Below are 57,358 nucleotides of genomic sequence, written 5' to 3'. Positions count from 1 at the left end.
GGCGACTGTTTAGCAAAAACACAGGTCTCTGCAAAACCGTAAGGTGAAGTATAGGGGCTGACGCCTGCCCGGTGCTGGAAGGTTAAGAGGAGTGCTTAGCGCAAGCGAAGGTGCGAATTGAAGCCCCAGTAAACGGCGGCCGTAACTATAACGGTCCTAAGGTAGCGAAATTCCTTGTCGGGTAAGTTCCGACCCGCACGAAAGGCGTAACGATCTGGGCACTGTCTCAACGAGAGACTCGGTGAAATTATAGTACCTGTGAAGATGCAGGTTACCCGCGACAGGACGGAAAGACCCCGTGGAGCTTTACTATAGCTTGATATTGAATTTTGGTGCAACTTGTACAGGATAGGCAGGAGCCTTAGAGCCCGGAGCGCCAGCTTCGGAGGAGGCGTCGGTGGGATACTGCCCTGGTTGTATTGAAATTCTAACCCATACCCGTAACCCGGGTAGGAGACAGTGTCAGGCGGGTAGTTTGACTGGGGCGGTCGCCTCCTAAAGTGTAACGGAGGCGCCCAAAGGTTCCCTCAGAATGGTTGGAAATCATTCGAAGAGTGTAAAGGCAGAAGGGAGCTTGACTGCGAGACCTACAAGTCGAGCAGGGTCGAAAGACGGGCTTAGTGATCCGGTGGTTCCGCATGGAAGGGCCATCGCTCAACGGATAAAAGCTACCCCGGGGATAACAGGCTTATCTCCCCCAAGAGTCCACATCGACGGGGAGGTTTGGCACCTCGATGTCGGCTCATCGCATCCTGGGGCTGTAGTCGGTCCCAAGGGTTGGGCTGTTCGCCCATTAAAGCGGTACGCGAGCTGGGTTCAGAACGTCGTGAGACAGTTCGGTCCCTATCCGTCGTGGGCGTAGGAAATTTGAGAGGAGCTGTCCTTAGTACGAGAGGACCGGGATGGACACACCGCTGGTGTACCAGTTGTTCTGCCAAGAGCATCGCTGGGTAGCTATGTGTGGACGGGATAAGTGCTGAAAGCATCTAAGCACGAAGCCCCCCTCAAGATGAGATTTCCCATTACGCAAGTAAGTAAGATCCCTCAAAGACGATGAGGTAGATAGGTTCGGGGTGGAAGCGTGGCGACACGTGCAGCTGACGAATACTAATCGATCGAGGACTTAACCAAAATAGAATTTACAGAATTCAATGTCTTTTATCCAGTTTTGAAAGAATAATTTTTTTAAAAAAACACTTGTAATTTTCTACACAGTTGTTATAATAAAACTTGTCTTTCATTAATTATTCAAGTCTAGTGATGATGGCGAAGAGGTCACACCCGTTCCCATACCGAACACGGAAGTTAAGCTCTTCAGCGCCAATGGTAGTTGGGGGTTTCCCCCTGCAAGAGTAGGACGTCGCTGGGCTTGCGATAAGTACATAATAGTAACTTGTTATGAATTATATTACCCAGGAGGATTAGCTCAGCTGGGAGAGCATCTGCCTTACAAGCAGAGGGTCGGCGGTTCGAGCCCGTCATCCTCCACCATATATTTACTCCTGCCGGAGTAGCTCAACTGGTAGAGCAACTGACTTGTAATCAGTAGGTTGAGGGTTCAAGTCCTTTCTCCGGCACCATTTTTTTCGAGCCATTAGCTCAGTTGGTAGAGCATCTGACTTTTAATCAGAGGGTCGTAGGTTCGAATCCTACATGGCTCATCACTTTTAAGTGAATTATGTATGCGGGTGTGGCGGAACTGGCAGACGCACTAGACTTAGGATCTAGCGCCGCAAGGCGTGGGGGTTCGACTCCCTTCACCCGCACCATTTAATTTAATAACCGAGCGGAAGTAGTTCAGTGGTAGAACACCACCTTGCCAAGGTGGGGGTCGCGAGTTCGAACCTCGTCTTCCGCTCCAAAGATTCATTTAAGTGCCGGGGTGGCGGAACTGGCAGACGCACAGGACTTAAAATCCTGCGGTAGGTGACTACCGTACCGGTTCGATTCCGGTCCTCGGCACCATTTTTTAAAAAAGAATTTAAGCGCCCGTAGCTCAATTGGATAGAGCGTCTGACTACGGATCAGAAGGTTGTGGGTTCGACTCCTGCCGGGCGCGCCATATATATCGGGAAGTAGCTCAGCTTGGTAGAGCACTTGGTTTGGGACCAAGGGGTCGCAGGTTCGAATCCTGTCTTCCCGACCAGTTATTATTACATTTGGGGCCTTAGCTCAGCTGGGAGAGCGCCTGCCTTGCACGCAGGAGGTCAGCGGTTCGATCCCGCTAGGCTCCACCAAATAATATTAAATTATAAAAAATATCATGGCGGCGTAGCTCAGCTGGCTAGAGCATTCGGTTCATACCCGAAAGGTCGTGGGTTCGACTCCCTCTGCCGCCATCTTAAGGACCTTTAGCTCAGTTGGTTAGAGCAGACGGCTCATAACCGTCCGGTCGCAGGTTCGAGTCCTGCAAGGTCCACCAACACAATAATTACGGAGGAATACCCAAGTCTGGCTGAAGGGATCGGTCTTGAAAACCGACAGGCGGGTCATACCGCGCGGGGGTTCGAATCCCTCTTCCTCCTCCATTTTAACTTGTTGTTAGTGGGATTAAGAAAAAGATTGTCTTAATAATAATATTGTCGCGGGGTGGAGCAGTTCGGTAGCTCGTCGGGCTCATAACCCGAAGGTCACAGGTTCAAATCCTGTCCCCGCAACCAAATGGTCCCGTGGTGTAGCGGTTAACATGCCTGCCTGTCACGCAGGAGATCGCCGGTTCGATCCCGGTCGGGACCGCCATTTTTTTAAAAAATACATATGTGGCTCAGTAGCTCAGTCGGTAGAGCAAAGGACTGAAAATCCTTGTGTCGGCGGTTCGATTCCGTCCTGAGCCACCATAGTAATGCGGGTGTAGTTTAGTGGTAAAACCTCAGCCTTCCAAGCTGATGATGAGAGTTCGATTCTCTTCACCCGCTCCAAATAATGGGCCTATAGCTCAGCTGGTTAGAGCGCACGCCTGATAAGCGTGAGGTCGATGGTTCGAGTCCATTTAGGCCCACCATTATTCCGAAGTAGCTCAGTGGTAGAGCAATCGACTGTTAATCGATTGGTCGTAGGTTCGAGTCCTACCTTCGGAGCCATATGGGGAAGTACTCAAGTGGCTGAAGAGGCGCCCCTGCTAAGGGTGTAGGTCGGGCAACCGGCGCGAGGGTTCAAATCCCTCCTTCTCCGCCATATGTTGGCCCCTTGGTCAAGCGGTTAAGACACCGCCCTTTCACGGCGGTAACACGGGTTCGAATCCCGTAGGGGTCATATTTTTAAGTGGAAAGTAATCACTTGCTTGATTACTTTTTTACTTCCAAATAGCTAGTATGGCTAATGGATTTTATTTATAGATTTAGGTCATACAGCTATTATAAACACAATAATACGGAGGAATACCCAAGTCTGGCTGAAGGGATCGGTCTTGAAAACCGACAGGCGGGTCATACCGCGCGGGGGTTCGAATCCCTCTTCCTCCTCCATTTACAACTTATTGTTTGTTGATGAAACACTTAAAAAATAGTTTAGTATATTCATTTTGAAATAACACTAAATATTATTGTCGCGGGTGGAGCAAATCGTCAAACGAAGATGACGATTAACACCGATGCAGGCAAAGCCGAAGCAGGTGTCCAACTTTCTTCGAGCGTAGTAAAACTTAAACTGCAAGTATAATATTGTCGCGGGGTGGAGCAGTTCGGTAGCTCGTCGGGCTCATAACCCGAAGGTCACAGGTTCAAATCCTGTCCCCGCAACCAAATGGTCCCGTGGTGTAGCGGTTAACATGCCTGCCTGTCACGCAGGAGATCGCCGGTTCGATCCCGGTCGGGACCGCCATTTTTTAAAAAAATACATATGTGGCTCAGTAGCTCAGTCGGTAGAGCAAAGGACTGAAAATCCTTGTGTCGGCGGTTCGATTCCGTCCTGAGCCACCATAATAATGCGGGTGTAGTTTAGTGGTAAAACCTCAGCCTTCCAAGCTGATGATGAGAGTTCGATTCTCTTCACCCGCTTAAATTAATTGGTCTATGCACAGTTAGTTAGAGTGCACGCTTCATAAGTGTGAGGCCAAGGATTCCATTTCGAATCATATGGGGAAGTACTCAAGTGGCTGAAGAGGCGCCCCTGCTAAGGGTGTAGGTCGGGTAACCGGCGCGAGGGTTCAAATCCCTCCTTCTCCGCCATATATTTGGCCCCTTGGTCAAGCGGTTAAGACACCGCCCTTTCACGGCGGTAACACGGGTTCGAATCCCGTAGGGGTCATCATTTTAAAGAAAAAGATAATCATTCATTTGATTATCTTTTTTTTTGTAGAAAAGTATGGATGTTTATTTACTATCTTTCTTCAGTAGTTGATTTCTTTTTAACTTACTCTACTTGGAAAAACTTTTTTTGTGGAGGAAAGAAAGATATGAAATAACAGCACGAACTCTATTAATTCACCATTTAAGAAGGAAATTTAATAATTATTCCACCAGTAAATGTCTTAATGAATGCACTGATTAACAAGGCGATTGCAGTACCAGCCTTGAAATGATGTATTCGTGATAATAAATGGAGCAAGTGAGGTCAGTAGAAAGCGTGCTAGCCCTATTAAATACGAAAACCTTCCCTAAGCTTAAAATGACTATAACCCGAAGTAGATTTGTCTTACATATAAATTGTCGCTGTTAAACTACATTGTTGTTATTTGGTTGAATTCGCATGCTTTACGGCCGTATCGACAAGCCTTCTCGACTGCGCGGATTCTACCGCAAAATAAAAATGCTAGGAAGGTATATACCTTCCTAGCATTTTTAGTGTTCTTCTTAGATGAAGTACCCTATAAGTAAGCCTATTCCAAGTAAGAAAACAAAAATAGTATTTGTGAGGGCAGTATCTTTCATTGCAAGCCCGACCTCTAGAGGGTTTTCTTTTTCTTTAAATAGTTTTATTGCATGCATTGGTTTTTTTATACTTAACAGTACGAGTAAAGCAAATGGAGTAACAACTTGCATCAAGACTAAACCTACAATCCAAAGGTAGGAAATGATAAAGAAGGAAGCCAAAACCTTAATGGCATTTTTTCTTCCGACAAGAATTGCCATAGTTTTTCTGCCACCTTCCTTATCTTCCACTAAATCTCGAATATTGTTAGAAAGCATGATAGCTGCTACAAGCAATGCACTTGGTATGGAGATTAAAATGGCTGAGTAAGGGATTGTACCAACTTGAATGAATGTTGATATAAGAACAATTAACATTCCCATGACTACACCACTAAATAGCTCCCCAAACGGAGTATATGCTATCGGGTATGGTCCACCTGTATATAAATATCCTATTAGCATACTAACCGCTCCTACAACTAGTAACATCCAGGAAGACTCGTAGCAAATATAGATACCTAGTAATGCTGCAACTCCGTATAGTAATAATGCTAATTGCATGACTGTTTTCGGTTTAACGCCGTTTCGAACGATTGCACCGCCAATACCGACCGACTCTTCACTGTCTAGACCGCGAGCAAAGTCGTAGTATTCATTAAACATATTTGTAGCAGCCTGGATAAGCAAACAAGCAAATAACATAGCTAAAAATAATAGCCAGTTAATATTGGTGTCGTAAAGAGCAATCATTGTTCCTAAAAATACGGGAGCAAATGAAGCCGTTAATGTATGAGGTCTTGTTAATTTCCACCAAATCCGCCAACCCTTATCGGCTTGAAGTTCATGTGACATAGGTTTTTTCTCTCCTTTAAAAGAATCAACCTCAATTTTAGCACATATTTGTTGCTAAATGTGTGCCGAAAAGTGTAGAAAGAGGTATGATTAAAGGTAGAGTATTTTAATAGATAAATTAATCAGCAAGTTATATTTACGGAGGTCATATTTATGCCGAAAACCACCGGTCAAATGAAAACAACATTACGTTTTTATACAGAAACAATAGAAGTATCTAGATTGTCCGCACATGCATTTTTTGAGGCGGGGGACGAATCTTATAAAGGAAAACGTTTTTTCTGGCAAAATAAAGAGAAGACTTTTACTTTAGTTGGATTAGGACATGCTCATATTTTCTCGAATGAATTAGAAGATACACGATATAGTGACATTGCAACTAAATGGAAAAAGATATGTCAAACCTCGTTAAAAGAGAAAGTGGATGTATCGCCAATCCTTTTTGGGGGCTTTTCCTTTGATCCAAAAAATAAGATTGCTTCTGAATGGGATACATTTCCTTCTAGTTTTTTTGTTGTATCAACATTTCAGCTGGTGATCAAAAATGAACAAGCTTATGTAAGTATTCATTATATTACAGATGAAGAAGAGAGTTCAGAAGCATTTGAACGATTACGTATGGAACGTGATGCCTTAATACACACTGCACAAGTAAAAGAACTTAAGGTCCATGCAAAACCTAGTTTAATCGGAAGAGAAGATCGATTGAAAGATGAATATTTGCAAGCGGTGGAAGAAGTTACGAGTCAAATTCGAAACAATGTAGTAAATAAAGTAGTAATTGGCCGATCGTTAAAGCTGACGTTCGATGATACATTTGCTTCCTCAACAGCTATTTATAATGCATCAATGGAGCAACCAGAAAGTTATTTATTTGGGTTAGAAAAAGATGATAAAATCTTTTTTGGTGCAACACCAGAGCGATTAGTAAAAGTAGAAAATGGACATGTTCAATCAGCAGGTCTTGCTGGTTCTGTTAGACGCGGAAAAAATTCCATGGAAGATAAAGAACTTGGGGATACTCTACTTTCCGATCGTAAAAACTTAGGGGAACATCAATTTGTAGTGGATATGATACGGAAAGTATTTAACCAATATTGCGAAGATGTAAAAATTCCATCTAGACCAAAACTAATGAAAGTAAGAGATATTCAGCATTTATTTACTCCTATTGAAGGGAAAATAAAAAAAGAAGCTTCCTTGTTTGAGTTTGTAGAATCTTTGCATCCTACACCTGCACTAGGTGGAGAACCTCGGAGAGAGGCAGTAGCTATTATTAGAGAATCGGAACAGATGAATCGTGGGTATTACGCAGCACCAATTGGTTGGATTAATGCAGAAGGCGACGGAGAATTTGCAGTTGGAATTCGCTCTGCATTACTAGAAAATCAACATGCTTATTTGTTTGCGGGCGGAGGAATAGTTGCGGAATCCTCCTCGTTAGAGGAATTTGAAGAAACAAGAGTGAAGTTTCGACCAATGCTCCGAACACTTGGAGGAAATATGAATGAATAATATGGAGTATTTGACGTCTTATGTCAATCAATTTGTAGAAACAATAAAAAGAACAGGTGTAGAAGATGTGGTCATATGTCCAGGCTCTAGATCTACACCATTAGCATATGCATTTGCAAAAAGCGAAGGTTTTCAATTTTATCGTCAAATTGATGAACGTTCAGCTGGTTTTTTCGCATTAGGAATAGCAAAAGCAAAAAAAACGCCAGTTGTTTTATTGTGTACATCGGGAACAGCTGCCGCCAATTTCTTTCCTGCTATAGTGGAAGCTTATTATGCGCGGGTTCCATTACTTGTTGTTACAGCTGATCGCCCACATGAGTTACGTGAAGTAGGAGCACCTCAAGCGATTGATCAAATCCATCTGTTTGGAAAACATGTAAAGTGGTCTGTCGATTTTCCAATTCCGGAGGATAATGAAGAAAGTTTACCTTTTATAGAACGTCATATCCATCGTGCTGTTTCTACATCAATTGCTTCCCCTATGGGTCCAGTTCATATTAATGTGCCATTTCGAGAGCCCCTACTTATCAATATGGATCAGCACCATTCTGCATTACAAGTTAGTAAGGTGGAAATGGGGCAGCTTATACCAGGGGAAGAGTTTATTCATTGGTATAAGGGTATATTGCAAAAAGAAGAGAAGGGTTTATTTATAGTTGGTGATTCACTTCATACAACGGAAGGTTTTTGGGAATTTGTTAAGACGGTTCAATGGCCGGTATTGGCAGATCCATTATCAAATTTACGTAGCTCCGTTCCGGAAGATTGTATGCATTTATGTATTGATCAATATGATGCGCTGTTAAAAGAGAGTTCATTTAAAGAAAGTGTTGTTCCGGATGTTGTCGTTCGATTTGGAGCACAGCCAGTTTCAAAACCGCTCACACAATTTTTAAAAGCATGTAAACCAACCGTGTTTATAGCAGTAGATGAAAGTCCGATTTTCCGTGATTCTCTTCATATTGTGACGCATCATGTTCAAGTAGGAGCAACATCTTTATGGATTCCAATCCAAGATAAGCAAACTTCTATTTACTTAGAAAATTGGTCGAAAGCGAATGAAATTGCTACGACACATATCCAAGCTTATTTAGAAATGGAAGAGGATGAAGGGGCACTTGCAGGTACATTATTCGAATCGTTACCAAACGGTGCGGATTTATTTGCAAGTAGTAGCATGCCAATTCGCGATGTAGATACATTTTTCAATAAAACATCCAAAGATATTCAAATATATGCAAATAGAGGAACAAACGGAATAGATGGGGTTGTTTCAACTGCATTGGGTGTACAAGCAGCTACCGGTCGTCAAAGTTTTTTACTTATTGGTGATTTAGCTTTTGTACATGATGTGAATGGTCTAATCGTAAGTAGATTCCAGCAAACTAATATAACCATTGTTGTGATGAATAATGATGGGGGAGGTATCTTCTCTTATTTACCTCAATCTACTGAGAAAAATTATTTTGAGCATTTATTCGGAACTCCAACAGGTCTTGAATTTTCGCATATTGCAGCTATGTACGATGCTCAATATGATGCGGTTCATACAAAAGAAGCATTTAAACATGCTTTGAATCAGACGAAAACAAAAGATGTGCGTATTATAGAAGTGTTTACGAATAGGCAAGTAAATACGGAAACGCATCGAAAACTATGGTCTGCCATTTCTAAGGAGTTAGACTCGATTTGGAGAGCATGAATGTAAATGTTCATAATATAAATATGCATATAAAAAGATATAATATTGGAGCAAAAGAAAAAGTTATATTTCTTCATGGGTTTACTGGATCTAGTGATACATGGAACGAAGTAATAACGTATCTTCCTGCAACAGTGGAAGTGCTAACAGTTGATCTAGTCGGACATGGGCAATCATCTAAGCCGGAGCTGATTAAACCATATACTACGGAAGAACAAATAGAAGCGCTACATGAATTATTACTACAACTGAAGTGGAGTAATTTTACACTTATAGGCTACTCTATGGGAGGTAGATTAGCGCTCGCCTATGCTACTAAATATCCCGTGGACAAGTTAATTTTGGAGAGTAGTTCTCCAGGTCTAGCAAGTGAAGATGAGCGAGTAAAAAGAAAGCGTGCAGATGAGTTGCTTGCAGAAAGAATTACAAACGATGGAATTGTCTCTTTTGTAGATTTTTGGGAAGGTATTCCTTTGTTTCATTCACAAAAAAGCTTATCACTCGAAAAACAGCAAAAAATACGAGCAGAAAGACTTGCGGGATCCGAAGTTGGGTTCTCCAATAGTTTGAGAGGCTTTAGTACAGGCGTGCAACCTTCTTATTGGGACAAGCTAGTGAATATCAAGAATCCAACGATTTTAATTACTGGAGAGTTAGACCAAAAATTTTATGACATAGCAAAAGAAATGCAAAAACTATTACCAAATTGTCATCATAAGCAAGTTAATGATGTGGGACATGCAATTCATGTGGAAAATGCCGAATTGTTTGCTACAATAGTAAAGGATATAATTTTGAAGGAGGATGAATGATGACTCGTGAATGGACAACATTACGTACATATGAAGACATTAAGTATGAGTTTTATAATGGTATTGCAAAAGTAACGATTAACCGTCCAGAAGTGCGAAATGCATTTCGACCAAAAACAGTGATGGAGCTAATTGATGCTTTCTCTCGTGCTCGCGATGATCAATCGATCGGAGCAATTATTTTAACTGGTGAAGGTGAGCATGCATTCTGTTCAGGTGGGGATCAAAAAGTACGTGGACATGGTGGTTATGTAGGGGAAGATGAAATTCCTCGTTTAAACGTATTAGATTTACAAAGATTGATCCGTGTTATTCCTAAGCCTGTTGTGGCGATGGTAGCTGGCTATGCAATTGGTGGCGGACATGTTCTTCACGTTGTTTGTGATTTAACCATTGCTGCGGACAATGCAAAATTTGGACAAACAGGTCCTAAAGTTGGTTCGTTTGATGCTGGATATGGTTCTGGTTATTTAGCACGTATTGTTGGACATAAAAAAGCGCGTGAAATTTGGTTCTTATGTCGCCAATACGATGCACAGCAAGCACTTGATATGGGCTTAGTAAATACAGTGGTTCCATACGCACAATTAGAAGACGAAACGGTTCAATGGTGTGAGGAAATGCTAGAGATGAGCCCAACTGCACTTCGTTTCTTAAAAGCAGCGATGAATGCGGATACAGACGGATTGGCTGGTCTTCAACAAATGGCTGGAGATGCTACACTTCTTTATTACACAACTGAAGAAGCAAAAGAAGGCCGCGACGCATTTAAAGAAAAACGTAAACCTGATTTCGGTCAATTCCCACGTTTTCCGTGATTTAGCACGATGCAAAATCTGAAAGCAAATATGCCAAGGCAATTTGATATTAATGAAGCTGTCCTTCTTTAGGGCAGCTTCTTTTTCTAAAGGAGATAATGGTATCCAATGTATCCTAATCTATTATTGAAACGTGCAAGTTTAACACCCAATCGAATTGCCTTACGCTTTTATGAGAAAGAATGGACATTTGCGCAAGTTTATACAGAAGCGAATGTATTTGCAGAAAAGCTTCGAACAAAAGGCATTTTACCAGGAATGAGAGTTGCTATTTTAGCATCATCCAATCCTCAGCTAGTGGTTGTATTACATGGTTGCATCCAGCTTGGTTGTGAGTTAGTGATGCTAAATGAAAGACTGACAGAGGGAGAGCTGAGCTATCAATTGCAAGATAGTAATGCTGATTATTTATTAGTAGATTCTTTTGAAATAAGAAATTTAGCATACCCAAAAAGGCTTTCTTTTGAAGATGTACATCTTGCTGAACAAACTGCTTTTGAAATGGAAAAAGAGTGGCCAAAAGATCGTACCATTACGATCATGTATACGTCAGGAACGACAGGTAATCCGAAAGGTGTTCGACAATCACTTGAAAATCATGTGATGAGTGCGTCTGGTTCTGCACTAAATTTAGGTGTACAGCCACATGATTGCTGGTTATGTACAATGCCGTTATTTCATATTAGTGGCTTTTCCATTTTAATGCGTTCTGTGCTATACGGAATGACTGTCCATCTTCATACAAAGTTTGATGCAGAAAAAGTTGTAGAGGACATTTTAAGTGGTACTGTCACGGGAATGTCCGTCGTTGCAGTAACACTTGAAAGAATTATTACAGTACTTGAAACGAAAAATCTATCCTTCCCAAATACATTTAAATCCATGCTCGTTGGTGGAGGACCGGTTCCATTAAATTATTTAGAGAGAGCAATTAAACGAAATATTCCAGTGTTACAAACATACGGAATGACGGAAACTTCCTCCCAAACCACGACACTATCCAGCGAAGATGCTATTCGGAAATTAGGTTCTGCAGGTAAACCGCTATTTTTTGCCGATGTGCGTATTGATGGGGAAGAAAATATCGGAGAAATTTGTATTAAAGGGCCTCATGTGACAACAGGGTATATTGGTGCTTCTGAACTAAGAAATCCATTAGTTGATGGTTGGCTCCATACAGGAGATATGGGGTATATAGATGGGGAAGGTTATTTATTTGTTTTGGATCGTCGTTCTGACTTAATTATTTCTGGTGGTGAGAATATATATCCAGCAGAAGTAGAGCAAGCATTAGTTAAACATCCAGCGGTGCAAGAAGCAGGTGTTGCTGGAAGGTCGGATGACAAGTGGGGGCAAGTACCTGTAGCATTTGTTGTTTTAAAGAAAGATACTGGGGAAGAGGAATTGAAAGCTTTTATGAAGACACAAATTGCTTCTTATAAACAACCTGTTGCTTATTATTTTGTGGAGCAGCTTCCTAGAAATGCATCGAACAAATTGATGAGAAGAGAATTTTTCAAACATATAAAAGACACTTAGAGTTCTAAGTGTCTTTGTGTCATTTTAATACAGTTTCTAATGTTTCAAGATTTTTATTCATTAGAGTAAAATACGTTTCCTCATTAGTAATATCTTCTTGTGAAAGCACGCCCAAGTTATGAAGAACTAAGCTTTTCGCGCCAACCTCTTGTTGAATCACTTCTGTTAGTTTAGAAGATACATTTTGTTCAAATAAAATGTACTCTATATTTTTTTCTTTTGCTAAATCAATAATTTTTGTTAATTCTTTTTGAGAGGGTTCATCTTGCGAATTAAGACCTGCCACCGCTACTTGCTCTAACCCATACGTATTAGCGATGTAACCAAAAGCGGCATGTGATACGAAGAATGTCTTATTAGTCGCATTATGGGCCATTTCTTCAAAGTTAGCATCTAGTTGTTGAAGTTCAGCGATTAAAGATTGGTAGTTTTTTTCAAACGTCTCTTTTTGATCTGGAGCAGCCTCTATAAGAGAGTTTTTAATAGACAAAGCAAGGCTTTGACTAATTTTCGGAGACATCCATACATGTGGATCTATTTTGCCATGGTCGTGTCCATCGTGACTGCTGTCCTGATGTTCTTCCGTTGCTTCATCATGCATCTCTTCTTCGCCTTCATGCTCATCATGGGAACTTGCTTCTAATTGATCATCCGAAACTTCATCAATCGTAGCAATCATTTTCACTTGTTCATCCGCTAATGTTTTTTTAGCATTTTCCACAAATCCTTCAAGTCCCAATCCTATGTAGAAAAATAAATCTGCATCTGCTAATGCAATCATATCTTTTTGAGTTGGCTCAAATGTATGTTCATTTGCTCCAGCAGGATAGATAGAAGATACAGTTACCTCTTCACCACCTATACGCTCTGCAAAATATTGTAAAGGGTATACGGTTGTATAAATTTGGAGATCATTTTCTTCTTCATTTATAGATTCTTCTTTATTTCCACAAGCCGCAAGGAATATTAAAAAGAATATTAAGCACACTAAAGTAACACGTTTCATATAAACTCACCTTTCTAAATAGTAATGATTACGTTTTAAAAACAGAGAACTATATTAGCTTACAGTAGTTTGTGTAAAAAGGCAAGAAAAAATAGCCTTTGATTTATTTTTTCTTCAAAGGCCATTCTTCTGGGACTGGATCTACTCCACCTTCATGAAATGGATGGCATTTAGATATTCTTCTAACGGTTAAATAACTTCCTTTAAGTGCACCATGTTTTTGAACAGCTTCCACCCCGTAATGGGAGCATGTAGGATAAAAGCGGCAGCTGGGAGGGGACAAAGGAGAAATAAACTTCTGATAAAAGCGAAAAATACTTATAATAATATGCTTCATTTATATATCCAGGTCCTTAGGTTTCGGGTCAATTTTCGCTGGTTTTTCATTCATTGCCAATTTATATAAAAATGTAAAGCCAAAAATACTCAGTAATATTGCAGCGCCTAAAATCCAAAATACCATATTGCTTCACTCCAGTATAAGTTTCATTATGTTTATTGTATGAAATTAAAAGGAATATGAAAAGTGAAAGCAACTATTATTCGAGGGAGAGTGACAACTTTATGTCGACAGCATTAAATAATGAATTAAACAAGCAAGTGGCAACATGGTCCGTTATGTATACAAAGTTGCACAATTTTCATTGGTATGTGAAAGGATCATCTTTCTTTACCTTACATGCAAAATTTGAAGAACTTTATAATGAAGCGACGTTAAATATGGATGAAATTGCGGAGCGCTTATTAACTTTAGGAGCAAATCCAGTAGCAACCTTACAAGAACACTTAGAGCTTTCCGAAGTTAAGGAAGCGAACAATAAAGAAACTGCAGATAAAATGGTTGAAATAGTCGTAAAAGACTTTGATCTAATTATGAAATCACTTAAAAAAGGGATGGATGAGGCTGCAAAAGATGAAGATGATATGACGGAAGATTTGTTAAATGCAATTTATCAAAAGATAGAAAAACATCAGTGGATGCTAAATGCATTTTTAGGTGATTCAAACAAATAAGTCAAAAGACCAACAATTAATGTAATTGTTGGTCTATTTGTGATATAAGTCACATCTGAGTACACTCTCTTTTGTTATGCTTGAATTAAGCAATGAAAGGAGAGATAAGCATGAATAACGGAATAGGAATTGCATTGGGGTTATTGTTTATAGGAACAATCATAGGAGCTGTGATGCTAACAGACAAAATGAGCGTAGAAATACCCGAACAGCAAGTAGCATCCTCAAACGGTGAATCTAGCAAAGAGGTTCTTGCTTATAACCCACCAAGTATGGAAGACGTACCAGAAGGCCCATTGGGGGAAGCTATTACTTATGGTTACGACTTGGTGAATGAAACATATTCTGTGGCAGATCCTTATGTAGGAAATAATTTATCATGTACAAGTTGTCATGCAGGAGCTGGATTAGATCAAAATTCATCTTCACTCGTTGGAGTCACAGCTGTTTATCCACAATATATAGAACGCTCAGGAAAAATTGTGACAATAGAAGATCGTATTAATGGGTGTATGGTAAGAAGTATGAATGGAGAAAAATTTGAGGCAAATAGCGAAGAGTTAAAAGCAATGGTAGCATATTTTACTTATATTTCAGAAGGAATTCCAGTTGGAGCCGATATCCCATGGAGAAATACAAATTCTATGGATGACGTGCCCACTCCAAGTGTTTCAAGTGGAGAAGAGCTATATCAGCAATCATGCATAGCTTGTCATGCTGGAGACGGAGCTGGGACTGGTCCAAATACTGGCCCTGCTTTATGGGGTGATAATTCTTTCAATGATGGAGCGGGACTTGCACGTATTTCAAAAATGGCAGGGTATATAAAAAATAATATGCCAGCTGGTGGAGAAGGTACATTAACAGATCAAGATTCTGCAGATTTAGCAGCTTATATATTATCTCAGGATCGACCAGAATGGAAAAATCATGATAAAGATTGGCCGAATGGTAGTAAACCGAAAGATATAATGAACAAAGAACTTCGTGAAAAAGTGAAAGATGGAACAGTTAACTGGGACGAAGTATTATCTAAGAATTAATAAATTGTTAGATTAGCCGATAATATGCATGTAAGAAGGAGGAATGACTATGGACATTAATTCCATTATGTCTTCTCAGTTAATGCAGCTACAACAAACTGTTCAAATGAGTGTGTTGCAAAACGCACTAAATATGGAAACGGTTGCTGCAGTACAACTTTTAGAAGATATGCCTCAAGCATCGCATCCTTATAAAGGATCGGTTGTAGACGTTCAAGCTTAATTGTAAAAAAAGTATGCCCCAATTTTCTGGGTGCATGCTTTTTTACTTTTTACACATACTACGTTAAAAGGATGTGAAAATAATGACAGTAAGCAAAGTGTACGTATCTGTTGTCCATCGAAAGGTGTATGCTTATCCCGATGAATCTCCTTGGGAATTTGAAATAAACGCAAACCAGGAAATTATTCCTGTGTTTGACAAACTTTTCGACCAACTAAATGTTGTAGAAATAAAAGATTTTTGGCGAGCACATATTCCAATCAAGCCTTATCATCTAGATAAAGAAAATGATCAATACGACATAAGAATGAAAAAAGTATACGCGTTGATTCATGAATTTTGCAATCCTGAATCCAGATTATTTATCGAGCAACTACCATATTTCCAAGAAAGGAGGATGGAATTCGTTGAGTAAAAACATTAACCGAAAAGGAAACGAGAACTCAAATTATCGTAATGTCGCTCCTTTATTAAAGCAATCCCCTCAAATCAAAACAAAAGTAAATATTGCACAAAATAGAGAAGAAGGAAATGGACACTACAAATTAGATCAAGAAAAGGATTAAGTAAAAGTAAAGACTTAGCATTATTGCTAAGTCTTTTTTCAAAAGAATAAGAAAGTATATAATTTTCCGCTCCATAATTCCAGTGTTTCAGATATTTTGGAGAAAAAGATCGATTCAATACTACTGTTGATTTCCGCTACAATCAAATCAATCATAATGTAGTGGATTGTATACAAGGTAAGGTAGAGGGGATGGACCTGTTTGCTAGCAAGAATCTTTAAGAAGAGCATTTCTGCTAATTTTCTTCTACTGGTAAAAGAGTATATGACTAAAAAATAGTTAGCACTATTGTATAGAGGAGCACTAGAGCACCCGAAATTGCATCTTCGGGTGCTTCCTTTATGAGTTGGAAAGCATCTTTTCACTCATTATCCAAAAAGATCTTAACCTTATTCGTACTGTTGAAGGAAGGCGACGGAAAGACAAACGCCATAAGATTACCGAGAAAAGAGAGGCTGGTCGTGACGTCAGTCACGACCAGCCTCTCTAAAAAATCAATCGGTAATGATATAGCAATATCCGTCTTAAAGACCTTCGAAAACGATGCAAAACAGGTTTTGCACTTAAAGTGCGCAATGCGCTTTCTAGTTTATAATAGGCTTAGCGGTTCGTCTGCAGAAAGCGAGTGGATTTTGAGCAGTTAACTACATAATTGTATAACAGAGCCATTTAATAAGATTTAACATACACCAAAAATCGAAAAGTAGGAGAAATTATGATAAGACAAATTATTTTATTAATAGCACCTACTGCCATGATATTCGTAGGTCTACCAATTTTAGATAATGTCACGATAACCTTTTTTCTTTTTTACGGATGGTTATTGTTTATTCCCCTTATAGTTTCTTATTGGAACAAAGAGTTTAGGTATCCTATCCAACTTCTTTTTTCCAAAAGGTCAATTGTTGTGGGGATTAGTAGCGGGTTAATTTGTTTATTGGCGATTTATGGCTTCGTCACTATTTATCAATCGTCTGTTTTAGATATAGCGCAATTACGCAGTCAGCTTATAGAATGGGACTTTATAGGTCGAAAGGTTATATTGCTTATATTAGTATTAATTCTTATCAATCCTATATTGGAGGAGTTTTATTGGAGAGAGTTTATATACAATCGAATTTTTCCTAAAATGGGAAGTGTAAAAACTATTGTAATTACTTCTTTTTTTTATAGCTTGTATCATCTTATGGTTGTCATAGAGATTTTTAGTTTTCCATTCAATGCATTGGCAGTTATTCCAGTATTTCTTGCAGGCATAATGTGGGGGATTTTTCGCTTCCTATTAAATTCTATTACCGCATCCATTATTAGTCATTGTCTCGCTGATATTGGAATTATGCTCGTGTATTGGAATATTATTCTTTAATCTACTTTTACGTATGTTACACTTTTTATAAACAACATAAAGGGAGGATGAGAGCATGGTTTCTTTCCAAGATTTAAATGACCTACATGTGGAATTATCATTTGAAAAAGGCACATTTCCTATCAAACCAATGCATGTGCTAGTGCTAGCGAAACACAACGACAAATGGTTATTAACGAAGCATCCGAAACGAGGAATTGAGTTTCCAGGCGGGAAAGTGGAGGCGCATGAAACACTTGAAGCAGCTGCTATAAGAGAAACGCTAGAAGAGACGAATGTGGCAATTCGTCATGTAGAGTGGTTCGCTGAATACCTTGTATATGATAAGAAACCTTTTTGTAAGGCGGTTTTTATTGCACATGTTGGCAATATTAATAATGAAGATACGAATTTTGAAACAGAGGGCGCAGTATGGTTATCGACAGATGAATTATTACGTTGTAATAACTTAAGTTTTCATATGAAGGATGATGGAATGAAAGTAATCTTAGAAAAGGTGAGTACGTATGAAGGAAAATGGAGAAATTGAGAAAGTTCGTGTCTATCCATCTCCTAATCCACATATCCGCTTAACTGAAATTACATATTGGTCATGTGGGTTAAGAGTGAAAGGATTACTCGCAACACCTAAAAAGGAAGGTAAGTATGAAGGGATATTATATTGTAGAGGAGGCATGCAAAGCATAGGGATGGTTCGACCTGCTCGTATTGCTCAAATTGCATACGAAGGTTTCATTGTCTTTGCGCCATACTACCGAGGAAATCGCGGAGGAGAAGGTAGGGACGAATTTGGTGGGGAAGATCGCTGGGATGCCGTTTATGCAGTGGATGTTCTAAAGCAGTTTTGTCTACCAAGTCGCATTCATTTATTTGCTTTTTCTCGGGGAGGGATCATGGCTCTTTGGACTGCGATATTGCGGAAAGATATTACGAGCATTGTAACCTGGGCGGGAGTATCGGATATTTTCTTAACGTATGAGGAAAGACAAGATATGAGAAGAATGATGAAGCGAGTTATTGGTGGTACACCGGCCAATCGGGTAGACGAATATGAAATCAGAAATGCTCTTGCGCTCATCGAGGAAATCCACGCATCCACACTTATAATTCATGGACTGCAGGATACAAATGTTTCATTTGAGCATGCTCAAGCCTTAGAAGAAGCATTATTAAGGAATAACAAAGTAGTAGAAACATGGTATTACCCTGAATTTACACATTTCTTCCCGAGCAAAGTGAACCGCCAAGTGGTGAAGGATGCATGTGTGTGGATGAAAATGCAGAAAGGGGTTTAGTTAATGGGCAATATTACCATTACAATTGAATCGAGTAGTGTAGAAGGAAAGTCTTCATGTCCAGTTGATACTAGTTTTTGGAAAAATTTATGGGAACAATACACTGCTGAATTTACTGAATTAATAATACATTGTTGGATGGAAGAGCAGGAAGTAGTGGATGAATTAGGAGCAAGGGCAGTAAACGTAATAAATGAAGGTTTAATGAAAGTATTTACGATCAATTTAAGCGAAGATAATCGCCTTTTCTTCTGTAATTATTCTATAGATCCGAGGGGTGGTTTAAAATGGTTTACAATGTTTTTTCACGTGAATGGTGATGAACGATTAGAAATAGGTCATTATGGCTCTGAAATTACTTTATACAATGTGGATAAAGAAAAAGCAACGGAGTTTTCTGCACTTTTTCCTGGATCATCTATCTCAAATTTCCATGATGATTATGAAGAATAAAGGGATGCCATAAATGCCGTTTAAAAACGGCTTTAGGGCATCCCTTTTTGTATTATTTGTACTTAAGGTGATAACAACTTGCACCCAATGGAGCACAATAACTGTGCTAGCTTGAGGATGATTATGCTATTGGACCGCCTTTAAGCGAAATGTCTTCTGATACTGTACCGAATTTGTTAAAGTTTTCACGGAATGCTTGTGCAAGGGCCGTAGCTTTTGTGTCGTAAGCTTCTTTATCTGCCCATGCATTACGTGGAATTAATACTTCAGATGGTACGCCTTCAATATGTGTAGGGATTTCAAGACCGAATATTTCATCTTTAGCCGTTTCTACATTAGTTAGTTTTCCGTCAATTGCAGCGCGAACCATTGTACGAGTATAAGCCAGTTTCATTCGGCTACCCACTCCATATTCCCCACCAGTCCAACCAGTGTTTACTAGGAATACTTGTGCACCATGCTCATCGATTTTCTTCCCAAGCATTTCTGCATACACAGTTGCATGTAATGGTAAGAAAGGAGAACCAAAGCAAGTTGAGAATGCTGGTTGTGGTGATGTGATTCCGCGTTCAGTTCCTGCCAGTTTAGATGTAAATCCGCTTAAAAAGTGGTACATCGCTTGTTCTTTCGTTAATTTACTGATTGGAGGCAGTACGCCAAATGCATCAGCAGTTAAGAAAACAATTGTGTTAGGGTGACCTGCTACAGAAGGATCTACAATGTTTTCGATATTTTGGATTGGGTATGCTGCACGTGTGTTTTCAGTTAAAGAGTTATCCGCATAAATTGCAATGCGAGTTTCTGCATCAACTACTACGTTCTCTAAAACAGTTCCGAATGTAATCGCGTCATAGATTTGTGGCTCATTTTCACGAGTTAGGTCGATACATTTTGCATAGCATCCACCTTCTATATTAAATACACCATTATCTGACCAACCATGCTCGTCATCTCCGATTAATTTACGTCCAGCATCAGCAGAAAGTGTTGTTTTACCTGTTCCAGACAGACCGAAGAATAAAGCTACATCGCCTTCTTCCCCAACATTTGCTGAACAGTGCATTGGTAAAATGTTTTGTTCTGGTAATAAATAGTTCATAATAGAGAAAATAGATTTTTTCATTTCTCCAGCATATTCTGTACCACCAATTAGAACAACACGTTTTTCCATAGATACGATGATGAAGGTTTCTGATTTAGTTCCATCAACTGCAGGGTCTGCTTTAAAGTTAGGAGCACTAATAACTGTAAAATCCGCTTCATGAGATGCAAGCTCTTCTGATGAAGGGCGGATGAATAATTGATGTGCAAATAAATTGTGCCATGCATATTCATTGATTACTTGAATGCTTAGACGGGATTCTTTGTCTGCACCAGCAAATCCTTTAAATACAAATAATTCATCTTGTTCCTTTAAATACTCTGTCACTTTAATATATAATGCTTCGAAAATTTCAGAGGAGATAGGTTGGTTTACTGAACCCCAATCGATTTTGTCTTTGGAGATAGCTTCTTCAACAATATACTTATCTTTTGGAGAACGACCTGTGTATTTACCTGTCTCTGCTTTTACCGCTCCAGTAGAAGTTAAAACTGCTTCTCCTCTAGATGTTGCCTTTTCTACAAGTTGTGGTACTGATAATTGAACGCTAATGTTGTTACCAGCTAACAATTCGTTCAGTTCACTCACAGTATCGATTGAATTCATGTTGTCTTACCATCCTTTTTTTAATTATTGCCTCTTATTTAGAGGATTTTTCATTGATATGTGAAATAGTATAACACATTTGACTAATTAGTCTACACTAATGACTTGAATATTTTTTTCATGTGTGAAAACTTTTCGAAATAACGCTTGACTTCTACTTCCTAAGTACGTATGATGGTAAATTGAACGGATACTCTTATCCCGAGCTGGTGGAGGGGTCAGGCCCTATGAAACCCGGCAACCTGTAATTAGCAATTTTATTACAAAGGTGCCCAACCTGAGACAAGGTGAAATCCCTTGATTGATAAGAGTGAAAGGTGCTTATGATATTAATCCTTTCCTCATGTATTTTTGCGTGAGCGGGAGGCTTTTTTATTTAACATCGCCCTTTATCCTTGTGTGCCAAGTCCGAAACGGCTTCAAGTTTAATCTAATTGAAATGGCTTGACATGGGAATGAGTACCGTATCAATTCTTGAGAGAAATCTCGCAGGATATAGGAGGAACAATCTATGACACAACGTCGATTATTTACATCGGAATCAGTAACAGAAGGACATCCAGATAAAATCTGTGATCAAATTTCTGATGCTATTTTAGATGCAATTTTAACGGAAGATCCAAATGCACGTGTTGCTTGTGAAACAAGCGTTACTACTGGTCTTGTATTAGTTGCAGGAGAAATCACAACTTCTACTTATGTAGACATCCCTAAAGTGGTTCGTTCTACTATTAAAGAAATTGGATATACTCGTGCTAAATATGGTTTTGACTCTGAAACTTCAGCAGTTTTAACTTCAATTGATGAGCAGTCTGCTGATATTGCAATGGGTGTTGACCAAGCTTTAGAAGCTCGTGAAGGATCTATGACGGATTCAGACATTGAAGCAATCGGTGCAGGTGACCAAGGTCTTATGTTTGGTTATGCTTGTAATGAAACACCAGAACTTATGCCACTTCCAATTAGCTTAGCGCATAAACTGGCACGCCGTTTAGCAGAAGTGCGTAAAGATGAAACATTAGACTACTTACGCCCAGATGGTAAAACGCAAGTAACAGTGGAATATGATGAGAATAATAATCCAGTTCGTATTGATACGATTGTTATTTCTACACAACATCATCCAGAAATAACGCTAGAGCAAATTCAAAAAGATTTAAAAGAAGTAGTGATCAAACCTATTGTTCCTGCTCATTTAATCGATGAAAATACAAAATACTTTATCAATCCAACTGGCCGATTTGTAATTGGTGGACCTCAAGGAGATGCTGGTTTAACAGGTCGTAAAATCATCGTAGATACTTATGGTGGATACGCTCGTCATGGCGGTGGTGCATTCTCAGGTAAAGATCCAACGAAAGTGGACCGTTCTGCTGCATATGCTGCTCGCTATGTTGCCAAAAATATTGTGGCGGCTGGAATTGCAGATCGTTGCGAAGTACAATTAGCATATGCAATTGGTGTAGCACAACCTGTATCTATTGCTGTAGATACATTTGGAACTGGGAAAGTAGAAGAGGCACAATTAGTAGCACATATTCGTGAACTATTTGACCTTCGTCCAGCAGGAATTATTAAAATGCTAGACCTACGTCGCCCAATTTACAAACAAACTGCAGCTTATGGTCACTTCGGTCGTACAGACATCGACGCACCATGGGAAAAAACAGATAAAGCAGAAGCTTTAAAAGAAAAAGCTGGTCTATAATTAAAAAAGCGATACTTTCCTTGAGAAATATAGGGAAGTATCGTTTTTTTGTTATAGTTTTCTCATGGAATATAACTTTCGGTAAATGGGCAATTACTCTTATTAAAAAAAGACGCTCAAACCTACTTCTACCATTACAACGCGCACGGAAGTGTCATTGCTTTAACCGATCAAAACGGTGAGTAGATAGCGACTTATGAATACGATGCATGGGGGAATGTATTAAAAGTAGAAGAAGCGGAAATTGCATCTTCGGGAGCTTGCAATAGGAGTAGGAAAGAGTCTCTTCTTTTTATCGAAAAAAGTATTAACCTGTTTTCGAAAGTTGTAGGAGTGCGACAGACGGACAAATGCCAGAAGATTACCGAGAAAAAAGAGGCTGTTCGTGACGTCAGTCACGAACAGCCTCTCACAAAAATAAAACGGTAATAATATAGCAAGAAGTCTGTTCAAAGCCCTCCGGAAATGAAAGAAAATAGGTTTTGTGCTTAAAGGGCGCTTGCTCTTTTTTTATTCCTGTATCGATTTATAATACTGCCCTTTTTCTACATACTCACGAATAATTCGTTGTACATCTTCTTTATCAACATCCGTTAATTCTCGTACAACTTTCGCTGGGCTCCCCATAGCAAGGGAGTTAGGTGGAATTTTCTTTCCAGGAGGTACAAGACTCCCGGCTCCGATGAATGCTCCTTCTCCTATTTCTGCGCCGTCTAATATGATCGAACCCATCCCGACTAAGGCACCTTTTCGAACAATACAACTATGTAAAGTAACTTGATGTCCAATGGTCACTTCATCTTCTATAATAAGTGGTTTATTTGGACTTTGATGAAGGCAACTTAAATCTTGTATGCTCACTTTTCGTCCAATAATAGTAGGAGCAACGTCTCCTCTAATTACCGTATTAAACCAAATTGTAGACTCTGGTCCGATTGTCACATCACCTGTTATTGTGACATAATCAGCTATAAACACTGATTCATCAATTGTTGGTTTTTTGTCTTTATATGGATAGATCAAGATATACACGCTCCTTATAAAATAGAATATAATTAATGGTATCAAACAAACAGTTGGAAAGAAACAAATTATACAGAGTATAGAGTGATAGAAAAGAGGTGTGATGTGCATGTGGAAATGGGAAACAGAAGAAAAACCAAAAGCCGTCATAGTCATTGTTCATAGTGCATATGAGCATCATAGAAGATATGCTTGGCTCATTGAAAAACTAAGAAGTTCCAATTACCACATTGTCATGGGGGATTTACCTGGTCACGGTGAGCTTAACAAAGCTAAAGTCCTTCATGATGAATCCTTTGAACAGTATAAAGAGTACATAAAACAAGCTCTTCAAGTAGCGGTAGCTTATGATCTTCCAATATTTCTACTAGGACATGGCCTCGGTGCTACATTGTTAGTAAAAGTTTTACGCAAATTAGAAGTAGAGTATGCAGGTATTATTCTGACTTCTCCATGGTTGCAATTGGAAAAAATGCCGTCTAAATGGACAAATGCTTTAGCAAAATTATCGGTTCAGCAAAAAATAAAGCATGATATACAGTTAAATGATTTAACAAGAAACTATGAAGTGTATCAACAATTTGTAAATGACTATAGTTATCGTACACTTATAACAAATGATTGGTATAAAGAACTCCAACATCTAATGAAAACGGTAGTTCAATCTACGAATTCCATACCCAATGTTCCTTTATTATTAATGACTGGCGAAAGAGACAAAGTTACGGACACAAAAGCTTCAGCAAGTTGGTTGAAACAGCAAGAGCTGTCAGAATATCAATTTAAAGAGTGGAAAAATTGTTTCCACGATTTATATCAAGAACCTGAAAGAGAAGAAATTTTTGCTTACTCACATTCGTTTATCAATAATGTCCTAAGATCTATTGGATATATTGTTTAATAACTCCTTTTAAGTGTAAAATCAAGGAGAGAGAAATTACTATTTTCATAACATAAAAGAATCTTCATTCTTTTCGAATGAAGATTCTTTTATGTTATAATTCAATGATGTAAATAGAGAAATATTAAGGAGATTTGACATGGAAAACCAACATATCATTCGTAATATAATAGTAGAAACACCTTCTAAGCCTGGTAACTTTGCTAAAGTTGCTACTGCAATTGGGATGGCTGATGGAGATATTGGGGACATTACTACTTTAAAAAGCGGAGCATTAACAACTATTCGAGATATTACAATCACTTGTAAATCTAAAAATCAATTGGATGAAGTTATTACTAATATTCAAGCTATTGAAAATGGAGTAAAGATTCATGCGGTCACTGATGATGTGTTGAAAGCACATGAAGGTGGTAAAATAGCTATGAAGAGTAGATTAGATGTTCGCTCACTAGGAGATTTACAACGAATTTACACACCTGGTGTTGCCAGTGTTTGTATGGATATTGTAGACAATCCTGAAAAAGCAAACTACTTTACGTCTATTGGGAGTTCAGTTGCAATTGTAACGGATGGAACAGCCATTTTAGGATTAGGTAATATTGGTCCAGTTGCTGGAATGCCTGTAATGGAAGGAAAAGCGGTATTATTAGACCAATTTGTTGGACTAAGCGGTATACCGATCTTATTAAACACTAGTGATCCGGATGAAGTAGTGGAGACAGTTAAACGTATTCATCAAGGGTTCGGAGCTATTTTACTAGAGGATATCGGATCTCCACATTGTTTTGAAATTGAAGAAAGATTAAAAGCAGAACTTCCTATACCGGTTATGCATGATGATCAGCATGGTACAGCTGTAGTTGCTTTGGCAGCAATTTTATCAGCTTGTAAGGCGACGAATGTAGACGTGAAAAAAGCCAAGATAGGTCAAATTGGTCTTGGAGCAGCTGGACTTGCGATTTGTCGTATGTTAATGGCATATGGAGTAGAAGAGGTATATGGTCTTGATCGTCAAGAAGAAGCTCAAAATCGCTTAATTGGATATGGTGGACAAACACTTCCATCACTAGAAGAAATGATGGAAACATGCGATGTAATTATCGCTACAACTGGGGTTTCTGGTCTTATTAAGCCAGAGATGGTTCGCCAAGGTCAAATTATTTTAGCACTTTCAAATCCGAACCCAGAGATTCTTCCATCTGCCGCAATTGCAGCCGGAGCAGCGTTTGCAGCCGATGGTCGTTCTGTAAATAATGTGATCGGCTTCCCTGGTATATTTAAAGGGGCATTAAATGCAGGTGCAAAGGAAATTACATATTCCATGTTAATTGCAGCAGCACAAGCAATAGTAGCACATACAAAACCTGGCGAGTTAATACCTAATCCACTAGATCCAACAGTACATCATCTAGTAGCCAGAGCGGTTGAAGAAGCACACAATAACGAAATCAATAATTAAGGTAGTAAATTAACCGATTATCAGAGGTAGTGTTACGTACCTAAAAAATTGCATCTTTGGATGCTTACTGTATAAGTAGGAAAGTGGAGATTCTTTCATTTCCAAAAGTTTTGGCACTTCTATTACAAGTAGCTATGGAGAGTGCCGGACGAACTACCACACGATTATCGAAAAAATGGGTCTGTCCAATAAGTCCATAAATTGAAGCAGGTGTAGAAAAAAGAGTCTTTTTCTACATCTGTTTTTTGTATACTTTTTATTAAAACTACTATTTTTTGTAGGCAATTGATTGTAGTGAAAGGCGGCGACTCCAGCGGGAATAGCAGATGTTTTCTGCACCGAAAGCGAAGCGGCAGGTGCATGAGCTGAAGGCCCCGCAGGAGCGAACAAAGGAACAAAGGCTAAGAACGCCACATCGTGTGGCAACGCCTTTGTGACCAACATCGTGTTGGCCTGAGGAGACTGAAGCCATGCCCGCGGAAAGCGTCCGTCTGGAACGGAAATCAATCCATTGGACAAGGGACCATCTCTCAGTCAATGTATGACTTTAGGGACAGCCCCATCAAGAAATCCAGGTGATGGTGTAGAACTCGTTCAGTTCCAAGCACTCCAAAAGCACCTATAAGTAGAGTGTCTAGTGAATTAACACCATTTTAATAAGCAATTTACTGGGTACTCTTGGTTAATCAACATGTGTGGTTACAAGTATATCTATATATTTGCGAAGAGCTTCGAGCAGGTGCAATTGAAATAATACAATAAAAAGAAGATTTCGGTTATGAAGCCGAAATCTTCTTTTTAAATTCTTTCGTATAATTAGTAGCTTCCATTAAGGCTTTTTCTTCAAGTGGAATTCGAACAGAAAGCATAGCAAGGTTTAATAAAGTAAAGGAGATAGCAGTTAAGTATGCTTGAAACATGATTGGCAAGAGTGCGATTTCAATACAAACGACTACGTAATTTGGATGTCGTATAAAAAGATATGGTCCTTTTGTAACCACATTGGCACCAGGTAAAATAATGATTTTAGTGTTCCAAAATTGACCTAAAGAAGTTAAACACCAAATGCGCAGGGCTTGAACAAGTAGAAAGATTAGAAAAAACAGCGGAAATAAAGGAGATATGCCTCGGTCAAAGATTAACACTTCAGCAATTAGGCAAACAAAAAAGCTAACATGAAGAGCAATCATATATGGATAATGAGAAGCACCCACCTCATAAGCCCCCTGAGCAAGCATACTCTTTTCATTTCGTTTGGCAACAAAAACCTCAATTAATCTTTGCGTGATGACTAGAGAAATGATAATGAAAAACAACAATTTAATCCCTCCACTTTAGTAAAAGTGCTTCTCCGCAAAATCCAGGACCTAATGCCACTAATAAACCGTAGTCATCTGGATTATTTTCCTGCATCATAAATTGCTCTAATACGTAGAGAACTGTTGGAGAAGACATATTGCCATGATTTTTTAACACTTCTCGAGAAATAAAGGTTTGGTTTTCTGCTAATTGAAGGGTTTTTTCGTACGCTTCCAGTACTTTTTTTCCTCCAGGATGCGCAACAAAATTTACGAGCTGATCTTTTCTAATTTCCTGTTCGTTTAAGAATTCATCTATGAATGGTCCAAGCCAACTGGAGATAATAGAAGGAATACTTTTCGAGAAAACTACATGTAATCCATTGTTTTTTATATCCCAACCCATGACATCTTCAGAATTAGGCATCCACTTAGAGGCTGTATTTATAATAGAAGGGACAGGTTTTTTAGTTGTAAGTATTACTTCATCTCCACAAACTAAAGCACAAGCTGCTCCATCTGCAAAAAGAGATGCTCCGATTAGATTGCTTTTAGAAAAGTCATTCGGTTGGAAGGTAAGACTACAAAGTTCCACACATACAACAAGTACTTTTGCAGTGGGATTGGCTTTACAATAGTCAAATGCTCTGCTAATCCCAGCAGCACCGCCAGCACAGCCTAACCCCCAAATTGGGATCCGTTTCATCCTGTCTGAAAAGGGAAGATGGTTCATCACACGTGCATCAATGCTCGGAGTAGATATTCCGGTGCTACTTACAAAGATAATTGTGTCAATTTCTTCGGGAGAAATGGAATTTTCTAAGAAAGAATTGTTTTGAAGGCATGCTCGAATTACTTCTACGCTATATTTGGTAGCCAAGTCTATATATATATTATTGCGTTCTTCAAAAGAATGCTCTGTTTGATGCCATTCTAATGGAACGCAAAAATTACGAGTTTTAATATCCCCATTTTCAAATACTTTTAATAAGCGTTCAAGCTGTGAAATTTTATCTTGAAAAAGCTCTTTTGTAAGTTGTTCAATATTTGATTGTTCTAATGCATACGGAGGATTATATGTACTAACAGAAGTAATTTTGGGCAAGGCAATTCTCCTTTTTTTAATGTTAGTTTCTCCATATTCTCTCTCTATATACAAAGAGGTGTATTTAGATTTAATTAGCTTTCATTTTTTCTATTACAATAATAAAAGGTGGATGGTTTTGTTGATTTAAAAATTGATATGATAGCACATGTGCAAAAGATTGAGGTAATTGCTGTACGAAAGATATTATTTCGTCTTTTTCTTGTTTACCACCCTCATGCCCATGATAAACTACCAAAACAATTAATCCCCCAATCTTTAATAGATCTAGAAGTGATTCAATTGCCTGAATAGTAGATGCTCCTCTTGTCACGACGTCTTGATTGCTGCCAGGCAAATATCCTAAATTAAAAATGGCTGCAGACACTTCGGAATGTACATAATTCGAAACATTTTCATGGCCATCTTGAATAAGTGTCGTGCGTGTCTTCAAATTCGCTTGTTCCAACTTTTCTGCAGTAGCTTGAATGGCTTCTTCTTGTACATCAAATGCATATACATGTCCATTTTCACCTACTAACTCAGCTAAAAATAATGTATCATGTCCATTGCCTGCAGTTGCATCCACTACGGAATCACCTGCTTCAATAACACTAGTTAATAATTCTTTCGCATATGGCAGTATTCGTTTTAATTTCATTTTAAGGCACCAGTCTTTTCAAAAAATTTCCCTTGATAGCTATCACGAGTTGCTAACTCTGCATCAATTCCATTTAGCACATCCCATTTGTTGACACTCCACATAGGTCCAATCATTAGATCAATAGGTCCATCCCCTGTAATGCGATGTATAATCATCTCTGGTGGCAAGATTTCTAATTGGTCTGCAACGAGCTGAATATAGGGATCTCGTTCCATAAAATCCAACATTCCTTTTTCATATTGCTTGACCATTGGAGTTCCTTTAAGCAAATGAAGTAAATGAATTTTAATACCTTGCACATCAAGTTTGGCTACTTCTCTAGCTGTTTCCATCATCATGTCGCGGTCTTCTAAAGGTAAGCCATTGATAATATGCGTGCATATTCGGATATTATGCTTTCTTAATTTGTTTACCCCTTCCACATAAGTAGCATAGTCATGGGCACGATTAACAAGCTTTGCTGTTCTTTCATGCACCGTTTGAAGACCAAGCTCTACCCATAAATAAGTACGCTTATTTAACTCGGCTAAATATTCCACTACGTCATCTGGTAAACAATCGGGTCGTGTAGCAATCGAAATCCCCACAACCCCTTCCAAAGCAAGAGCTGCTTCAAATTTTTCTTTGAGTACTGGAAGGGGAGCATGCGTATTTGTGTATGCTTGAAAGAATGCGATATATTTTCCTGTTTTCCACTTTTCATGCATCTTTACTTTAATTTTTTCAAATTGTACTGGAATCGGATCTACTTTATCTCCAGCGAAATCTCCACTACCAGCTACACTGCAAAATGTGCATCCTCCATAAGCCACAGTGCCGTCTCTATTGGGACAATCAAACCCAGCGTCTAATGCTACTTTAAAAATTTTCATATCAAATATATTTCGTAAATAACGATTCCATGTATAATATCGTTTTCCATCAGATGGAAAAGGAAGGTTGTTTTTCTCCATGTTCATTCACTCCTTAACAGGCTTATTTTAACACGTCTTTTTATATTTTTGTGAAACCTTCTTGAAGTGTTCTGCGAAAAGGAATACACTATTCTGAGCGTAGGGAGAAAAGAGGTGGTAGAATGCCAAAAGCTGTATGGTTTTTGATAGTAGGAATGTTTGTTAATACGATGGGAAATTCATTTTTGTGGCCTTTACATACTATTTATATACATGATTATCTTGGACAAACTCTCACGATGGCTGGAATTGTTTTAATGATTAATGCTGGTGCTGGGGTCATAGGAAACTTGTTAGGTGGATTTTTATTTGACCGTATTGGTGGTTATAAATCCATTATGATCGGTATTATTATTTCAATAATTGCTTTAGCATTCTTAATATTTTGGCATGGGTGGCCAGAATATATTTGGTTTGTTGCAATTTTAGGATTTAGTGGAGGGATTATTTTTCCTAGCATGTATGCGATGGTTGGAAGTGTTTGGCCAGAAGGCGGGAGAAAAGCCTTTAATGCTATTTATTTGGCACAAAACCTTGGGGTGGCCCTTGGACCAGCTATTGCAGGTCTTGTGGCTGAAAATAATATAAATAATATTTTTATAGCAAATCTATTTACATATGTATTATTTTTATTTATTGCTTGGTTTTTTTACCGAAAAATCAAGGTGGCATCGAATCTACATGCAACTGTTTCGAATGAGCAAAAGAATAGGAATCAGAAAGCACCTTTTTATGCAATGCTGATTGTGTCAGTTGGCTATTTGCTTACGTGGATTGTATATGTACAGTGGACTTCGACTATCTCTACTCATGTGTTAGATTTAGGCATTTCGCTAAAACAGTATAGTTTATTATGGACGATAAATGGAGCACTTATATTAGCAGGTCAACCACTTATCAAACCGATTATTAGCCGATTAGAGCATAAGATAAAAACACAAATGGTTATTGGTATCGTGATTTTCATGGGATCATTTGTCGTTGTAGCTTTTGCAGAAAGCTATGCAATGTTTATTACATCAATGGTGATTCTTACCGTTGGTGAAATGTTTGTGTGGCCAGCGGTACCAACCTTAGCAGATCAGTTAGCACCTAAGGGAAAAGAAGGATTTTATCAGGGGATTGTAAATAGTATGGCGACAGTTGGACGGATGATCGGACCTTTTATAGGAGGAATTCTTGTGGAAGCTCACGGTACTCCTATGATGATCCTAATCCTTACATGCTTGCTGTTTTTTGCTATCTTTACAACCATCATTTACGATTTACCACTTAAAAAGCGCACCGAATGAAATATTCGATGCGCTTAGCTTGTCGATATATGCATTTTTATTAATCAAAATGTATTAAGAACATAGTGATTATTGTGCTTTTCCTGTAGCATTCGCTCCAGGCTGGCGCTTTCCGCGGGCTCGCGCTTAGCCTCCTCGGCATGCCTGCGGGGTCTTGGACTGTCTCGCTGTCCCGCAGGAGTCGCCGCCTTCCGCTTATTTTTAACTTCACTAAACAGAAAAGTGGACAATTAAAGCCTATTCACTTGATGAGATGGGATAGTCAATCCGTTATTTTTATCAGGATATTCCGAGAAACATTGATTGATCACAGCATCTCTTCAGATTTCCACTTTCAACTTTTGAAAAATAGGCAGGGCCCGCCACGGAGACACCTGTGGGAATAGCTTGAGCTGAAGACCCCGCAGGAACGGTAGTGACGAGGAGGCTGAAGCCAAGCCCACGGAAAGCGAAGTGGCGGGCCCCGCTGATTCTCATATACATCTCTATTCATTGTAAAACGAATTTGTCTACAGTCTGAGCGCACCGAATGAAATATTCGATGCGCTTTTGTTATGGGGAATGTAGTAATTGTTATTCAAGCGCTGAAACGAGCATAGTAAGGTATAATCCAGACAAATCCAGATTTTATCCGAGCATACCCCCTTTTACTAATTTACTAATCTATAATAGCTAAGAGGTAATTTTACTATTCAGAGATTAGTAATTGCTTAGTTGTCTGATATTTGAGAATATAAAATTAAGATGTTTAAAAAGGAGGGGATAGAGTGGAATCTCTATTGAAAAACTTATCTGCATCCGTGCTTGCTCAAATATTAGAAAATGCTTTCCAGTGGTTTGTTGTTGTAGATAAGCAATCCAATATACTCTATATCAACGAAGAGTATTGCCGCTTCCTAGAAGTAAAGAGAGAGAATGCAATCGGCCAACCAGTTGAGGATGTGATAGAAAATACAAAAATGTATGAAGTAATTAAGTCGGGAATAGCACATATTGCTTCCCCTCACTATATTAAAGGAACTTATATGCTCGCGAATCGTGTCCCGCTGGTTGTCGAAGGAGAAATTGTTGGGGCTTATGGTAGCGTAATATTTCGAGATATGTCCGATTGGAAAAAGCTAAGTTCTCACGTTCGAACAACAATGGAGCGCATTCAATTTAACAAAGAGGACAATAGTTATAAGGAGTATCGTTTAGCGGATATTAAAGGTACTTCTTCGGCAATGCGCAAAATAAAAGAAACGGTAGAAATGATTGCACCAAGTGACTTACCGGTTTTAATTGAAGGAGAAAGTGGAACTGGAAAAGAAATCTTTGCACATAGTATACATCAACTTTCAGAACGTTCAGATGCCCCTTTTGTTAAGGTAAATTGTGCAGCAGTACCACCAGAGTTATTAGAACAAGAATTGTTTGGAAAGATAGATGACCTAACTGGACAAATTCGAAAGGGAAGATATAAGCAAGCGGATAAAGGGACTCTTTTTATTGATGAAATTAGTGCACTCCCCCTTACATTGCAAGCCAAGCTTTTGCGTGCCATGCAGGACGGTGAGATTTTTTCTATACTTTCAGAGCAAGGGGAAAAAGTAAATGTCCGAATTTTAGCTTCATCGAATCTATCTTTATCCAAGCTTGTTGAAGAAAAAAAATTTCGAGAAGATCTATTTTATCGTATTCAAGCAATTACTTTATGGATTCCACCCCTACGAGATCGCATGGAGGATTTCACAGAGCTTCTTAACTTTTTTTTACAGAAGTTTGTTGTACAGGCGGGCCGAAGAAAAGTTGTGTTAGCTACGAAAACTAGAGATATACTTCAATCTTACCACTGGCCAGGGAATGTTCGAGAATTGCAAAATGTTTTGCAGGCAGCTGTTTATTTAGCAGAGGATGACATTATTATGCCATCTGCACTTCCTGCACAGGTAAAGAAGCGAGATGCAATGTCCTTTCAAGCAACTGGGAAGTTAGCGGATATTTTAGTTCAAGTAGAAAAAAATATCCTTAGAGATCTACTTGAAGGAGAAACAGATAAAGTGTTAGTTGCTAAACAGTTGGGAATAAGTAGATCAACTCTTTATGAAAAAATAAAAAAATATAACTTATGACCTAATTCCGGTTTTTTGGACTACAATCCAGAAAATCGGAATTTTATATTTGCCGTAAACTATAATGTAACTTTATTTTATTGCAATAAAATTCCGATGTTTCAGATTTTAAAGGAAATTTTGAGTCTAAAAGTTGTCACAAGTGCTATTGCTCGAATATTTTGAATATGTTTTAATAACCTATGAAAGCGCTTTTATTATAGTGTCAATAATGTAAGGGGGACGTTCCAATGAAACCGATATATTCTTCTGCAGAGGAAGCGGTAATGGAAATTCAAGATGGTGCAACAATAATGGTCGGTGGTTTCGGTTTGGTAGGAATTCCGGAACAACTAATTCTTGCGCTAGTGGAGAAAGGTGTTAAGGATTTAACTGTCATTTCAAACAACTGTGGAGTCGATGAATGGGGATTAGGGCTTTTATTGAATAACAAGCAAATAAAAAAAATGATTGGTTCTTATGTAGGAGAAAATAAAGAATTTGAACGACAAGTATTAGCAGGTGAGATTGAAGTAGAGTTAACTCCTCAAGGAACGCTTGCAGAAAAAATTAGAGCTGGTGGAGCAGGTATCCCAGCATTTTTCACGCCAGCAGGAGTTGGCACACCGATAGCAGATGGAAAAGAGATTCGTATTTTTGATGGGAAAGAGTATGTTTTAGAAGAATCTTTACGTGCAGATTTTGCTCTTATTCGTGCTGCTAAGGCAGATAAATTTGGAAATCTAATCTATAACAAAACGGCACAAAACTTTAATCCAATGATGGCGGCGGCAGGAAAGTTTACAATTGCTGAAGTAGAAGAGATTGTGGAAACAGGGAATTTAGCTCCTTCCACTATTCATACACCAAGCATTTATGTACAAGGACTGTTACAAGCTGAACAAGAAAAACGGATTGAACGATTAATGACACGTTCATAGATGGGAGGAATGTAAAGTGACTTTATCAAGCAGAGAACGAATTGCAATTCGTGCAGAGAAAGAAATTGATGATGGGAATTACGTGAATTTAGGCATAGGTATTCCTACACTAGTTGCCAATTATATTTCACCAAATAAGACGGTAGTGTTGCAATCGGAAAACGGGTTGCTTGGCATTGGGCCGTATCCAACTGAAGAAGAAGTAGATCCAGATTTAATCAATGCTGGGAAAGAAACCGTGACAACGATACCGGGTTCTGCATTCTTCTCAAGTGCGGAATCATTTGCCATGATACGTGGAGGACATGTCGATGTGGCAATTCTAGGAGGTATGGAGGTTTCTGAAAAAGGAGATCTAGCCAACTGGATGATACCTGGAAAAATGATTAAGGGCATGGGTGGTGCTATGGATCTAGTGCATGGTGCCAAAAAAATTATCGTTATTATGGATCATGTAGCTAAGGACGGTTCACCAAAAATAAAAAAATCATGTTCCCTTCCTTTGACAGGTAAAGGGGTAGTCAACAAAATTATTACGGAACGTGCCACTATTGAAGTGACACCAGAAGGACTTGTACTGCGAGAAGTGTTTGAGGGGTTCACTGTACAAGACATCATTGATTCCACAGAAGCTCCATTAAATATAGATAATGTGCAAGAAAATGTTAGATTTTAACTCATCTTTATAAAACAATCGGGGGGATTTGTTCATGGAAGCATTAAGTATGATCGGCCTTATTGGAGGCTTAGCTTTACTTATCATCTTGACAATGAAAGGTGTAAATATATTAATAGCAGGACCAATATCTGCATTGCTAGTTGCGGTGACGAGTGGAATGCCGTTATTTAAGCAGTTGGCTGGTGAAGGAGAAGCTGATTTTGTAACAAGTTATATGACAGGTTTTACAGGGTTTATAGCGTCCTGGTATATGATGTTCTTACTAGGGGCTGTCTTTGGTAAAGTCATGGAAGATAGCGGAGCAGCAGATTCAGTGTCCAAATGGATTGTCGATAAATTAGGGATGAAATATGCAGTACTTGCCATCGTTATCGCCTGTGCCGTTCTTACATATGGAGGCGTAAGTCTGTTCGTTGTTGCATTCTCTGTATACCCAATGGCAATTTCATTGTTTAAGCAAGCAGACTTACCACGACGTTTTATTCCAGCGACATTAGCATTAGGTTCAGTTACGTTTACGATGACATCCGCAGGATCTCCTGAAATACAAAACTGGATTCCGATTCAATTTTTAGGAACCAACGCTTATGCAGGGTGGGAAGTAAGTATTATAGTAGCAGCATTTATGGCGATTTTTGGATATTGGTGGCTGAAACGTATTATCCAGGGAGCTGTTAATAAAGGTGAAAGATTTATGGGGCGTGAGACGGACCCAACATTTGATACGTCAAGAAGTTTACCTAATCCATTTTTAGCTATGATTCCTTTACTTGTTGTGTTAGTGATTTCATATATCTTCCATGATAAACTTGCGCAATCTGCCTTGATTATAGCGCTACTTGGAGGAGTTATCGCAACTTATTTTGTAGGCAGAAAGTATTCGAAAAATTTCTGGGAGGCATTTTCAGCTGGTACTGTGGGGGCAATTATTGCAATCGGTAATACTGCAGCAGTTGTTGGTTTCGGAGGAGTTGCAAAAAATGTACCTGCATTCACAACTGCTGTTGAAGCAATGACAAATATTCCAGGCTCTCCTTTAATCGGAGCTGCTATTGCGGTATCCGTAATTGCTGGTATGACTGGATCTTCCTCTGGCGGTCAAACAATCGCTTTACCATTATTGGCGCCACATTATATGGATATGGGTGTAAATCCTGAAGCGTTGCACAGGGTAGTCGCAATTTCATCAGGTGCACTTGATTCATTGCCACATAATGGATACGTAGTAACTACCATTCAATCAATCTGTGGAGAAAAACATAGTGCGGCATATTGGTCCGTAGCTGCAACTACTGTAGTAGTGCCAGCACTAGGAGTAGTTATTGCAATTATATTATTCTCTCTTGGTTTAGGTATTTAATTTTTTCAGCCCAAAGAGCTTAATGGCTGATTTTTGGAGGTAAACGTATGGTAAAAGATAGAGTACTTCTCATCACTGGAGCAGCTCAAGGGATAGGGTTTGAAGTTGCACAGGAATTTTATAAAGCTGGTGCGAAGGTTGTTTTAACTGATATTAATGAAGAGAAGGTAAAACGCGCTGCATCATCACTTGGTGATGATGTACTTGGTGTGAAATGTGATGTGACAAACGAAGAAGATATTATTCATTCTATTAATAGAACGTTAGAAGAGTATGGACGAATTGATATATTAATAAATAATGCTGGAATGCAGCACGTTGCAATGCTAGAAGACTTCCCAACAGAACGCTTCGAACTATTAGTGAAAATTATGCTAACAGCACCATTTGTTGCAATTAAGCATGTTCTCCCACATATGCGTAAGGAAGGCTTTGGAAGGATCATCAATATGGCTTCTATAAATGGTTTAATCGGCTTTGCTGGGAAAGCAGCCTATAATTCTGCCAAGCATGGTGTAATTGGTTTAACAAAAGTCGCTGCACTGGAAACAGCTGCCGATGGAATTACAGTAAACGCAGTTTGCCCAGGATATGTGGATACACCACTTGTACGTAACCAATTCCTGGATCTTGCAAGCACACGTAATGTTCCAGTTGAATCCGTTCTAGAGGAAGTATTATTTCCTTTAGTTCCTCAGAAACGTTTGTTAGATGTGAAGGAAATTGCTGATCTAACCTTATTTTTAGCAAGTGATGCAGCAAAAGGAATGACAGGTCAAGCAGTTGTATTAGATGGTGGATACACGTCGCAATAAAAACTTGCTATTTCATGATATTTCCTCTAAAATACGAAGTAATAACAAGACGTCGACAAGGATTAGTAAATAGACTGTATTTCTTTAGAGAGCTAACGGTTGGTGAAAGTTAGTGAAATGCCCTATTGAACTCGCCTTTGAGTCTGTATAAGTGAACGAAGAGTAGCTTATACCGTTTTCCGCGTTAAGGAATCAAGTTGAGTGAAGTTTTCACTAATTTGGGTGGTACCGCGTGAGTATATACTCTCGTCCCTTAGTTTTTTAAGGGGCGAGTTTTTTTAATTTGAGGAGGAATTTTAATGAGCTTTAATCATGAAGTAATCGAAAAAAAATGGCAAAATTATTGGAATGAAAACAAGACGTATAAAATGATCGATGACCCTTCGAAACCTAAATTTTATGCATTAGATATGTTCCCATATCCTTCTGGAGTTGGTTTGCACGTTGGTCATCCACTAGGTTATATTGCTACAGACATTTTAAGTGCATTCAAACGTAAGCAAGGTTATAACGTACTTCATCCGATGGGTTGGGATGCTTTCGGACTTCCTGCAGAGCAGTATGCAATCGATACGGGTAACGACCCTGCAGAATTTACAGCAAAGAATATCGCTACATTTAAACGCCAAATGACGGATCTTGGTTTTTCATTTGACTGGGATAGAGAAGTAAATACGACTGATCCATCTTACTATAAATGGACGCAATGGATTTTTATCCAGCTCTACAAAAAAGGGTTAGCTTATGTTGATGAAGTGCCAGTAAACTGGTGTCCTGCATTAGGAACTGTTTTGGCAAATGAAGAAGTAATAGATGGATTATCAGAGCGTGGGGGACATCCAGTAGAACGCCGCCCAATGCGTCAATGGGTACTTCGTATAACTGCTTATGCAGATAGACTTTTAGAAGATTTAGATGACCTTGACTGGCCAGAAAGCTTAAAAGAAATGCAACGTAACTGGATTGGCCGTTCAGGAGGTGCTGAGCTAGACTTTGAAGTAGACGGCACGAATGAATCGTTCCGTGCTTTTACAACTCGCCCAGATACTATTTTTGGTGCAACTTACGCAGTATTGGCGCCAGAACATAAGCTAGTAGATGCGATTACGACTGCTGAACAGATGGATGCAGTGCAAGCTTATAAAGATCAAGTAAAACTGAAAAGTGATTTAGAGCGTACCGACCTTGCAAAACATAAGACAGGTGTATTCACTGGCGCTTATGCAATCAATCCAGTAAGCGGAGAAAAAATGCCAATTTGGATTGCTGATTATGTATTGGCGACATACGGAACAGGTGCAATTATGGCAGTTCCCGCCCATGATGAGCGTGATTATGAATTTGCAAAACAATTCGATTTACCAATTGTAGAAGTTGTTTCTGGTGGAAGTATCGAGGAATCGGCTTATACAGAAGATGGTACACTTATTAACTCAGATTTCTTAAATGGTTTAAACAAAGAACAAGCGATTGCCAAAGCAATTGAATGGTTTGAAGCAAACGGAAAAGGTGAAAAGAAAATTACGTATCGTCTACGCGATTGGTTATTTAGCCGTCAACGCTATTGGGGTGAACCAATTCCAATTATCCATTGGGAAGATGGTACTTCAACAGCAGTAGATGAATCTGAACTACCACTAATGTTGCCAGTAACAACGGATATTAAGCCAAGTGGAACAGGCGAATCACCACTTGCAAATATTACAGAATGGGTAAACGTTGTAGACCCAGTAACAGGGAAAAAAGGACGTCGTGAAACTAATACGATGCCACAATGGGCAGGTAGCTGCTGGTATTACTTACGTTATATCGATCCTAACAATGACGAAGCACTAATTGATCCAGAACTAGTGAAACGCTGGCTTCCTGTAGATATTTATGTAGGTGGAGCAGAGCATGCTGTATTGCATTTATTGTACGCGCGTTTCTGGCATAAATTCCTTTATGACATTGGTGTTGTCACAACGAAAGAGCCATTCCAAAAGCTATTTAACCAGGGTATGATTCTTGGGGAGAATAATGAAAAAATGTCTAAATCAAAAGGAAATGTAGTGAATCCGGATGATATCGTGAAAAGTCATGGTGCTGATTCTCTTCGTTTATATGAAATGTTCATGGGACCACTTGATTCTTCTAAACCATGGTCCACAAACGGACTTGACGGATCAAGAAGATTCCTAGATCGTATTTGGCGTTTGTTGGTCGATGAGAATGGGAAGCTTAGCACTAAAGTAAGTGATACTTCCTCGGAAAATATGGAAAAAGTGTATCACCAAACAGTCAAAAAAGTGACAGAAGACTATGAAGCAATGCATTATAATACTGCTATTTCACAAATGATGGTATTCATTAATGAAGGATATAAAGCAGACCTTATCGCGAAAGAGTATGTAGAAGGATTTGTGAAACTAATTTCTCCAATCGTACCGCATATTGCAGAAGAGCTTTGGAGTATTTTGGGGCATGAGGATACAATTACGTATGAATCATGGCCTACGTTTGATGAGTCAAAATTAGTGGACAATGAAGTGGAAATTCCTGTACAAATTAAAGGGAAAGTACGCGCGAAGTTACTTGTTGCTAAAGATGCTACGAAAGATGAATTGGAAGCATTAGCACTTGCTTCGGAACAAGTTCAACAATGGCTTGAAGGGCAAGAAGTGAAGAAAATCATTGCAATCCCAGGTAAAATGGTGAATATCGTTATTTGATAAAACAAAAGCTGCTTAGTCTCTAATTTTGAGATTAAGCAGCTTTTTACTATTTAATTGTATCTATAAACGCTTGAATTAATTGATCTCCTTGCTCTGTTCCAATAGATTCTGGATGAAATTGAAGTCCATAAACTGGGTAGTCTCGATGCTTAATGGCCATAATTTCCTTATCATCTTCTGCTCTAGCAAGTACTTCTAATTTGTCACATAATGTTTGTTCGTCAATGACAAGTGAATGATATCGCATAACAGAAAACGGTTCGTTCAACTTCGCGAATAAGGATGAGTGATTATGTTCAACCGTTGATAACTTTCCGTGCATGATGGTTTTGGCCTGTATAATATCTGCCCCAAATGCTGCTCCAATGGATTGATGTCCTAAACAGATTCCGAGGATTGGATATTTTTCATGTAGTTGTTGAATTACTTCGATCGATATACCAGCCTCTGAAGGATTCCCAGGGCCAGGAGATATAATTATCGCTTCAGGTTGTAGATTTTCAATTTCTTCGATTGTTATGGCGTCATTTCGCACTACTTGTACTTCTTTACCAAGGCTACTCACTTGTTGAAATAAATTATACGTAAAGGAATCGTAATTATCGATTAACAAAATCATCGTTGCACCTCCAGGAGTGCTTTCGCTTTATTCAATGTTTCTTCGTATTCACTTTGCGGTATGGAATCAAACACAATTCCTGCTCCTGCTTGAACATGTGCTTGATGATTTTTTACAACCATCGTACGAATAGCAAGGGCTAAATCCATGTCACCAGTTACGGAGATATAGCCGACAGCTCCTGCATAAACACCACGTTTTGTATTTTCTAACTGATTAATGATTTGCATCGCTCGGATTTTTGGCGCACCAGAAACAGTACCTGCTGGCAAACATGCAGTTAACACATCTAATAAATGAGTGTCTTCTTTTAAACGGCCAGTTACTTCTGAGACGATATGCATGACATATTTATAGTATTCTATTTTCATATATTTTTGGATTTTTACAGAGCCAATTTCTGAAATGCGGCCAATATCATTGCGTCCAAGATCAACTAACATACGATGTTCCGCAATTTCTTTTTCGTCATTCAGCAATTCTCTTGCTATTTGTGCATCCTCCTTAGGCGTTTTTCCACGAGGCTTTGTACCAGCAATCGGATTAGTTGTTACTAATCTGTTATTTACCTTTACTAAGCTCTCAGGTGAAGTACCTAATATCGTATATGTCTCAAAGTCCATATAAAACATATAGGGAGATGGATTCGAAGTGCGTAACTTACGATAAAGTGTAAATGGATTCCCTTTAAAGGGAGAAGTAAATCGTTGCGATAATACTATTTGAAATACATCGCCTTTCACAATATGTTCTTTTGCTTTTTCGACCATTTGTACAAATGCTGTCTCGTCAATCATTGGTTGAAATGCAAGCATTGCTTCCGTTTCATCTTCATGAATAAGACCTTTTTGTAAATCAGAACAGATGAATTCAATTGCATCGGACATTTCCTTTTGTGTCCGACCTTTTTGAAATAGATCAATTGCCGCAACCGTTACTGATTGCTTTAAATGATCATACACAACAAACGTATCGTAAAACATGAGATGGATATCTGGCATTTCTAATTCATCTTGCAATAGTTCCCCGATTTTCTCACAATAAAAAGCAGTTTCATAACCAAAAAAACCTATCGCTCCTCCAAAGAAAGAAAAGGGATAGCTTTCCTCATGAAAAGGTATCATCCTTTTTAATTTTTCTAAAATAGAACCTGTACCTTTTTCTAATTGTTCTCCATTTACTTGTAGAGTATATCCTGACTGATCCCCAATTATTTCTGCAATTGGATTTAACGCAATAAATGAATAACGACCACTTTCCTCATGCTTAGCAGATGATTCAAATAACATCTTTTTCTTTCCATTTAAGGAATGATAAATGGAAATAGGCGTCATCATATCTCCTTCGATTTCTTTCATTTCAAAGCTTCTCGTCTCAACTGTCATAACTCAGCTCTCCTTCTCTCTGCTCGGCTCTACTTGTATTCATTTGGCGTTTGGTCACCAGCTGAATAATGTTAAAAGAATACAAAAAGGCCCTCCATCGTAAAGGACGGAGAGCCGTGGTGCCACCTTTATTGATTACTATTGTAATCCTCTTAATTGCAAACTAACATTTGCTGGTCTTATAACGTAGACGGACGCCAAAGCCTACTAACATGTTCAGCCTTGGAGCTCAGAAGCCCATTCACTATATGTTCTGCACTGACTTGCACCAACCGTCAGCTCTCTTCAGCATTTCACATCGCTACTATTCTTCGTCATTGCTTATTAAAGCCAATTGTATGATAAATAGTGTTAAAATTCAATTTTTATTTTAAAGATAGTTAACAAAGAGCAACATCTTCTAGAAATAGTGCGCAATAATGTGATTCTAATTAGTTACCGCTAGGATTTAGCGCTCTGGCGTTCGCGAGCGACGAGCCTCCTCGGGCCAACACGATGTTGGTTATGAAGTAGCTCAAGATAGGAAGGAAGGCTAAGTGCGCCTCTTCCTGAGGCGGGTCTCGTCTGTCTCGCTTTCTCTCAGTAGTCTGACACCGCCTCGCAAAATCCAATAATAGTTAATATTTTTTTAAAAAACCAATAAATGGTTGAACGAGACAAAACATGTTACGAACGCGACAAACTACCCTTCGAACAAGACAAAGCCCATCTCGAACGCGACAAAACCATTCAAACAGATGCTGTGTTACGCATTATTTCTATATTGCATCACGGCTGTTGAATATCCAATTTCCACCATTAAAATTTCACAAGAAATGCACAAGGATCCCACTCTGCACTTGTACTTTTTTGGTTCGCTTCGAACGAAATGACACTACATCATTACCGAGGACGAGAGTGACGGACGAACGAACGACTACCACACGATTATCGAAAAAATACGAAGGGATGCGACAAAGTCGCATCCCTCCGTATCAAGAAATATCGATAATAGTGTAGAGCAAGTTCAGTTCCAAGCACTCCAAAAGCACCTATACTTAGAGTACCTAGTGGTTATCACCATTTTAATAAGCCATTTACTGGGTACTTTTGGTTAATCAACTCCTATGATATTGAGCGGGTAAATCAATTAGATAGCGCAGCACTCATGCCAGCAATTTTGCCAGTTACAAGCGCAGAAGTAATATTATAACCACCAGTATACCCATGGATATCCAAAATTTCTCCGCAGAAATAGAGTCCGGCTTTTTTCTTGGAAGCCATAGTTTTCGGTTCAATTTCTTTAATAGATACACCGCCACCAGTGACAAAGGCTTTTTCAAGTGGTTGTGTTCCATAGACACTTACCGTAAATTGTTTCAACAAATGTGCAAAAGATCTAATTTTTTCATGAGCAAGGTTTTGTCCATCTTCATTTTCTGGAATACCAGCTTTTTGCAATAAAAATAAAAGCCATCTTTCTGGAACGAGCCCTTTCCAAACGTTTTTCAGGGCTTTTTTCGGTTCTTCTTTAATAGAAGAGAGAAGCGCTTGAAAAGTTTGTTCTTCGTTTAGATCTGGCAAATTATCAATGCGCACCTGTACTGGTTGTCCTCCATTTTTCTTCAATTCTTTTACAACGAATTGGCTACAACGTAAAATAGCGGGGCCGCTTAGCCCAAAATGGGTGAATAACATGTCCATTTGATGGGTAATAATCGATTTTCCTTTTTTATTTAATACAGAAACGGCTACATCTCTTAGTGCAAGACCTTGTAGTTCTTTCGATTTAATAAAAGGCTCATTTGATAATAAAGGAACCTCTGTTGGATATAAATCTGTAACAGTGTGTCCTGCTTTTTCCGCCCATGGATAGCCATCACCAGTCGAACCCGTTTGTGGAACTGCTTTTCCACCAACTGCTACTACGACAGCACCTGCAACAATTTCTTCGCCTGTAGCTAGTCGTACACCAATTATTTTTTCATCATTCATCAAAAGTTTGGAAACTGGAGAACTCAATTTTATTTCCACATGCAGTCGTTTTAACTCATCAAGTAGTGCATTCACGACATCCATTGCTTTGTTAGAGACAGGGAACATTCTCCCATGATCTTCTTCTTTTAACGGAACTCCTAAATTTTCAAAAAACGCAATAATATCTTCATTGTTAAAAACGGAAAACGGGCTGAATAGAAATCTTCCGTTTCCAGGAATGTTTTTTACGATCTCTTCTTGAGGGAGTCTGTTTGTGACATTACAACGACCGCCTCCAGATATAGCAAGCTTTTTCCCAAGCTTTGTTCCTTTTTCAACTAGCAATACTTTTTTGTTTTCTGCACCTGCGGCAGCTGCGGCCATTAATCCTGAGGGACCCCCACCTATTACAATAACGTCATACATAAATAAATTCACACTTTCACTTTTTTCTTTATTATACATCATTGTGGTTTTGTTTCGACAGATGTAAACTGTAGAGTAGACATTTTTATAGGATTGGGCGGGTTAGATGGCATCGAATTTATTAAAAGGGACAATGATCTTAACTGTTGGTCTCTTATTATCCAGAATATTAGGTGTGCTGTATGTTATTCCTTTGTATCAAATTATTGGGGAAAAGTATATGGCGCTGTATCAATACGCGTATGTACCATATTCGATAATGCTTGCGATAGCCGTTTCTGGAATCCCTATTGCAGTTTCTAAGTTTGTTTCAAAATATAACGCATTAGGCGATTATGCCACTGGAAGAAAGCTAGTTAAATCAAGTATGGTTTTAATGAGTATAACAGGTATTTTAGGCTTCATAATTTTATATTCTTTGGCTGAGCCTATAGCTCAACTTGTAATAAAAAATGATGAGTCCTTTTTTACGGTAAAAGATGTAGCAAGTGTTATTAAGTATGTCAGTTTTGCCGTTATTATAGTTCCTTTAATGAGTTTAATTAGGGGCTTTTTCCAAGGGTATCAACATATGACTCCTACAGCTATTTCTCAATTACTAGAGCAGATTGTGCGAATTCTATTTGTTCTAGTGGGAGCATTTTTTGTCGTTAAGGTCTTTAATGGGTCAGAGAAGACAGCAATTTCTTTTGCTGTATTTGCCGCATTTATAGGGGCAATCGCAGGTCTGATTATTCTATATTGGTATTGGAAGAAGTTGAAGCCAGAGTTTAATGATCTACTTACTAGTAGCGGTAATGTTACTTCGAATGTTTCTTTAAAAGAAATTTATAAGGAAATTCTAATATATACAGTACCATTTGCTTTAGTTGGAGTAATTAATCCATTATTTCAATTTATTGATATGATTACATTTAATCGTGCAATGTTGATGATTGGCAAAACAGCTGACATATCCAACACATATTTAGGCATGCTCAACATGTATACCCATAAAATTGTGATGATTCCTGTAATGCTAGCTACAGGCTTTTCTATGACGTTAATTCCATTAATTACAAGTTATTACGCAAAACAAGATTTCGTGCAAGTGAGAAAATCATTAGACCAATCATTCCAAATATTGTTATTTTTAACTTTGCCAGCAGCATTAGGCATTTCTGTTTTAGCAAATGAATTTTATCTTGTGTTTTACGAGCAAAGTGACACTGGAGCTACGGTTCTTGCACATTACGCTCCTGTAGCAATATTATTTGCGCTCTACCCAGTAACGACTTCGATTTTGCAAGGAATTGATCGTCAGAAGCTAATTATATTAAATTTATTATTGGGAATTCTAACGAAACTTGTTCTAAATACTCCGCTTATAAAAATGTTTGAAACGGATGGAGCTATTTTAGCCACAGCATGTGGATATATTGTAGCTATTAGTTTAAATATGTTTGCCATACGAAAAACGTTACATTATAAATCTAATATGGTAATGAGAAGAATTTTTCTCATCATGGTTGTCAATGTTGGAATGCTATGTCTTGTATTTATTGTGAAATGGGGCTTAGTAAAAGTCTTTACAATCGATAACAAGTTAGAAGCCTTATTGGTAATTATTGTATGCGCAACTATAGGAGCAGTTTTTTATGGTTATGTAACTTTGCGACTAGGACTCGCTCAAAAGTTATTCGGGGAAAGGCTTACAAGATTCACGAAAAAAATAGGTTTTTAGGAGAATAAAATGCGATTAGATAAATTTCTAGCTCATATGGGCTTTGGAACAAGAAGAGAAGTAAAAGGACTTGTTAAGTCAAAGGCAATTCAAGTAAATGATGTCGCTGTGAAAGATAGCTCCATGCATGTCAATGAGCTAACAGATCAAGTAACTGTTTATGGAGAAATTGTGGAATATAAGGAATTTATTTATTTAATGATGAATAAACCCGCAGGAGTTATTTCTGCAACGGAGGATTCAAGAGATCAAACGGTTATTGATCTCTTAGACGATGATGTACGTCATTTCGAGCCTTATCCAGTTGGAAGACTTGATAAAGATACAGTAGGTTTACTTTTATTAACTAACGACGGTGCTTTAACGCATCGTCTTTTGTCTCCGAATAAGGATGTGCCAAAAGTATATTTTGCACAGGTAGAGGGCATAGTAAACGAAGCAGATATAGAAGCTTTTAAAGTTGGCGTCACATTAGATGATGGTTACCACACGAAACCTGGTTTACTACGTATTATAAGTAGTGGCCCAACTTCCGAAATTGAATTAACAATTACAGAGGGAAAATTCCATCAGGTGAAAAGAATGTTTGAGGCTGTTGGAAAAAAAGTAGTTTATTTAAAAAGACTTTCTATGGGTTCATTAAAGCTAGACGAATCCTTGCCAGAAGGAACATACAGAGAGCTAACGGAAGAAGAATTAGCACTAATACAGTAAAAGAATGACCTTGCTAATGCAAGGTCATTCTTTTCATATGGTTGAAGCTCTAGGATGTAAGTTTAACTCGTTTATTCGTCGTGGTCCATTTACCTCGTGTTGGGCTAATAATTAGGTCATTAAAAGCAAGTACATTCAAGTCTCTTTGAATAGTTCGAGGAGTGATGCCAAATTCATCGACCAAATCTTGAGTTGTAACAGTTCCGTTATCTCGGATGAACATATACATATCTTTAATTCGAGTGAGCATCCGATCAGTAGTAGGTTTCAAAAGTAACCACTCCTTCATCATCATATCTCGTGGCAGGACTAGCGGACGACTTGGGTGAAAAGCAACAAAGTAATTGCAATTTACAGCCCCTTTACAATATTGTTTGTCAGTACTTTATTATCTGACAATTAAATTATAGTAGATTTTCATTAAAAATTCTATAAAAAACACTTAATTTACAAAGGTTTAATAATAAATAGTGACAATTTTTTAAAAGACGTACTATAAAAATAAGTGTAAAATAGCTATATATCTTATATCGAAGGAGATTTGCATATGAATTGGTTAGAACGTGCAGAAGAGAAAAAAGAGGACATTATTGCAGAATTACAACGCCTCATACAAATTCCAAGTGTGTTACAAACTGATCTGGCTAACTCTGATATGCCATTTGGACCTAAACCTTTAGAAGCGTTACTTCATATGCTTCGAGAAGGAGAAAAAGCTGGATTTATAACGAAAAATATTGAGAATATGGCCGGACATATCGAAATGGGAAATGGACAAGAAATACTTGGTATCCTTTGTCATGTAGATGTAGTACCGGAAGGGAAAGGCTGGACATATCCTCCATTTGAAGGTGTCGTAGCTGACGATAAAGTGTATGGCCGAGGTGCAATTGATGATAAAGGGCCGACCATAGCTGCATGGATGGCAATGAAATTAGTAAAAGAAGCGGGAATTGAGCTTTCTAAAAAAGTGCGTCTTATTATTGGTACTGATGAAGAAAGTGGTTTTCGTTGTGTAAAACGGTATTTTGAAGAAGAGCAAATGCCGGAAATTGGGTTTGCCCCTGACGCGGATTTTCCTATTATCAACGCGGAAAAAGGAATAGCCGATTTGATTTTTACACAAACAGGTTCTTCTGAGACAGAAACGATTCAATTTTTCCAAGCTGGAAAAAGAACAAATATGGTTCCAGATGAAGCATTTGCATATGTTTTTGGGGGAGCACACACAATAAACCAAAAATTTCATGAATTTGCTAAAGAGCACGGTATTACTGGGGAAGTTGTGCAGGAAGGTTCCGTAGTAAAAGTATTAGTACACGGGAAATCGGCACATGCAATGGAACCTAACGACGGAGTAAATGCTGGAATTTTACTTGCAAAGTTTTTAAAAACCATTAGCTTAACTCCACACTCTAAAGCATTTGTCGAATTTTTAGTAACTGCTTTTGGAGAAGAGAGTAGAGGGCACGCTTTATCCTTAAACTTTGCAGATGAAGTGTCTGGTGAAACTACTCTAAATCCTGGTGTTATTCATTACGCTCCAGAGCAAGGATCATGTACGCAAGTAAGCTTACGATATTCAGTTACCTATCCATTCGAAGAAAAATTAAGTGCTTGTAGAGAAATACTTCAAAATACAGGCATTACGCTGGATCTTGGGTCTAATTCTGAGCCACATTATGTCGATAAAGAGGATATACTCATAACGACTTTACAAAAAGTATATGAAAGACAAACAGGACAAAAAGCGAAGCTACTTTCCATTGGTGGCGGGACATATGCACGTGTTCTGAAAAAGGGTGTAGCATTTGGAATGGTTTTCCCTGGAAGAAAAGATGTAGCACATCAAGTGGATGAATATGTGGATATTGAAGACTTAATAAAGGCAACAGCAATTTATGCAGATGCAATAGTAGAACTAGCAGGGAAAAATTAAAACTAGGGGGAATTAGTAATGAAGATTTTATGGAATGATCAAATTGTGGATGAAAAAGAAGTGAAGATTGGTTACGAGGATCGTGGCTATCAATTTGGAGATGGCATCTATGAAGTAATAAAAATTTATAATGCTGATGTATTTACTGCCACAGAGCATATTGACCGATTATATGCTAGTGCAGATAAAATTCAACTAGTCATTCCATATACAAAAGATGTTTTGCACAAAATGCTTCACGAATTAATCGAAATAAATGAAGTACAAAACGGACATATTTATTTGCAAGTGACACGAGGCACAAGTCCAAGACAGCATAATTTTCCGGTGCCAGTAGTGGAGAGCGTATTAACTGCTTATACGAAAGAAACAACTCGCCCGCTAGCCGAACTAGAAAATGGAGTAAAAGTATGTTTCGTTGAAGATGTTCGATGGCTTCGTTGTGATATTAAGTCATTAAATCTTTTAGGTAATGTCCTTGCTAAACAAGAAGCTGTTAGTAAAAACTGCTATGAGGCAATACAGCATCGTGGAGAAATCATAACTGAAGGTTCTTCTTCTAACGTCTACGGGATTAAAGATGGAGTGCTTTATACGCATCCTGTGAGCAATTTAATCTTAAATGGTATAACAAGAAAAGTTATTTTAGATTGCTGCCAGGAAGTAGGTATCCAAGTTGTAGAAGAAGCATTTACAAAAGAGCAAGCATTAGAAATGGATGAGTTCATCATGTCCTCTACAAATGCAGAAGTAATGCCCATTATTTCAATCGATGGACAAATGATTGGAAATGGTAAAAGAGGGAATTGGACTGAAAAGCTACAACAAGCTTTTGAGAAAAAAATTCCTGCAACTCTGGAAGTATGAAATCCCATTACTTTTTAGGTATTAAAGTTCCTCCCTCAATTGCCAAATCTATCGTAGAAGCAAGAAATAAAACAAATTTGCGAGAGACACATAAAACTTTGCCAGTGGCAGAGGATTTGCATATTACCCTTTTTTATGTAGGAGCAATAGAACAAGCTGTATTAGAGCTAATTATCCAGTCGTTTCAAAAGATCGATTGGAGCTCTTTTATTTTAACAACCGCAGGACTTGAACATTTTGGAAATGATCTTACACCTAGAGTGATGTATATAGGATTAGAAGAAAGTGATTCTTTAAATCATTTACAGCAAGATGTAATGCAAAAAATTGCTAATGTCATCGAAATAAATACTTCAAAAGACTTTCATGCTCATATAACAATTGCTAAAAAATGGGCATCCGCAGCATCGCTCTTAACAGATGACTTCCTATTGACAAAAGAATCTTTCGAGGTTAGCAAATTTTCTATATTTAAAATAAATCCAACTAGTATCCCTCGATACGAGGAAGTTGGTTCAATACAGTGTAGGAGGGTATAAAGGAATGGCCCAACTCGTTAAGCTTCAAGATTATGTTTCTCGATATCAAATAGATTTAAAAAGATATCCAACTCAATTTGTTCGACTAAAAAAGCAACAGTGGGAGCGAACAAAAGGAGAATGGGAAAAGGGGACACTTGATTCTTCTTGGATGGAAAAAGAAGAAGTGGAAGAGGAAGAATTAGCTGAAAAGAAGTCATTTTTTTCAAAGTTTTTTACCCGTACTAATGTAGAAATTGAACAAGCGGAAGCTTGGGAAGAGCATGAACTTCTGGAAGAAAATTCAATCCCTGAAGAGTCTACCACCCTTCATTTTCAACCGAATATTGTGTATAATCCACAGTCAATAGAAGAGTTAAAACGAATGTATTTAGATCAACTTTTTCATTTTCAGTTAAAGTGGGCAAGCTCTACTTTGCGTGAAAAGTCTTATGTAGATCCGAAGTTTATGCGTGATACATTATTGCGGTCTTTGACACTTCGTCTCCCTGATAATTATTTTTTGTTTTATTATCCTATATTAAAGATAAAGAATGCTCCGGTTGAACTGGAAGTAATCATTATTTTACCAACCGAAATTCTATGTCTTGTTGTACTAGAGGCAAATGATTTAGATGCTTTTATAGGTAGTAGTGATCGCTTTTGGCTGAGAAAAAGTGGCAAGGAGGAGAAAAAAATATTAAGCCCAATGATCGGCTTGAATAGAATGGAATCAATCTTAATGCAAATATTTAAGAAAGAAGATATAGACTTACCTATTAGAAAAGTCGTTCTATCAAGAAATGGTTATATTGACTATCCCGGTGCTTCATTTAACACCCAATTTGTTGATACTAGAAATTTTCCCGAATGGTTTATGGCATTAAAATCCTCCCCTTCTCCTATGAAGCATATGCAGTTTAAGGCTGCTCAATCTATACTTGAGCTAGTGCAAACAACATCTTATTCTAGAGCAGGATGGGATGTAGATAGTGAGGAGAAAAATGAATAAAGTTGTCTTTATCCTCAATGAACATGCTGGCAATGGTCGATCCAAGAAAGTATGGGATTCCTGGAGGGGTAAAGTAACATTCCCTTACACATTTTGTGTAACAGAGTACAGTGGGCATGCAACGGAAATAACGAAGCAATGTGCTAAAGAAAGTCAGGAGCCACTCTTAATTGTTGCTATTGGTGGAGACGGAACCGTACATGAAATAATCTCAGGAGCTACCGGTTATGAACATGTTCGAGTTGGAGTTATTTCTGCAGGAAGTGGAAATGATTTTGGTCGGACTTTTTCTGTATTTCAATCCATCGAACAGTTAGAAGCATATACATACGAAAAATATGATTTAGGTAAACTAACAAACGAGCGATCTACCTATAGTTTTGTCAACAATGCTGGCTTTGGCTTCGATGCGAAGGTGGTATATTCTTCAAATAATTCCAAATGGAAAAAGTGGTTAAATGCATTTGGATTAGGTAAAATAACGTACATACTTTATGTTGTAAAAGAATTGCTAGTTTTTCAAACTTTTTCGTTCTCTTTACTTACGAAAGAAGATACGTTAAAGTTTGATGATGTTTGGTTTATTGTCGTTTGTAATCAAGCGTATTTTGGTGGAGGCATGAAAATTTCTCCAAGTTCGCTACCTAACGATCAATTAATTGAAATGACAGTTGTCCATAAGTTAGCTAGATGGAAATTGCTGTTCATTTTTGGAACAGTTTTTTTCGGTAAACACACTAAATACAAAGAAGTAAAACAACTTCAAGCTAAGGATTTTACTATTCGTATGCATGAGAAAGTTTATGGCCATGTAGACGGGGAATTCTCTTGTGTAACAGAGCAAGAACAGTGTTTTTCTTTTTCGGTTCAACCGAAAGCTTGGAATTTAGCAAAACCATTAAGAAGCAAAAGGAGTTAATGTAATGAGGTTAAGACACAAACCGTGGGCAGAGGAATTTATTCATGCTCACCCTGAAATCGTTATACCAAATCCAGAGGAGTTAATGGGGAAATGGGATACGGAGTTTAAAAACAATAACCCCCTTCATATTGAAGTAGGTACTGGTAAAGGACAATTTATCACTGGTATGGCTAAGCAAAATCCAGCTATTAATTATATTGGGATTGAATTATACGATAGTGTGATAGTTTCTGCACTTGAAAATGCTATTGCAGCCCAACCCCTTCCAAATTTACGCTTACTAAAAGTAAACGGTGCTCATTTGGCTAAGTACTTTGAGAAAAATGATGTAGACCGTGTGTATTTAAACTTCTCTGATCCGTGGCCAAAGATTAGACATGCCAAAAGACGTTTAACGCATGAAGGTTTCTTAAAGCTTTATGAATCTATTTTAGTAGACAACGCGGAAATTCATTTTAAGACGGATAATCGAGGATTATTTGAATATTCTTTAATTAGCATGTCGGCTTATGGTATGTTAATAAAAGATGTTTCACTCGATTTGCATGTAAATATGCCAGAAGATAATATTATGACTGAATATGAAGAAAAGTTTTCTGCAAAGGGACAACCAATCTATCGAGTAGAAGCAAAATTCGTATAATTACGAGAAACATATTTTCTGTGTAGCTGAACGAAGTGAAGTAGTAGTAAAATACGTCAAAAAGGGGACCTGGGAGTATGGATGCGTTTCAATTTCACGATATGTCATTGACATGGTTAAAAGGCGGTACTACTTATATGGATGGGGGAGCCATGTTTGGAGTTGTGCCAAAACCTTTATGGGAAAAGAAATATCCTGTGAATGAAAAAAATCAAATAGAATTATCGTCAGATCCACTATTCATCCAGTATAAAGGTCAGAATATTTTAATGGAAGCTGGGTTAGGCTTCGGGAAATTTACAGAAAAACAGCTACGAAACTATGGAGTGTCGGATCAGTCGATGGTGGAGGACAATTTAGTTGAACTTGGCTTTTTACCTGAGGATATCGATATCATTCTTATGACGCACCTTCACTTTGACCATGCTTGTGGATTGACGAAATGGGAAGAGGATAAATTAGTTTCCAGTTTCCCGAATGCTAAAATTTATGTATCAGAGGTCGAATGGAATGAAATGAAAAACCCAAATATTCGGTCACAAAATACTTATTGGAAAGAAAATTGGGAGCCAATAGAATCCCAAGTTATCACTTTCACTGACAGGTTAGAAGTAGTCGAAGGAATTGAAATGATTCATACTGGTGGACATAGTGATGGACATAGTATTATATTATTCAAGCAAAATGGAGAAACGATTATTCACTTAGCTGACTTAATGCCAACCCATGCACATCAAAATCCATTATGGGTTTTGGCTTATGACGATTATCCAATGACTTCTGTTTTTGCAAAAAAGAAATGGGTCACTGAAGGATTACAAAAAAACTATTGGTTTAGCTTTTACCATGATGCATTTAACCGGTTAATCAAATGGTCAGTAGATGGGAAAGAAATTGTAGATAGAGTAGAGCGAACAAGATAAAAAATCAGCTGCGCATTATGTGAGGCCACTGAAAAAGTCTATTAAACATTTCTTAGCGAGGGGGCTGTCTCTAAAGTCATATAGTGACTGAGAGATGGTCCCTTTTCCAATGTATTGATTTCCGTTCCAGACGGACGCTTTCCGCGGGCATGGCTTTAGTCTCCTCGTCGCTTTCGCTCCTGCGGGGCCTTCAGCTCATGCTATTCCCGCTGGAGTCGCCGTCTTCCACCACATTCAATTGCCTACAAAAAATAGTAGTTTAATAAAAAGTATACAAAAAGCAGGTGTAGAGAAAGACTCGTTTTTCTACACTTGCTTCAATTTATGGGCTTATTGGACAGCCCCTTCGTTTTTTGATTAAATATAACATCTATGTGATTCCGGTGCAGGCGGTCCGTGAGCCTCCTTGTCGCAAGCTGAAGACACTGAAAAACTAGAAATTTGTATTTTGTAGGAACTATTTGCTGTATTTAATTTAAGAGAATTTAGCGCGACGCATGAGACTCCTGCGGGAAAGCGAGACAGACGAGACCCCGCACGAAGCGTAGCGAAGGAGGAGGCTCGTCGCTCGCCCGCGGAAAGCGAATGCCAAAGCGCTAAATTCTCTTAGCGGCTATTTGATGGATAATTTATTAGAATGATACTTTTTCCGTGCCCTCCGCAAGCTCCTGCGGGGGTCTCACCTGGACGCGTGAGCGGCGGTGATGGCTTATCGCTCACCCCGCGGAAAGCGTCCACCTACAGCGGAAATCAACTATACTTTATTCCATGTAGAATACATATTTCTGTAGTTTCCTTCAAATAAGAGAAGCCTATTCTACAAGGCTTCAACTAAATGTTTAAAGCTTCACTAAATCTACAACCGTACCTGTTTTGGCATCTGCTGCAAACTCGAATTGTTCGAGTTCTCCATTTTTTACGCGGGAAATTCCACCTTTGTATACATGGAAGCTAATTGCTTCTTTTTGAAAGGGTTCAGGGCTCATATAGATCCACGATCCATCAATAGGACCTTCTTCTTTAAATGATTTTTTTATATCGCTTAGAACAAGCTCTGCAGAACGATTAAAGTTCATTTTACTAGCAGCTTGACTTGCGATAATACCAATAACAATTCCAGTCCCAAGACCCATCATATAATCCTTTAATTTCATTTTTGTTCCTCCCTATGGCCTTTTTTTTAGTGTATCATACAACTCGCAACCGATTAAATTTTTCGATATCCGAAGGTTTATTGTAGTAAACTATTCAAACTTTTATTACAATAGAAGAGGAATCTTTTTGAAGATAAATATAATTATTACGGAGCTTTAGGAGGCTTTTTAACATGAATGAAGAAACACGCTCATTATTTAAAACATTAACAGAATTACCTGGAGCACCTGGAAATGAGCATGCTGTTCGTGCATTTATGCGCAGTGAGCTGTCAAAATATTCGGATGAAATCGTTCAGGATAATTTAGGCGGTATTTTCGGACTGAAAAAAGGCGATGAAAATGGTCCTAAAATTTTAGTTGCTGGACATATGGACGAGGTCGGCTTCATGGTTTCTGGAATTACAGACAACGGCATGATTCGTTTTCAACCACTTGGCGGCTGGTGGAACCAAGTATTACTTGCACAACGAGTAGAACTTGTGACAAATGAAAAAACTATCCCTGGTGTCATTGGTTCTATTCCTCCTCATTTATTAAGTGATGAAGTGCGAAATAAGCCGATGGACATTAAAAATATGCTAATTGATGTCGGAGCAGACGATAAAGAGGATGTTCTTCGAATGGGTATTAAACCGGGGGATCAAATCGTTCCTGTTTGTCCATTCACACCAATGGCCAATGATAAAAAAATTATGGCAAAAGCATGGGATAACCGCTATGGTTGCGGACTTGCCATTGAACTGTTGAAAGAAGTACAAAATGAGCAATTACCAAATATGCTGTATTCTGGTGCGAATGTAATGGAAGAAGTCGGTCTTCGCGGGGCTCAAGCTTCCACGAATATGATTAAACCAGATCTTTTCTTTGCATTAGATGCTAGTCCTGCCAATGATGCTTCCGGTAATAAAAATGAATTTGGTCAGTTAGGTAAGGGAACATTACTTCGAATTTTTGACCGGTCTATGATTACCCATCGTGGTATGAGAGAATTTGTGTTGGATATGGCGGAAACACATCATATTCCATATCAATATTTTATCTCTCAAGGCGGAACAGATGCAGGGCGTGTGCATACATCCAATGAAGGAGTTCCAAGCGCAGTAATTGGCATATGCTCACGTTATATTCACACATCTTCTTCGATTATTCATACGGATGATTATGCAGCAGCAAAAGAATTGATTGTGAAATTGGTGAAAGCATGTGACCGAACTACATTAGAAACAATCAAAGCTAACGTATAATAAAAAGATGCCCTTTATGGCATCTTTTTTTATGAAGGGGAATAGAATGTATGAAAATATTAATAGGAACCAACAATAGAGCTAAAACAAAGGCTGTTCAGTCCATATCTAGTATTTATTATCCAAACGCTAGTTTTGTAAATAAAGAAGTACCTTCGCTAGTTTCCAATCAACCGATGAGTAATGAAGAGACAAGACAAGGTGCAATTAATCGTGCAAAGCAATTAATGGTACAAGCAGATGCCCATTTTGGTATCGGTTTAGAAGGAGGAGTACAAGAAATAGACGGAACAATGTATATTTGTAATTGGGGAGCACTGGCAACGAACGATGGAGAGGTCTATACTGCAACAGGAGCAGGAGTGCCTTTACCAGAAGAGATAGCAATTCAACTCCGTGAAGGGGCGGAACTTGGACCTGTCATGGACGTCTATACTAATAAGAATGATATACGACATGACGAAGGTGCAATTGGCGTATTTACGAACAGTTATGTAAAAAGAAGTGATATGTTTGAACATATTATGTTATTGCTAATTGGTCAGTATGAACTTTCTATAAAGATGCGAAAATAATACTTAGTATATCTTTATATTATAAGGTTTGTCTTACATTTTTTAACGGATAAGCTCTGTTAAACGATCATATTGTTACGTGCCGAAAATCCGCTCGCTTTCCGATGACGAACTTCCAAGCCTCCTCGGGGCAACAGGAAGTTGGTCACGAATCCGTTGCTACATGGATGTGGCGAACTTAGGATTTGTTCCTATAAGCCCGCTTGCGGGGTCTTGGCAGCACGTTTTTCCGCAGGAGTCTCGCGGATTTTCGTCACAAAATATATTTTATAAAAAACAAGTCTACTTTTACAGATTCAATGGATAAGAAAGTTTCTGTTAACTGTCTAGACTCCTGTCCGTCAGCTGGACTTACAGGAAGTGAGTCATGCATTCGTTGCCGCAGGACGCCTACCTTTCTAAATGCCATTTACGGCTCCTGCGCGAAGTTCGTCGCAGAAGTACATTGTCACTAACATAGTGCTCAAGCTATAGTAGTTGCATGTAGTATCAATCATCGATAAAATATATAGCAGTCATGCTTTGAATGGAGGAAATCAAATGACTCGAAACTGGATACGAGTAATTACCGCTTCACTAGCAGTCATTTTATTAGTTGGATGTGCAACATCAATAAACGATCAAACGACAGATGGTCTTGAAAAAGCAAAACTAGCTTTTCAAGGGGATGCTGAAAAACCTAATGAAGAAGTGAATGATGTAAAGATATTCATACCGAGTGGTTTTTCCATTGAAGATGAGACTGATAAATCAAATATTATTTTATCCAAAGGGAAAGATTCCTATATATTATTTATCAATCCAAATGAATTACCAAGCAGTCAGTTATACTATGATTTAATGATGGAAGATAGCAATATAAATGTTGTAGAAGAAAAGAAATTTGAACAAAATGGTCGTTTCGGTTTTGCAGCAATTATTGAAAATAGTGAAGACAAGTACGAGCTTATTACAAGTATTGGTGGTATCAAGCTTACGACCATTTC

General features: G+C 38.4%; 52 protein-coding genes, 27 tRNA genes, 2 rRNA genes, 1 riboswitch and 2 other annotated features (2 of these 84 cut by a window edge). Of the genes, 65 read left to right on the top strand and 16 right to left on the bottom strand.

Translation table 11 applies throughout. The features are described 5' to 3' along the window. From MHB48_RS14525 to MHB48_RS14385, 29 genes are all read left to right on the top strand, one after another. Window positions 1-1,131 (top strand): 23S ribosomal RNA (locus tag MHB48_RS14525); it begins 1,798 nt to the left of the window's first position. A gap of 122 nt (window positions 1,132-1,253) precedes the next feature. Continuing rightward, window positions 1,254-1,369, top strand: a 5S ribosomal RNA gene (rrf, locus tag MHB48_RS14520). Window positions 1,370-1,415: 46 nt separating this feature from the next. Further along, window positions 1,416-1,491: transfer RNA gene (locus tag MHB48_RS14515), tRNA-Val, on the top strand. A 13-nt stretch (window positions 1,492-1,504) separates the two neighbouring features. After that, window positions 1,505-1,580 (top strand) — tRNA-Thr (locus MHB48_RS14510). A gap of 8 nt (window positions 1,581-1,588) precedes the next feature. Beyond that, window positions 1,589-1,661: transfer RNA gene (locus MHB48_RS14505), tRNA-Lys, on the top strand. Window positions 1,662-1,684: 23 nt separating this feature from the next. Continuing rightward, a tRNA-Leu gene (locus MHB48_RS14500) sits at window positions 1,685-1,769 on the top strand. 17 nt (window positions 1,770-1,786) lie between these two features. Beyond that, window positions 1,787-1,861: transfer RNA gene (locus MHB48_RS14495), tRNA-Gly, on the top strand. A 15-nt stretch (window positions 1,862-1,876) separates the two neighbouring features. Then, window positions 1,877-1,965: transfer RNA gene (locus MHB48_RS14490), tRNA-Leu, on the top strand. Between the two features lie 20 nt (window positions 1,966-1,985). Further along, a tRNA-Arg gene (locus tag MHB48_RS14485) sits at window positions 1,986-2,062 on the top strand. Between the two features lie 7 nt (window positions 2,063-2,069). Continuing rightward, window positions 2,070-2,146, top strand: a tRNA-Pro gene (locus tag MHB48_RS14480). Window positions 2,147-2,161: 15 nt separating this feature from the next. Further along, window positions 2,162-2,237 (top strand) — tRNA-Ala (locus tag MHB48_RS14475). Between the two features lie 28 nt (window positions 2,238-2,265). Beyond that, window positions 2,266-2,339: transfer RNA gene (locus MHB48_RS14470), tRNA-Met, on the top strand. A gap of 6 nt (window positions 2,340-2,345) precedes the next feature. Continuing rightward, window positions 2,346-2,422: transfer RNA gene (locus MHB48_RS14465), tRNA-Ile, on the top strand. 13 nt (window positions 2,423-2,435) lie between these two features. Next, window positions 2,436-2,528 (top strand) — tRNA-Ser (locus MHB48_RS14460). Between the two features lie 55 nt (window positions 2,529-2,583). Further along, a tRNA-Met gene (locus MHB48_RS14455) sits at window positions 2,584-2,660 on the top strand. A 3-nt stretch (window positions 2,661-2,663) separates the two neighbouring features. Continuing rightward, window positions 2,664-2,739, top strand: a tRNA-Asp gene (locus MHB48_RS14450). 22 nt (window positions 2,740-2,761) lie between these two features. Beyond that, window positions 2,762-2,837: transfer RNA gene (locus MHB48_RS14445), tRNA-Phe, on the top strand. A 7-nt stretch (window positions 2,838-2,844) separates the two neighbouring features. Next, window positions 2,845-2,918, top strand: a tRNA-Gly gene (locus MHB48_RS14440). Window positions 2,919-2,924: 6 nt separating this feature from the next. Next, window positions 2,925-3,001 (top strand) — tRNA-Ile (locus MHB48_RS14435). Between the two features lie 4 nt (window positions 3,002-3,005). Continuing rightward, window positions 3,006-3,080 (top strand) — tRNA-Asn (locus MHB48_RS14430). A gap of 3 nt (window positions 3,081-3,083) precedes the next feature. Further along, a tRNA-Ser gene (locus MHB48_RS14425) sits at window positions 3,084-3,174 on the top strand. Window positions 3,175-3,180: 6 nt separating this feature from the next. Next, window positions 3,181-3,252: transfer RNA gene (locus MHB48_RS14420), tRNA-Glu, on the top strand. 119 nt (window positions 3,253-3,371) lie between these two features. Then, window positions 3,372-3,464: transfer RNA gene (locus MHB48_RS14415), tRNA-Ser, on the top strand. Between the two features lie 199 nt (window positions 3,465-3,663). Further along, window positions 3,664-3,740, top strand: a tRNA-Met gene (locus tag MHB48_RS14410). Window positions 3,741-3,743: 3 nt separating this feature from the next. Further along, window positions 3,744-3,819 (top strand) — tRNA-Asp (locus MHB48_RS14405). 22 nt (window positions 3,820-3,841) lie between these two features. Then, window positions 3,842-3,917 (top strand) — tRNA-Phe (locus tag MHB48_RS14400). 7 nt (window positions 3,918-3,924) lie between these two features. Beyond that, window positions 3,925-3,995: transfer RNA gene (locus MHB48_RS14395), tRNA-Gly, on the top strand. 80 nt (window positions 3,996-4,075) lie between these two features. Next, a tRNA-Ser gene (locus tag MHB48_RS14390) sits at window positions 4,076-4,166 on the top strand. A 7-nt stretch (window positions 4,167-4,173) separates the two neighbouring features. After that, a tRNA-Glu gene (locus MHB48_RS14385) sits at window positions 4,174-4,245 on the top strand. A gap of 545 nt (window positions 4,246-4,790) precedes the next feature. On the opposite strand, the gene MHB48_RS14380 is transcribed toward MHB48_RS14385, so the two are convergent. After that, window positions 4,791-5,702 carry a 1,4-dihydroxy-2-naphthoate polyprenyltransferase gene (locus MHB48_RS14380; RefSeq protein ID WP_342598690.1) on the bottom strand — a complete coding sequence of 304 codons (912 nt, stop codon included), beginning with the start codon at window positions 5,700-5,702 and terminating at the stop codon, window positions 4,791-4,793. A 153-nt stretch (window positions 5,703-5,855) separates the two neighbouring features. Between MHB48_RS14380 and MHB48_RS14375 the strand changes: the two genes are divergently transcribed. The 5 genes from MHB48_RS14375 (at window position 5,856) to MHB48_RS14355 (ending at window position 12,091) form a co-directional block, all read left to right on the top strand. Further along, window positions 5,856-7,217 (top strand): isochorismate synthase, encoded by a 1,362-nt coding sequence (locus MHB48_RS14375; protein WP_342598689.1) that lies wholly within the window; start codon window positions 5,856-5,858, stop codon window positions 7,215-7,217. After that, complete coding sequence (gene menD, locus MHB48_RS14370) at window positions 7,210-8,922, top strand: 2-succinyl-5-enolpyruvyl-6-hydroxy-3-cyclohexene-1-carboxylic-acid synthase (RefSeq protein WP_342598688.1); 1,713 nt, start codon at window positions 7,210-7,212, stop codon at window positions 8,920-8,922. The genes MHB48_RS14375 and menD overlap by 8 nt, the downstream gene beginning before the upstream one ends. After that, a complete protein-coding gene (menH, locus tag MHB48_RS14365) occupies window positions 8,919-9,734 on the top strand; it encodes a 2-succinyl-6-hydroxy-2,4-cyclohexadiene-1-carboxylate synthase (RefSeq protein WP_342601396.1) in 816 nt (271 codons plus the stop codon). Before menD ends, menH begins: the two co-directional genes overlap by 4 nt. After that, complete coding sequence (menB, locus tag MHB48_RS14360; protein ID WP_340925264.1) at window positions 9,734-10,552, top strand: 1,4-dihydroxy-2-naphthoyl-CoA synthase; 819 nt, start codon at window positions 9,734-9,736, stop codon at window positions 10,550-10,552. Before menH ends, menB begins: the two co-directional genes overlap by 1 nt. Before the next feature lie 108 nt (window positions 10,553-10,660). Beyond that, window positions 10,661-12,091, top strand: a complete 1,431-nt coding sequence (locus tag MHB48_RS14355) for an o-succinylbenzoate--CoA ligase (RefSeq protein ID WP_342598687.1) — start codon at window positions 10,661-10,663, stop codon at window positions 12,089-12,091. 19 nt (window positions 12,092-12,110) lie between these two features. Here the strand turns inward: MHB48_RS14355 and MHB48_RS14350 are convergent, their stop codons facing one another. The 3 genes from MHB48_RS14350 to MHB48_RS14340 all read right to left on the bottom strand — a co-directional run bounded on the left by MHB48_RS14350 (window position 12,111) and on the right by MHB48_RS14340 (window position 13,560). Continuing rightward, window positions 12,111-13,097: a zinc ABC transporter substrate-binding protein gene (locus tag MHB48_RS14350; protein WP_342598686.1), complete on the bottom strand. Its 987-nt coding sequence runs from the start codon at window positions 13,095-13,097 to the stop codon at window positions 12,111-12,113. Window positions 13,098-13,200: 103 nt separating this feature from the next. After that, a complete protein-coding gene (gene yidD / locus MHB48_RS14345) occupies window positions 13,201-13,434 on the bottom strand; it encodes a membrane protein insertion efficiency factor YidD (RefSeq protein WP_342598685.1) in 234 nt (77 codons plus the stop codon). Then, window positions 13,435-13,560, bottom strand: coding sequence for a hypothetical protein (locus MHB48_RS14340; RefSeq protein ID WP_342598684.1), 126 nt, complete (start codon window positions 13,558-13,560; stop codon window positions 13,435-13,437). It abuts the gene before it with no gap. Between the two features lie 101 nt (window positions 13,561-13,661). On the opposite strand from MHB48_RS14340, the gene MHB48_RS14335 reads away from it, so the two are divergent. From MHB48_RS14335 to MHB48_RS14295, 9 genes are all read left to right on the top strand, one after another. Further along, entirely contained in the window at window positions 13,662-14,111 is a 450-nt protein-coding gene (locus tag MHB48_RS14335; RefSeq protein ID WP_342598683.1) for a DNA starvation/stationary phase protection protein, read from the top strand. Window positions 14,112-14,221: 110 nt separating this feature from the next. Continuing rightward, the gene (locus tag MHB48_RS14330) at window positions 14,222-15,154 is read left to right on the top strand and encodes a c-type cytochrome (protein WP_342598682.1); all 933 of its coding nucleotides are present in this window, start codon (window positions 14,222-14,224) and stop codon (window positions 15,152-15,154) included. Between the two features lie 49 nt (window positions 15,155-15,203). After that, complete coding sequence (locus MHB48_RS14325) at window positions 15,204-15,377, top strand: putative motility protein (protein WP_340922485.1); 174 nt, start codon at window positions 15,204-15,206, stop codon at window positions 15,375-15,377. Window positions 15,378-15,459: 82 nt separating this feature from the next. Further along, entirely contained in the window at window positions 15,460-15,792 is a 333-nt protein-coding gene (locus tag MHB48_RS14320) for a transposase (protein ID WP_342598681.1), read from the top strand. Further along, on the top strand, window positions 15,785-15,943 hold the full coding sequence (locus MHB48_RS14315; RefSeq protein ID WP_342598680.1) for a hypothetical protein: 159 nt from the start codon (window positions 15,785-15,787) through the stop codon (window positions 15,941-15,943). Before MHB48_RS14320 ends, MHB48_RS14315 begins: the two co-directional genes overlap by 8 nt. A 715-nt stretch (window positions 15,944-16,658) precedes the next feature. Then, a complete protein-coding gene (locus MHB48_RS14310) occupies window positions 16,659-17,309 on the top strand; it encodes a type II CAAX endopeptidase family protein (protein ID WP_342598679.1) in 651 nt (216 codons plus the stop codon). A gap of 55 nt (window positions 17,310-17,364) precedes the next feature. Next, on the top strand, window positions 17,365-17,838 hold the full coding sequence (locus MHB48_RS14305) for an NUDIX domain-containing protein (protein WP_342598678.1): 474 nt from the start codon (window positions 17,365-17,367) through the stop codon (window positions 17,836-17,838). Beyond that, window positions 17,816-18,604, top strand: a complete 789-nt coding sequence (locus tag MHB48_RS14300; RefSeq protein WP_342598677.1) for a prolyl oligopeptidase family serine peptidase — start codon at window positions 17,816-17,818, stop codon at window positions 18,602-18,604. Before MHB48_RS14305 ends, MHB48_RS14300 begins: the two co-directional genes overlap by 23 nt. Window positions 18,605-18,607: 3 nt before the next feature. Beyond that, the gene (locus MHB48_RS14295) at window positions 18,608-19,057 is read left to right on the top strand and encodes a hypothetical protein (protein WP_342598676.1); all 450 of its coding nucleotides are present in this window, start codon (window positions 18,608-18,610) and stop codon (window positions 19,055-19,057) included. Between the two features lie 121 nt (window positions 19,058-19,178). Here the strand turns inward: MHB48_RS14295 and pckA are convergent, their stop codons facing one another. Beyond that, window positions 19,179-20,765 carry a phosphoenolpyruvate carboxykinase (ATP) gene (pckA, locus tag MHB48_RS14290; protein ID WP_342598675.1) on the bottom strand — a complete coding sequence of 529 codons (1,587 nt, stop codon included), beginning with the start codon at window positions 20,763-20,765 and terminating at the stop codon, window positions 19,179-19,181. A 193-nt stretch (window positions 20,766-20,958) separates the two neighbouring features. Then, a riboswitch (SAM riboswitch) is annotated at window positions 20,959-21,076 on the top strand. A 200-nt stretch (window positions 21,077-21,276) separates the two neighbouring features. Between pckA and metK the strand changes: the two genes are divergently transcribed. Continuing rightward, window positions 21,277-22,473, top strand: coding sequence for a methionine adenosyltransferase (gene metK, locus MHB48_RS14285; RefSeq protein WP_342598674.1), 1,197 nt, complete (start codon window positions 21,277-21,279; stop codon window positions 22,471-22,473). Between the two features lie 510 nt (window positions 22,474-22,983). On the opposite strand, the gene MHB48_RS14280 is transcribed toward metK, so the two are convergent. Further along, the gene (locus MHB48_RS14280) at window positions 22,984-23,496 is read right to left on the bottom strand and encodes a gamma carbonic anhydrase family protein (protein ID WP_342598673.1); all 513 of its coding nucleotides are present in this window, start codon (window positions 23,494-23,496) and stop codon (window positions 22,984-22,986) included. Window positions 23,497-23,605: 109 nt separating this feature from the next. On the opposite strand from MHB48_RS14280, the gene MHB48_RS14275 reads away from it, so the two are divergent. Then, entirely contained in the window at window positions 23,606-24,397 is a 792-nt protein-coding gene (locus MHB48_RS14275; RefSeq protein WP_342598672.1) for an alpha/beta hydrolase, read from the top strand. A gap of 139 nt (window positions 24,398-24,536) precedes the next feature. Beyond that, window positions 24,537-25,859 carry a malic enzyme-like NAD(P)-binding protein gene (locus MHB48_RS14270; protein WP_342598671.1) on the top strand — a complete coding sequence of 441 codons (1,323 nt, stop codon included), beginning with the start codon at window positions 24,537-24,539 and terminating at the stop codon, window positions 25,857-25,859. A 776-nt stretch (window positions 25,860-26,635) separates the two neighbouring features. Here the strand turns inward: MHB48_RS14270 and MHB48_RS14265 are convergent. The 4 genes from MHB48_RS14265 to MHB48_RS14250 form a co-directional block, all read right to left on the bottom strand. Continuing rightward, the gene (locus tag MHB48_RS14265) at window positions 26,636-27,178 is read right to left on the bottom strand and encodes an isoprenylcysteine carboxylmethyltransferase family protein (RefSeq protein ID WP_342598670.1); all 543 of its coding nucleotides are present in this window, start codon (window positions 27,176-27,178) and stop codon (window positions 26,636-26,638) included. A 1-nt stretch (window position 27,179) separates the two neighbouring features. Then, a complete protein-coding gene (locus MHB48_RS14260) occupies window positions 27,180-28,262 on the bottom strand; it encodes a 3-oxoacyl-[acyl-carrier-protein] synthase III C-terminal domain-containing protein (protein ID WP_342598669.1) in 1,083 nt (360 codons plus the stop codon). A 70-nt stretch (window positions 28,263-28,332) separates the two neighbouring features. After that, window positions 28,333-28,902 carry a class I SAM-dependent methyltransferase gene (locus tag MHB48_RS14255; protein ID WP_342598668.1) on the bottom strand — a complete coding sequence of 190 codons (570 nt, stop codon included), beginning with the start codon at window positions 28,900-28,902 and terminating at the stop codon, window positions 28,333-28,335. Continuing rightward, entirely contained in the window at window positions 28,899-29,858 is a 960-nt protein-coding gene (locus MHB48_RS14250; RefSeq protein ID WP_342598667.1) for a TIGR01212 family radical SAM protein, read from the bottom strand. The genes MHB48_RS14255 and MHB48_RS14250 overlap by 4 nt, the downstream gene beginning before the upstream one ends. A 122-nt stretch (window positions 29,859-29,980) precedes the next feature. Between MHB48_RS14250 and MHB48_RS14245 the strand changes: the two genes are divergently transcribed. From MHB48_RS14245 to leuS, 7 genes are all read left to right on the top strand, one after another. Further along, complete coding sequence (locus MHB48_RS14245) at window positions 29,981-31,150, top strand: MFS transporter (RefSeq protein WP_342598666.1); 1,170 nt, start codon at window positions 29,981-29,983, stop codon at window positions 31,148-31,150. A 767-nt stretch (window positions 31,151-31,917) separates the two neighbouring features. Beyond that, window positions 31,918-33,261 (top strand): sigma 54-interacting transcriptional regulator, encoded by a 1,344-nt coding sequence (locus tag MHB48_RS14240; RefSeq protein WP_342598665.1) that lies wholly within the window; start codon window positions 31,918-31,920, stop codon window positions 33,259-33,261. Window positions 33,262-33,491: 230 nt separating this feature from the next. Continuing rightward, a complete protein-coding gene (locus tag MHB48_RS14235; RefSeq protein WP_342598664.1) occupies window positions 33,492-34,181 on the top strand; it encodes a CoA transferase subunit A in 690 nt (229 codons plus the stop codon). Between the two features lie 16 nt (window positions 34,182-34,197). Next, on the top strand, window positions 34,198-34,857 hold the full coding sequence (locus MHB48_RS14230) for a 3-oxoacid CoA-transferase subunit B (RefSeq protein ID WP_342598663.1): 660 nt from the start codon (window positions 34,198-34,200) through the stop codon (window positions 34,855-34,857). 34 nt (window positions 34,858-34,891) lie between these two features. Next, window positions 34,892-36,220 carry a GntP family permease gene (locus MHB48_RS14225; RefSeq protein ID WP_342598662.1) on the top strand — a complete coding sequence of 443 codons (1,329 nt, stop codon included), beginning with the start codon at window positions 34,892-34,894 and terminating at the stop codon, window positions 36,218-36,220. Window positions 36,221-36,267: 47 nt separating this feature from the next. Next, entirely contained in the window at window positions 36,268-37,035 is a 768-nt protein-coding gene (locus tag MHB48_RS14220; RefSeq protein WP_342598661.1) for a 3-hydroxybutyrate dehydrogenase, read from the top strand. Window positions 37,036-37,078: 43 nt separating this feature from the next. Beyond that, window positions 37,079-37,292, top strand: a binding site (T-box leader). Window positions 37,293-37,334: 42 nt separating this feature from the next. Next, window positions 37,335-39,746 carry a leucine--tRNA ligase gene (leuS, locus tag MHB48_RS14215; RefSeq protein ID WP_342598660.1) on the top strand — a complete coding sequence of 804 codons (2,412 nt, stop codon included), beginning with the start codon at window positions 37,335-37,337 and terminating at the stop codon, window positions 39,744-39,746. A 49-nt stretch (window positions 39,747-39,795) separates the two neighbouring features. On the opposite strand, the gene MHB48_RS14210 is transcribed toward leuS, so the two are convergent. The 3 genes from MHB48_RS14210 to MHB48_RS14200 all read right to left on the bottom strand — a co-directional run bounded on the left by MHB48_RS14210 (window position 39,796) and on the right by MHB48_RS14200 (window position 44,135). Further along, window positions 39,796-40,368 (bottom strand): aminodeoxychorismate/anthranilate synthase component II, encoded by a 573-nt coding sequence (locus MHB48_RS14210; RefSeq protein WP_342598659.1) that lies wholly within the window; start codon window positions 40,366-40,368, stop codon window positions 39,796-39,798. Continuing rightward, window positions 40,365-41,753: an anthranilate synthase component I gene (trpE, locus tag MHB48_RS14205; RefSeq protein ID WP_342598658.1), complete on the bottom strand. Its 1,389-nt coding sequence runs from the start codon at window positions 41,751-41,753 to the stop codon at window positions 40,365-40,367. The genes MHB48_RS14210 and trpE overlap by 4 nt, the downstream gene beginning before the upstream one ends. Before the next feature lie 99 nt (window positions 41,754-41,852). Further along, window positions 41,853-42,080 (bottom strand) — a binding site (T-box leader). A gap of 798 nt (window positions 42,081-42,878) precedes the next feature. Continuing rightward, window positions 42,879-44,135, bottom strand: a complete 1,257-nt coding sequence (locus MHB48_RS14200; RefSeq protein ID WP_342601395.1) for an NAD(P)/FAD-dependent oxidoreductase — start codon at window positions 44,133-44,135, stop codon at window positions 42,879-42,881. A gap of 106 nt (window positions 44,136-44,241) precedes the next feature. Between MHB48_RS14200 and MHB48_RS14195 the strand changes: the two genes are divergently transcribed. Together MHB48_RS14195 and MHB48_RS14190 are read left to right on the top strand one after the other, a co-directional pair. After that, window positions 44,242-45,858, top strand: a complete 1,617-nt coding sequence (locus MHB48_RS14195; protein ID WP_342598657.1) for a polysaccharide biosynthesis protein — start codon at window positions 44,242-44,244, stop codon at window positions 45,856-45,858. A gap of 9 nt (window positions 45,859-45,867) precedes the next feature. Beyond that, window positions 45,868-46,572 carry a pseudouridine synthase gene (locus MHB48_RS14190; RefSeq protein WP_342598656.1) on the top strand — a complete coding sequence of 235 codons (705 nt, stop codon included), beginning with the start codon at window positions 45,868-45,870 and terminating at the stop codon, window positions 46,570-46,572. A gap of 49 nt (window positions 46,573-46,621) precedes the next feature. On the opposite strand, the gene MHB48_RS14185 is transcribed toward MHB48_RS14190, so the two are convergent. Beyond that, on the bottom strand, window positions 46,622-46,843 hold the full coding sequence (locus tag MHB48_RS14185; protein ID WP_340922431.1) for a DeoR family transcriptional regulator: 222 nt from the start codon (window positions 46,841-46,843) through the stop codon (window positions 46,622-46,624). Window positions 46,844-47,119: 276 nt separating this feature from the next. Between MHB48_RS14185 and pepV the strand changes: the two genes are divergently transcribed. From pepV to MHB48_RS14150, 7 genes are all read left to right on the top strand, one after another. Further along, entirely contained in the window at window positions 47,120-48,511 is a 1,392-nt protein-coding gene (pepV, locus tag MHB48_RS14180; RefSeq protein WP_342598655.1) for a dipeptidase PepV, read from the top strand. A gap of 18 nt (window positions 48,512-48,529) precedes the next feature. Further along, window positions 48,530-49,378: a D-amino-acid transaminase gene (gene dat / locus MHB48_RS14175; RefSeq protein WP_342598654.1), complete on the top strand. Its 849-nt coding sequence runs from the start codon at window positions 48,530-48,532 to the stop codon at window positions 49,376-49,378. Beyond that, window positions 49,375-49,917, top strand: a complete 543-nt coding sequence (gene thpR / locus MHB48_RS14170; protein WP_342598653.1) for an RNA 2',3'-cyclic phosphodiesterase — start codon at window positions 49,375-49,377, stop codon at window positions 49,915-49,917. The genes dat and thpR overlap by 4 nt, the downstream gene beginning before the upstream one ends. Window positions 49,918-49,921: 4 nt before the next feature. Beyond that, on the top strand, window positions 49,922-50,908 hold the full coding sequence (locus MHB48_RS14165) for a nuclease-related domain-containing protein (RefSeq protein WP_342598652.1): 987 nt from the start codon (window positions 49,922-49,924) through the stop codon (window positions 50,906-50,908). Beyond that, complete coding sequence (locus MHB48_RS14160) at window positions 50,901-51,827, top strand: diacylglycerol kinase family protein (RefSeq protein WP_342598651.1); 927 nt, start codon at window positions 50,901-50,903, stop codon at window positions 51,825-51,827. Before MHB48_RS14165 ends, MHB48_RS14160 begins: the two co-directional genes overlap by 8 nt. A 4-nt stretch (window positions 51,828-51,831) precedes the next feature. Next, window positions 51,832-52,473: a tRNA (guanosine(46)-N7)-methyltransferase TrmB gene (gene trmB, locus MHB48_RS14155; protein ID WP_342598650.1), complete on the top strand. Its 642-nt coding sequence runs from the start codon at window positions 51,832-51,834 to the stop codon at window positions 52,471-52,473. Between the two features lie 77 nt (window positions 52,474-52,550). Next, the gene (locus tag MHB48_RS14150; protein WP_342598649.1) at window positions 52,551-53,396 is read left to right on the top strand and encodes an MBL fold metallo-hydrolase; all 846 of its coding nucleotides are present in this window, start codon (window positions 52,551-52,553) and stop codon (window positions 53,394-53,396) included. Window positions 53,397-54,235: 839 nt separating this feature from the next. Here the strand turns inward: MHB48_RS14150 and MHB48_RS14145 are convergent. After that, window positions 54,236-54,550: a hypothetical protein gene (locus tag MHB48_RS14145; protein WP_342598648.1), complete on the bottom strand. Its 315-nt coding sequence runs from the start codon at window positions 54,548-54,550 to the stop codon at window positions 54,236-54,238. A 173-nt stretch (window positions 54,551-54,723) separates the two neighbouring features. Here MHB48_RS14145 and MHB48_RS14140 point away from each other — a divergent pair, with 173 nt between their 5' ends. Together MHB48_RS14140 and MHB48_RS14135 are read left to right on the top strand one after the other, a co-directional pair. Next, window positions 54,724-55,797, top strand: coding sequence for a M42 family metallopeptidase (locus MHB48_RS14140; RefSeq protein WP_342598647.1), 1,074 nt, complete (start codon window positions 54,724-54,726; stop codon window positions 55,795-55,797). Window positions 55,798-55,847: 50 nt separating this feature from the next. After that, entirely contained in the window at window positions 55,848-56,372 is a 525-nt protein-coding gene (locus MHB48_RS14135; RefSeq protein ID WP_342598646.1) for a DUF84 family protein, read from the top strand. A 253-nt stretch (window positions 56,373-56,625) separates the two neighbouring features. Here MHB48_RS14135 and MHB48_RS14130 read toward each other — a convergent pair whose 3' ends face one another. Beyond that, window positions 56,626-56,781: a hypothetical protein gene (locus MHB48_RS14130; protein ID WP_342598645.1), complete on the bottom strand. Its 156-nt coding sequence runs from the start codon at window positions 56,779-56,781 to the stop codon at window positions 56,626-56,628. 131 nt (window positions 56,782-56,912) lie between these two features. Between MHB48_RS14130 and MHB48_RS14125 the strand changes: the two genes are divergently transcribed. Continuing rightward, on the top strand, window positions 56,913-57,358 hold the 5' portion of the coding sequence (locus tag MHB48_RS14125; protein ID WP_342598644.1) for a hypothetical protein. Its footprint extends 70 nt past the window's final position; 446 of the gene's 516 nt are visible here — the first part of the coding sequence; its start codon is at window positions 56,913-56,915; its stop codon lies off the right edge, out of view.

It is taken from the genome of Psychrobacillus sp. FSL H8-0483, from assembly GCF_038637725.1.
Lineage (GTDB): Bacteria > Bacillota > Bacilli > Bacillales_A > Planococcaceae > Psychrobacillus.
This window is presented reverse-complemented; position numbering and strand designations above follow the sequence as displayed.

Coding starts and splice junctions, on each gene's coding strand:
- MHB48_RS14380 (WP_342598690.1), bottom strand. CDS start 5,702: ATGTCACATGAACTTCAAGCCGATAAGGGTTGGCGGATTTGGTGGAAA.
- MHB48_RS14375 (WP_342598689.1), top strand. CDS start 5,856: ATGCCGAAAACCACCGGTCAAATGAAAACAACATTACGTTTTTATACA.
- menD (WP_342598688.1), top strand. CDS start 7,210: ATGAATAATATGGAGTATTTGACGTCTTATGTCAATCAATTTGTAGAA.
- menH (WP_342601396.1), top strand. CDS start 8,919: ATGAATGTAAATGTTCATAATATAAATATGCATATAAAAAGATATAAT.
- menB (WP_340925264.1), top strand. CDS start 9,734: ATGACTCGTGAATGGACAACATTACGTACATATGAAGACATTAAGTAT.
- MHB48_RS14355 (WP_342598687.1), top strand. CDS start 10,661: ATGTATCCTAATCTATTATTGAAACGTGCAAGTTTAACACCCAATCGA.
- MHB48_RS14350 (WP_342598686.1), bottom strand. CDS start 13,097: ATGAAACGTGTTACTTTAGTGTGCTTAATATTCTTTTTAATATTCCTT.
- yidD (WP_342598685.1), bottom strand. CDS start 13,434: ATGAAGCATATTATTATAAGTATTTTTCGCTTTTATCAGAAGTTTATT.
- MHB48_RS14340 (WP_342598684.1), bottom strand. CDS start 13,560: ATGGTATTTTGGATTTTAGGCGCTGCAATATTACTGAGTATTTTTGGC.
- MHB48_RS14335 (WP_342598683.1), top strand. CDS start 13,662: ATGTCGACAGCATTAAATAATGAATTAAACAAGCAAGTGGCAACATGG.
- MHB48_RS14330 (WP_342598682.1), top strand. CDS start 14,222: ATGAATAACGGAATAGGAATTGCATTGGGGTTATTGTTTATAGGAACA.
- MHB48_RS14325 (WP_340922485.1), top strand. CDS start 15,204: ATGGACATTAATTCCATTATGTCTTCTCAGTTAATGCAGCTACAACAA.
- MHB48_RS14320 (WP_342598681.1), top strand. CDS start 15,460: ATGACAGTAAGCAAAGTGTACGTATCTGTTGTCCATCGAAAGGTGTAT.
- MHB48_RS14310 (WP_342598679.1), top strand. CDS start 16,659: ATGATAAGACAAATTATTTTATTAATAGCACCTACTGCCATGATATTC.
- MHB48_RS14305 (WP_342598678.1), top strand. CDS start 17,365: ATGGTTTCTTTCCAAGATTTAAATGACCTACATGTGGAATTATCATTT.
- MHB48_RS14300 (WP_342598677.1), top strand. CDS start 17,816: ATGAAGGAAAATGGAGAAATTGAGAAAGTTCGTGTCTATCCATCTCCT.
- MHB48_RS14295 (WP_342598676.1), top strand. CDS start 18,608: ATGGGCAATATTACCATTACAATTGAATCGAGTAGTGTAGAAGGAAAG.
- pckA (WP_342598675.1), bottom strand. CDS start 20,765: ATGAATTCAATCGATACTGTGAGTGAACTGAACGAATTGTTAGCTGGT.
- metK (WP_342598674.1), top strand. CDS start 21,277: ATGACACAACGTCGATTATTTACATCGGAATCAGTAACAGAAGGACAT.
- MHB48_RS14275 (WP_342598672.1), top strand. CDS start 23,606: ATGTGGAAATGGGAAACAGAAGAAAAACCAAAAGCCGTCATAGTCATT.
- MHB48_RS14270 (WP_342598671.1), top strand. CDS start 24,537: ATGGAAAACCAACATATCATTCGTAATATAATAGTAGAAACACCTTCT.
- MHB48_RS14255 (WP_342598668.1), bottom strand. CDS start 28,902: ATGAAATTAAAACGAATACTGCCATATGCGAAAGAATTATTAACTAGT.
- MHB48_RS14250 (WP_342598667.1), bottom strand. CDS start 29,858: ATGGAGAAAAACAACCTTCCTTTTCCATCTGATGGAAAACGATATTAT.
- MHB48_RS14245 (WP_342598666.1), top strand. CDS start 29,981: ATGCCAAAAGCTGTATGGTTTTTGATAGTAGGAATGTTTGTTAATACG.
- MHB48_RS14235 (WP_342598664.1), top strand. CDS start 33,492: ATGAAACCGATATATTCTTCTGCAGAGGAAGCGGTAATGGAAATTCAA.
- MHB48_RS14225 (WP_342598662.1), top strand. CDS start 34,892: ATGGAAGCATTAAGTATGATCGGCCTTATTGGAGGCTTAGCTTTACTT.
- MHB48_RS14220 (WP_342598661.1), top strand. CDS start 36,268: ATGGTAAAAGATAGAGTACTTCTCATCACTGGAGCAGCTCAAGGGATA.
- leuS (WP_342598660.1), top strand. CDS start 37,335: ATGAGCTTTAATCATGAAGTAATCGAAAAAAAATGGCAAAATTATTGG.
- MHB48_RS14210 (WP_342598659.1), bottom strand. CDS start 40,368: ATGATTTTGTTAATCGATAATTACGATTCCTTTACGTATAATTTATTT.
- trpE (WP_342598658.1), bottom strand. CDS start 41,753: ATGACAGTTGAGACGAGAAGCTTTGAAATGAAAGAAATCGAAGGAGAT.
- MHB48_RS14200 (WP_342601395.1), bottom strand. CDS start 44,135: ATGTATGACGTTATTGTAATAGGTGGGGGTCCCTCAGGATTAATGGCC.
- MHB48_RS14195 (WP_342598657.1), top strand. CDS start 44,242: ATGGCATCGAATTTATTAAAAGGGACAATGATCTTAACTGTTGGTCTC.
- MHB48_RS14190 (WP_342598656.1), top strand. CDS start 45,868: ATGCGATTAGATAAATTTCTAGCTCATATGGGCTTTGGAACAAGAAGA.
- pepV (WP_342598655.1), top strand. CDS start 47,120: ATGAATTGGTTAGAACGTGCAGAAGAGAAAAAAGAGGACATTATTGCA.
- dat (WP_342598654.1), top strand. CDS start 48,530: ATGAAGATTTTATGGAATGATCAAATTGTGGATGAAAAAGAAGTGAAG.
- thpR (WP_342598653.1), top strand. CDS start 49,375: ATGAAATCCCATTACTTTTTAGGTATTAAAGTTCCTCCCTCAATTGCC.
- MHB48_RS14165 (WP_342598652.1), top strand. CDS start 49,922: ATGGCCCAACTCGTTAAGCTTCAAGATTATGTTTCTCGATATCAAATA.
- MHB48_RS14160 (WP_342598651.1), top strand. CDS start 50,901: ATGAATAAAGTTGTCTTTATCCTCAATGAACATGCTGGCAATGGTCGA.
- trmB (WP_342598650.1), top strand. CDS start 51,832: ATGAGGTTAAGACACAAACCGTGGGCAGAGGAATTTATTCATGCTCAC.
- MHB48_RS14150 (WP_342598649.1), top strand. CDS start 52,551: ATGGATGCGTTTCAATTTCACGATATGTCATTGACATGGTTAAAAGGC.
- MHB48_RS14145 (WP_342598648.1), bottom strand. CDS start 54,550: ATGAAATTAAAGGATTATATGATGGGTCTTGGGACTGGAATTGTTATT.
- MHB48_RS14140 (WP_342598647.1), top strand. CDS start 54,724: ATGAATGAAGAAACACGCTCATTATTTAAAACATTAACAGAATTACCT.
- MHB48_RS14135 (WP_342598646.1), top strand. CDS start 55,848: ATGAAAATATTAATAGGAACCAACAATAGAGCTAAAACAAAGGCTGTT.
- MHB48_RS14130 (WP_342598645.1), bottom strand. CDS start 56,781: ATGGCATTTAGAAAGGTAGGCGTCCTGCGGCAACGAATGCATGACTCA.